Source organism: Bacillus sp. ISL-39 (assembly GCF_018613295.1).
In the GTDB taxonomy this organism is placed as follows: Bacteria; Bacillota; Bacilli; order Bacillales; family Cytobacillaceae; genus Mesobacillus.
On the sequence record NZ_JAGGQM010000013.1, the window covers coordinates 1 to 57,671 of the forward strand.

Sequence of the window (57,671 nt, forward strand, 5' to 3'; positions counted from 1 at the left end):
AAAACGTTGGCTCATGTTCTTCTATAATAGAAGCCATGATAATTTATTGTTTGTTGACGCTTGTTTGTTTAGTTTTCAAAGAGCAATTCTTGCATCGTCGCCCAGAAGCGACTTTAATAATATAACATTTACTAACTGTATAAGTCAATAACTTTTTTCAAAAACTATTGATTTAAACGTTATTGTCTCCTTACTGACTTTGAAGATTATATCAGGCAAATTATTTTAATGCAATACTTTTTAGCCACTTTCTTAAAACTATACAATTTTTTAGTCATAACTCTTTTTCAGATCCCAAAAGACAGCGTCATAATCTCTATTTAAAAGGCTGTTTTCGTAATGATTGTTGTTAAAATCCTAAAACCGATTTTAACTTAATATAAGGCCATTTTGCAGGTCGGTATTAAGTTTGCATGCTCTTTTCTCACAAAAGAATCAACTTTTCGAAGGTAAATAGGTCATTCAATCCTATTTTGTAGTCAATAGCAACAAAGTTTGAGAAAACAGCCATTAAAAAAAACAAAAGCCGGCTTGGAACGCCAGCTTACTGGATGATGTCCTCGATATGCAAGTATCTGTTCTTTTCCAAGGCAAGGATCTGTTCTGTCTCAAGCAACTTAACCAGTGGCCTTGCCGGGTTCTTTTCTTCAACAAAAATGATTTCTGCTGCCTGTCCATCTGAAAGGCGGATTTTTGTTCCAACTGAATAATTCATGATGGCAGAACTCAAAGCTTTCAAGGCGGTAATGTCGAATTCGCCAAATAGCTCCTCATTGATCATCTCTATTACTTTAAATGGAGAGTGTTTTGGCTTATAAATCCTTTCCGAAGTCATCGCATGAAAAGAATCAGCTACAGCGAGGATCTTTGCAAAAGGATGGATCCTATTTGCCTTTTCCCCAAATGGATAGCCGCTGCCATCCATTCTTTCATGATGATGAAGAATCGCAATTTTTGTAGCGTCCTTCAGCAATGGACTGTTTTTTACCATTTGATAGCTGTATGTAGGGTGCTTTTTGATTTCTTCAAATTCATCTACAGTTAAAGTCGAGTTTTTATTAAGAAGTGATGGACTGATTTTCGCCATTCCGCAATCCGATAAACATCCAGCCAGTGCAATCTGGGTGATATCCCCTTTGCTGTAATTCAGCTTTTTGGCGATGAAGGCACTGATGATTCCTACAGCCAATGGATGATCGTAGATGTATTCAGTCTTGGTTGAATAATGATGAAGATTGAATATATCCGAAGATGTCATCTCTGTCTGCTCAATCAAAGGAACAATAATCGTTCTTAGTTTAGCAATATCTATCTGCATTCCTGATTGCCAGGAGATAAACTCTTTCCTGAATTTCTGCCTGGCCTGTAAAAACAGATCGATAAAAGTCTTTCCATCCTCGTTAGACTTTAAGCTCACTTTTTTATCGCTGCCAGACGAAGGTGCCTGAAAAGGCAAACCATTCACTAGTGTTTTCTCCACATCTACTTCTTTAATTAGAAAGACTTTAAGGATTCCTATCAGCTGTTCTGATAATACTGTTTTTTTATTCATGATGGGTCTACTCGTTTTACTAAGAACATCATCAGTAAGGATACAGCCCTCTTTAAGGTTGTCTACTAGTACACGCAAGGCCTTCCACCCCAGAATTTAAATTTTCTTACAATTTATTTTACTTTATTTTACCAAAAAAGAGGAACACATTTTTGTGTTCCTCTCAAAAGTTTATTCTTCATCCACTTCAGTTGGCAGTTCTTCAGTCTTTTCTGTTCCTTCACTGGCAACTTCTTCAGGGTCAATTGTTGCTTCAGCATTTTCATCCAGTTCGACGTCTTCAGGCTTTTCTTCTTCTTCCTTATCGACTTTCGCAACTGTCGCAACATATTCATTTTCTGCTTTGTTGAGGCTGATCAATTTTACACCCTGTGTATTACGGCCTGTCATGGAGATCGAGCTTACAGGGATGCGGATCAGGACACCGCCTGTTGTGATCAGCATAAGGTCTTCCTCACCAGTCACGACTTTCATCGTCACAAGGTCGCCGTTTTTATCAGTGATGTTACATGTCTTGATTCCCTTTCCGCCTCTTCCTTGCCTTCTATATTCTTCGGAAGGGGTTCTTTTGCCGTATCCGTTCTTCGTTACAACGAGGATTTCAGCACTTTCTTCAAGTACTTCCATGCCGACAACTTCATCGTCATCAGACAGGGTAATACCTTTTACTCCTGTGGCAGTACGGCCCATGGAGCGGACATCGGTTTCAGGGAAACGGATCAATAAGCCGTTCTTCGTGCCGATGATCATTTCTTTGCTGCCGTCTGTCATTCTGACAGAGATCAATTCATCGCCTTCACGCAGGTTCAGGGCAATTAGTCCATTGTTGCGGATATTCGCGAATGATGAAAGTGGAGAACGTTTTGAAATTCCTTCTTTCGTTGTGAAGAACAGGAACCAGTCATCCACAAATTCTGAAACAGGAATAATGGCGTTGACCCATTCGCCCTTTTCGATTTCCAAAAGGTTGATGATTGGGATTCCCTTCGCCGTACGGCTGAATTCCGGTATTTCGTAACCCTTCGATCGATACACCTTACCCTTGTTTGTAAAGAAGAGGATCGTATCGTGCGTCGATGTGGTAACCAGATGTTCAACAAAATCATCCTCATTTGTTCCCATACCTTGGATGCCGCGGCCTCCGCGTCGCTGTGCTCTATATGTTGAAACAGGCAGGCGCTTTACGTAGCCGTTATGTGTAAGGGTAATGACGATATTTTCACGAGGAATTAAGTCTTCATCCTCGATCATTTCCAATCCGCCCGATACGATTTCCGTTCGGCGCTCATCGTTGAAGCGCTCTTTGATTTCAGTAAGTTCTTCGCGGATGATTTCCAGCACTTTTTCATTATCAGCAAGGATCGCTTTTAATTCCGAGATTAGCTGCATAAGGTTTTGGAACTCTTCTTCGATCTTTTCGCGTTCCAAGCCTGTAAGCCTCTGCAGACGCATGTCAAGAATAGCCTGTGCTTGCTTTTCGGATAGCTTGAACTGTGTCATTAATCCTTCTCTTGCTATATCCGTAGTGCGTGAGCTTCTGATCAGGCTAATGACCGCATCAAGATTATCAAGCGCGATTCGCAGACCTTCGAGAATGTGGGCACGTGCTTCTGCCTTTCTAAGTTCAAACTCTGTACGGCGTCTAATGACGACTACCTGATGGTCAAGATAGTATTCCAGGCATTGCTTGAGGTTAAGAACCTTCGGCTGTCCATCGACTAAAGCAAGAAGGTTGATCCCAAAGCTTGTCTGCAATGCAGTTTGTTTGTAAAGGTTATTTAAAAGCACATTGGCATTCGCATCCTTACGAACTTCAATGACGATCCTCATACCCTTGCGGTCAGATTCATCCCGCAGGTCTGTAATGCCGTCAAGCCTCTTGTCGCGGACTAATTCAGCGATTTTTTCAATCAGCTTGGCTTTATTAACCTGGTAAGGCAGTTCCCTGACGATGATGACTTCCTTGCCGTTTGATTTTTGTTCGATTTCAACTTTCGCACGGAGGGTGATCGATCCGCGGCCTGTCTCATAAGCCTTGCGGATGCCACTGCGGCCCAGTATCATACCTGCAGTCGGAAAGTCCGGTCCTGTGATGATTTCCATCAGTTCCATAATTGTCATGTCAGGATCCTTACTGATTGCCAATACTCCATCTATCACCTCGCCAAGCTGGTGAGGTGGGATGTTTGTCGCCATTCCGACAGCGATACCGGAAGTACCATTGACGAGCAGGTTCGGGAACCGTGAAGGCATGACAATCGGTTCCCTTTCAGAACCGTCATAGTTATCCTGATAATCTATTGTATCTTTATTGATGTCTCGTAAAAGCTCCATCGAAATTTTTGACATTCGAGCTTCTGTATAACGCATCGCGGCTGCCGCGTCGCCATCGACAGATCCAAAGTTTCCATGACCATCAACAAGCATATAGCGGTAGTTAAAATCCTGAGCCATACGGACCATTGTGTCGTATACGGCAGAGTCACCGTGCGGGTGATACTTACCGATAACTTCGCCGACGATCCTCGCCGATTTTTTGTAGGCCTTATCTGAATGCATGCCAAGGTCATGCATCGCGTACAGGATCCTTCTGTGTACAGGCTTCAAGCCGTCACGGACATCCGGTAACGCACGTGCCACGATAACACTCATGGCATAATCCAGGAAGGATGATCGCATTTCCTGGCTAATATTAATCTCTTTTACACGTGGATTTGGTGTTTCAGCCATTTAAGAGAAACCTCCTTTAGGAACTCTGTTCAGCACGGCCATATAGGGGAAAAACGCTCTGCGCGCCCCTTGGCCATTTCAGAAAAAGCAGGATAGAGGCAGAACCTTCTATCCTGACCATATATTATTAAATATCCAGGTTTTTTACATAAAGTGCATTCTGCTCGATGAAATTGCGTCGAGGCTCTACCTTATCACCCATCAGGATTTCAAAGGTTTCATCCGATTCGATTGCATCTTCAAGGCTTACCTGGAGCAGTGTCCTTGTTTCAGGATTCATCGTTGTCTCCCATAGCTGCTCAGGATTCATCTCACCAAGCCCCTTATAGCGCTGGATGCCTGGCTTCGGCTGCTGTGGAAGCTCCGCGAGGATCTGTTCGAGCTGCTTGTCGTTATAAGCATATTCGATTTTTTTGCCCTGCTGGATTTTGTATAAAGGCGGCTGGGCAATATAAATGTATCCTGCTTCTAGGATCTTTCTCATATAGCGGTAGAAGAACGTCAACAATAGAGTACGGATATGGGCGCCGTCGACATCGGCATCGGTCATGATGACGATTTTTTGGTAACGAGCTTTTGAAAGGTCGAAATCTTCGCCAATCCCTGTACCGATTGCCGTAATGATCGCTCTAACCTCATTATTGGATAAAATTTTATCAAGACGCGATTTTTCAACGTTCAGGATTTTACCGCGCAATGGCAGGATCGCCTGGAAGTGGCGGTCACGGCCCTGCTTGGCCGATCCGCCCGCAGAGTCACCCTCAACAACATATATTTCACTGATGGCCGGGTCCTTTGAAGAGCAGTCAGCCAGTTTACCCGGCAAGCTTGAAATTTCAAGCGCGCTCTTTCTTCTTGTCAGCTCACGTGCCTTTTTCGCTGCCAGTCTCGCTCTTGCTGCCATTAGTCCTTTGTCGACAATCTTTCTTGCGATATTCGGGTTTTCCAGCATGAATTTTTCAAAGTGGTCGGAAAACAGTGTGTCAGTTACCGTACGGACTTCTGAATTCCCGAGCTTTGTTTTCGTCTGGCCTTCGAATTGTGGATTAGGGTGCTTGACCGACACGATTGACGTCAAACCTTCACGAACGTCATCTCCTGAGAGATTTGAATCACTTTCCTTGAAGATTCCGTGTTTGCGTGCATAATCATTAATCACACGAGTCAAAGCTGTTTTGAAGCCAAATTCGTGTGTACCACCTTCATAGGTATGGATATTATTCGCGAATGAATAGATGTTCCCTGTATAGCTATCGTTATATTGAAGAGCAACCTCAATAGTAATGCCTTCTTTTTCACCTTCAATATAAATCGGTTCTTCGTGAAGGACTTCCCTGGTACGGTTTAAATGCTCAACATAGGATTTAATTCCGCCCTCGTAGTAATATTCATTATTTTTGCCTTCACCGCGCTTATCCTCAATCGTGATCTTGATTGCTCTGTTCAGGAAGGCAAGTTCACGCAGACGGTTTGCGAGTGTTTCATAGTCATATTCCAATGTCTCAGTGAAAATTTCCGGGTCCGGCTTGAAGTGTACAGTCGTTCCTGTACGGTCTGTTTCACCAATGATTTTCAATGGATCGCCTACAGCACCGCGTTCGAATTTCTGATAATGGACTTTGCCATCACGATGGACAAATACTTCAAGATAAGTAGACAGGGCATTAACAACGGATGCACCAACACCGTGGAGACCTCCGGATACCTTATAGCCTCCGCCGCCGAATTTACCTCCGGCGTGAAGTACTGTCATGATGACCTCAACTGCTGGCCTTCCCATTTTCTCGTGGATACCGACAGGGATTCCGCGGCCATTATCCTGAACTGTGATACTGTTATCTTCTTCGATAATGACATTGATCTCGTCACAGTAGCCGGCAAGTGCTTCATCTATACTATTATCAACGATTTCCCATACAAGATGGTGCAAGCCTTTTACACTCGTTGATCCGATATACATCCCTGGACGTTTGCGTACAGCTTCCAGGCCCTCAAGCACTTGTATCTGGTTTTCATCGTACGCTTGTCCTTGCATGGATTGTTCCTCCATAGCCATATCGATCACCTACACTTTCATTTTGACTCAACTTTTTGAAAACATATCTATTGGCTATTTTCGCATATATCGTTGTTTTTCGACATTTTTTGCGAAGATGCCGATCTATTAAAATTCCTGAACGGATAATTTTTGGGAGCGTTTCTTTAATGTTCCTGATGCAAGTGGGGAATAATATATATGATTTCCTGTTACCACGATTGATTTGACCGTTCCCTTGGCCAAATGGATAATCTGCTGGTCCTGGCGCGTTATGAACTCCTCCATGAATGGAGAAGAACTGGCGCTTTCAATGTCTAATATCGCTATTATATCTTTTGTCCTGACTAGGACTTCTTCACCAACATGCAAATACATGTAGTCCACCTCATTGGATTCTTGACATTTCGCCGGTTTTCACTTTGTAAGTGGCTGCTTCCCTTAATGTCTGATGGTCAATTCCATCCACACTAGTGGTCGTGACGAAGGTTTGAACTTTCCCCTGGATGGTATTTAATAAATGGGATTGGCGATAATCATCCAGCTCAGACAGGACATCATCAAGCAGCAGGATTGGATATTCGCCAATTTCTGAATTGATCAATTCAATCTCCGCCAATTTCACGGAAAGTGCTGTCGTCCGCTGCTGACCCTGCGATCCAAACGTCTGGACATCACGGCCATTTACGAAAAATTGCAGATCATCCCGGTGCGGCCCGAACATGGTGGTACCCCGGTCAATCTCTCTCATCTTCATTTTAGCAAATTTTTCTTCATACACTGCTATCATTTTCGACAAATCATCATCTTCTGATACCTCTGCTGAGGGTTTGTAGACTATTTTTAAGTCCTCAAGCCCTCTTGTTATTCCCTGGTGGATCGGCAATGCCCACTGTTCGAGCAAATTCAGGAATTCAAACCGCTTCACAATGATTCTGGCAGCAGCCTGGATAAATTGTTCAGTCAGAATCTCGAGCATTGTATGGTCTGAAGCCTTTTTGATCTGCAGCTGCTTCAGATAATGATTCCGCTGCTGAAGGATTTTGTTGTACTGGCCCATATCATGCAAATAAATTGCCGATACCTGACCAATTTCCATATCGACAAACCGTCGTCTTACTTGAGGGCTCCCTTTTACAAGATTAAGATCCTCAGGAGCAAACATGACGACATTCATATTGCCGACATACTGGCTTAGCTTCCGCTGTTCAAGATGATTGACCTTTGCCTTCTTGCCTTTTTTGGAAATGACAAGCTGCATCGGCAATGATCCGTTGTTTTTTTTAATCCGTCCCTCTATTTTAGCATATTCCTCATCCCAGCGAATTAAATCTTTATCATTGGAGGTACGGTGCGATTTTGCCATTGCCAGCACGTAGATTGACTCCATGACATTCGTTTTTCCCTGGGCATTCTCCCCGAGGATGACATTTACCTTATTTTCAAATACCGCCTCTAATCCCTGGTAATTGCGGTAATTCCTTAACTGCAGTTCCTCTATATACATGAACAGTTCATCCTCTGGATTATTGCGTTATGCTGAACTCGCCTAAACCAGGAATCGATACCTGATCTCCGGAACGAAGCTTCCTGCCTCTTCGCTGATCTTGTTCACCATTGATAAAAACATCATGTTCACTTAAAAACCACTTTGCCATTCCGCCTGATTGGATTACATCGGCAAGTTTCAGGAATTGGCCAAGCGTGATATATTCCGTATCAATTTTTATTTTCTCATTCACGTTTCTCACCCTTTTCTTCCAAAAGGACTTAATACTTTATTTTACTAAATTTTTTCCATAGAAACAAATTTTCTTATTTTTTTCCTATGATCTTGGCCTGTTGATTTACGTTCCAGGCGTTTCTCTTTCCGTGGGGCTGGAGGTGAGCCTCCTCGGAGCAAGCTCCTGCGGGTCTCACCTGTTCAGCTGATCCCACAGGACATTGAATTGCTTCCCGGACCTGCCCGCGCACGATGGAAATGCGGTAGCATTTTCGGAGGAGTCTACGCGCCTTCCACTACAATCAACAGGTTGCTAAGAATCACCTTCAGACTATAACAAAGTCCATTTTTTCAACATATAGAAAAAAACCACCAGCAATTAAAACTGGTGGCAGTATGGATTTTAGTACGTTCTTACCGGCAGGATCAGCTGCAGGATGGAATCGTCGTGAAGCGGTCGGATGACGAATGGTCTCATTGCGCCTGTAAAGCTGATTTGGATTTCTGTTCCTTCCAATGCTTTCAGGGCATCCATCATATATTTCGCGCTGAATGAAATTTTCAGATCCTCACCATCGATGGATTGGCTTTGGATTTCTTCGACAACAGTACCGATTTCCGGCGTGTTGGAGGAAACCTCGATAGCGCCGCCTTCGATTGTAGAAAACTTAACCACATTGTTTCTTCCTTCTCTGGCAAGCAGGGATGCACGATCGATTGCATGAAGAAATTCCTTTGTGTTAACGACTACATCTGTTTTGCTCTCAGTTGGGATCAATCTTCCAGTGTCAGGATAATTTCCCTCAAGCAGTCTTGAGAAGAACAATAAGTGCTTTGCTTTGAACAATACCTGGTTTTCTGTAATGACGATATCCACTGATTCTGAGCTGTCATCCAGAATCTTGCTCAATTCTGTCAAGCTTTTACCCGGGATGACCACATTATAGCTTCCAGTGTTCTCCGCTTCGAGTTTCGCCTTTCTCAACGCAAGCCTGTGGCTGTCTGTTGCAATGCAGATTAACTCATTGTTTTCGACCTTCCAGTTTACACCTGTCAAGATTGGGCGTGTTTCTGAGGTGGACACTGAAAAGACAGTCTGGCGAATCAGACCTTTCAATAAGTCTGTAGGAATTTTGAATACATGCTCTTCCGAAATTTGCGGAAGATGTGGATATTCCTCAGCATCCAGGCCATTCAGGTTAAATTCTGATTTGCCAGAACGGATAATGGTCTGGAGATTATTGTGGACATCGATTTCTACTGAATCTGTAGGAAGCTTCTTAACGATTTCACTAAAGAAACGAGCTTGCAAAACAATAGATCCTGGCTGTTTGATTTCGACGATTTCATCCCCGTTTTCTTCTTTAGGAATGAAAGATTCGATGGAAATATCAGAATCGCTGCCTGTAAGAGTTACTCCCTCTTCATTCGCAACAATCTTAATACCTGTCAAAATGGGGATTGTTGTTCTGCTCGTCACTGCCTTCATTACGTCTTGGACGCTTTGGAGCAATGAATCGCGCTGGATAATAAATCTCATTTTTTAGCCTCCAGTTAGGAATATTTTTTTCTGTAATGCATATATTAATATGTTTTAAAAAATAGTAGAAGTACTAGTAGGGCCTGTGGATTTGTGGATAAGTGGATTTATTCAAAGGAAACACAGCCTATCCACATGTGGACAGACTGTGCGTAACCAATGGAGAGTTATTCACACTTTCCTAAACCCTTAATTGTTCATTTATTTCTTTCAGCTGCTTTTGCAGGCTTGAATCAACTGAAATCATCTTTGAAATTTTTTCATGGGCATGGATGACCGTCGTATGGTCACGCCCTCCAAATTCTTCGCCAATTTTAGGCAGAGAGAAATCTGTCAGCTCTCTAGATAAGTACATAGCGATTTGCCTAGGGAAAGCGACGGATTTCGTCCTTTTCTTCGCTTTAAAGTCCTCTAGCTTTACATTGAAATGCTGGCCTACAACCCTCTGGATGTCGAGAATCGTGATTACCTTCGGCTTGGAACTAGGGATTATATCCTTTAGCGCTTCAGCCGCCAGGTCCGCATTGATATCCTTGTTGATCAGTGAAGAATAAGCGACGACACGAATCAAAGCTCCTTCAAGTTCGCGGATGTTGGAGTCGATTTGGTTCGCGATATAGAGCATAACCTCATTCGGAATATCCAGGCCTTCTGCTTTCGCCTTTTTACGGAGAATCGCAATCCTGGTCTCGAGATCTGGCGGTGTGATATCCGTAATTAACCCCCATTCGAAGCGGGATCTCAGCCTGTCTTCAAGCGTTGGGATTTCTTTTGGCGGACGGTCACTGGAGATGACAATCTGCTTGCTTTCCTCGTGCAGTGTATTGAAGGTATGGAAAAACTCTTCCTGTGTTTGTTCTTTTCCAGCCAAAAATTGAATATCATCTATGAGCAGGACATCGACATTGCGGTACTTATTGCGGAAATCTCCCGCTTTATTGTCCCTTATCGAATTGATAAATTCATTCGTGAATTTTTCGGATGACAAATAAACCACTTTCGCATTCGGATTATGATCCTGTACATAGTGCCCGATTGCATGCATCAAGTGGGTCTTACCAAGTCCGACGCCCCCATAAATGAATAAGGGATTATAGGCTTTTGCCGGCGCTTCTGCTACAGCAAGCGAGGCTGCGTGTGCGAAACGGTTGCCCGAACCAATGACAAAAGTATCGAATGTATATTTCGGGTTGAGCATGCTGACAGGCAAATCTGGAATATCGTTTTCTTTCTTCACTCGTTTTGGCGGCAATGGAATGTCGAGATCTTCTTCGTTCTGGTTCTGCGGAATGATGAATTTTACAGAAAGCTCTTCACCAGTGATTTCATATAAAATACCGCTGATTAACTGGGAATAACGTTCCTCCAGCCAGTCACGGGCAAACTCATTCGGGGCTGTAATCGTAAGGACGTCCCCCTGCAAGGAATGCGCCTTCGTTGATTTGAGCCATGTATCGAAACTTGGCTTGCTGATCTTTTTCTCGATTTTAGCGAGAGCGTTGTTCCAGAGATCTGCAATGTTCTCCAACAATTATCCCTCCTTTTCTAGTCGTTTTACGCATTTTTTCTCTATATCTGGCTGCATTGCACTCACAGTTTCATATTTAATCTTTTGCATCCATGCCCGAAAAGCACAAAATCAAAGGTTATACATGCTGTACAACCCCTGGATTAATAAATATACAAAACTATTAATGTGGAAAAATATATAATAAGGAAGAAATGAAGCTTTTCGACAATATCCACTTTCTGTGGACAAAGTTTTACAACAGGCCTGAATAACCTATCCACAGCTTATCCACAATTTGTGGATAAGTATATTTTCGTTATCGAATTATTAAGAGTGAAAACACAAATATAATATCAGATAATCTAGCATGGCGCAACGCTTTTTAATACATTATCCACAATACACTATCACTGTGGAGATTAATTGTCCACAGGCACTTGAATTGTGTAAAAGCTGTCAGAAAGGGTTGTGGATAATAAAAAATGTGTCGAATTTTGTCCACAGGACGCTTTAAAGAGGAAAAATAGCGGATAAATATTGAGATTAATAATTATTTTATGGGCGGATAATATTCTTCAAAAATTAATTGTGAGCCTTTGTAAATTTTATAATGGCCAGCTAGCTTTTGGATGAGGATCATATATAGAAGTTCGGAAAGTGTTCCGAAATGTAGAGGAATGGTCCGAATTCATTTTAGAAAGTAGAGATTGCAGAAGTCCCAGGAGATAAGTAATTAAAATTATGCCAATGCCAGCGAATTCCGAATAGGCACTTGACAATATACGCTGCCCCTCTTTATAATTACAAAGACTGTCTGTAACAGCTATTCCTCAGGGAGGTGTAACATATATGAAACGCACTTATCAACCAAATAAACGTAAACACAGCAAAGTTCACGGATTCCGTGCCCGCATGAGCAGTGCAAATGGCCGTAAGGTTCTTGCTCGCCGTCGTCGCAAAGGAAGAAAAGTATTATCAGCTTAGGCCACTGAAATGTCAGTGGTCTTTTTTCTCTTTGGGCAATACTATTTTGGGAGCTGAGCTTGCTGAGCGAGATGGGCTTTAAGGGATTTATTTTTGGCTATACTTTTTAAATAGGCTGTGTAAAAATGTATCATTTATTTTGATATCCTGTTGATTGTAGCGGAAGGCTCAACGCCTGGAACGAAAATCAACAGTCTGATTTACACAGCCTTTAAATAAATCCATTTATCACTATTCCAAACAAGTTCCCGTAAAGATCCATAGAGAATTGAAGGTGTTATAGATGAAAAAAGACTTTAGAGTGAAAAAAAATAAAGAATTTCAAGAGGCTTTCAAAAAGGGAAGATCTGTTGCGAACCGGCAATTCGTTGTCTATATCCTGAAAAAACCCGACCAGGAAAATTTCCGCATCGGGCTGTCGGTCAGCAAAAAAATCGGCAATGCCGTCATGCGCAACCAGATCAAGCGATATATCCGGCAATCCTTCCATGAATTCCAGGACCGCGTCCATAACGGGAATGACTACATCATCATCGCCCGGAAGCCAACTAGTGAAATGGACATGCATGAAGTGAAGAAAAGCCTTGAGCATGTCTTGAAGGTCGGGAAGGTTTTGAAGAAGCCGAAACCTGGAGATAATGAGTGAGGCAAAAATATTTGCCGAATTGCATTTTTTAAAAGCGCTTCCCTATAAAAGATGTTAAAATACTCTTGATTGCATGGCGCTGACAAAGCTAAATGTACATAAATTTTGGGACAAACTTTTGAAAATAAATGAACGTACCGGGAAGTTAGGAGGAAATGAAGCTTGAAAAAAAGAATATTATTGATAATGGGCTTGCTTTTGGTGATGACCGTGCTGACAGGCTGTATGGAGTATGACCAGCCAATCACTGAGGAAAGCAAGGGTTTTTGGAATGAATACATTGTTTATCCATTGTCCTTGTTAATCGTCAAGATGGCTGAATGGCTCTGGGGCAGCTTCGGATTATCGATTATCGCTGTTACTTTGATCATACGCCTGGCTATCCTGCCGCTTATGATCAAGCAGACAAAGAGCTCCAAGGCGATGCAGGCGTTGCAGCCGGAAATGCAGAAGCTGAAGGAAAAATACAGCTCGAAGGACCAGAAAACCCAGCAGAAGCTGCAGCAGGAAACGATGGCACTGTTCCAAAAGCATGGTGTCAATCCGCTTGCAGGCTGTTTCCCGCTAATCGTCCAGATGCCGATCCTGATTGGTTTCTACCACGCGATTTCAAGAACAAGGGAGATTGCCGAGCATAACTTCATGTGGTTCGACCTTGGTTCACCGGATCCATATTATATCCTGCCGTTAGTCGCAGGTGCTACAACGTTCATCCAGCAAAAAATGATGATGGCCGGCCAGGAAGCAAATCCGCAAATGGCGATGATGCTATGGCTGATGCCAATCATGATCATTGTATTCGCGATCAACTTCCCAGCAGCACTTTCATTGTACTGGGTAGTCGGTAACTTATTCATGATTGTTCAAACTTACTTTATTAAAGGGCCGGATCTTAAGGCAACTGCTGCCGGCAATGCGGGAGGAGCAAAAAAGTGAAACAGGTAACTGCTACAGGACAAAATGTCGACGAAGCAGTAGAATCCGCTTTAGCTCAATTAAACACAACCAAAGACCGCACAGAAATTGATGTAATTGATGAAGGCAAAAAGGGGATTTTCGGACTTTTCGGCACACGCCCGGCTGTCGTCAAGGTGACAGTTAAAATTGATGCTGTTGAAGAAGCCGTAAATTATTTGAAATCGGTTGGCTTGCAAATGGGAGCTCCAATTGAAGTTGATGTGAAGAAGGAAGGGAAAACAGTACTCTTTACGATGTCAGGCGAGAAGATCGCTTTGCTGATCGGAAAAAGAGGACAAACACTGAATTCCCTGCAATTTTTGACCCAGCTCGTAATGAACCGTTATTCTGAACAGTATGCTACTGTCTTGCTTGATGCGGAGGATTATCGCCAGCGCAGGAGCGATACACTCGTGCAATTGGCTGAACGCCTTGCGCAAAAAGCAGTCAGAACCGGACAGACCGTTGCGCTCGAACCTATGCCTTCGTATGAACGCAAAGTGATTCATACTGCATTGATGTCAAATAAAAAAATCAAAACCTATTCCGATGGCACAGAGCCACATAGACATATTGTGATCGCGCCTTCAAAGTAATTAATGAGTGAAAAAACCCGAACCCAGCGCTGGTTCGGGTTTTTTGTGCGATATATTTAAGGATTTGGCATATTTTTTGAGTATCTGCTTCATAAGTCCTTCATGAGAGTTGAAATTCATTATTTTTTGGACTCTCAGTGATATAATTTTGATCATTTAAAAATTTTATTGGCGATAATCAAGATTTATTGGCGAAAAACGAATTATATTGGCGAAAATGAGCAGTTTATTGGCGATATTTCATTTTTATTGGCGAATTGGAATTTATCGCGGACTTTTTCCAATTTATCATTCCAACCACCCATCTTAATCACATCAATTGTCATTATTCATATCCAAACTCCTGCCAACATCGAGAGATCTAGTTGAATCATATTCAAGTTTTATTCACTGGTACGCTAGAAATTAAAATCAAAATTCAACATCCAGTATTTCAGGTCAGACAACACTTCTGCGTCAATCATCCCTCCAGCTAACTCAACCCAATCCATTTTTCCACAACACAAATAAAAATCATTTATTTCCTCATTTGGTTTTATTGTTATTCACATGTGGATAAGTTAAAATTAAATAAGTTTATTTAATGAGTTGTGGATAAATTCACAGTTGAAAGTATTACTTTCTTTTTTTCGCTAAAGTGATGTGATATTCTAGTAATTTGTAGAAAACAAACTTTAATCTTTTTTGATATAAATCATTTTTATGGAAAAAGCGGGGTGAGCAAATGGAATTTGATACGATTGCGGCGATTTCTACGCCGATGGGTGAAGGAGCGATTGCGATTGTCCGTTTAAGCGGTGATCAGGCTTTCGAAATAGCAGATCGCCTGTTCAAAGGGGTTGGCAGCAAGAAGCTGAGTGAGGTTGCCTCGCATACAATCCATTACGGCCATCTGATTGATCCGAAAACTGGACAAGTCGCGGAAGAAGTAATGGTCTCTGTCATGAGAGGGCCAAAAACGTTCACGAAAGAGGATGTAGTTGAAATCAACTGCCATGGGGGTCTTGTTTCTGTAAACCGTGTGCTCCAGCTTGTTCTGAATCAGGGAGCGAGACTGGCGGAGCCGGGGGAATTTACAAAACGGGCTTTTTTAAATGGACGTATCGACCTTTCCCAGGCTGAGGCAGTCATCGACTTGATCAGAGCGAAAACAGACCGTGCGATGAACCTGGCTCTTGGTCAGATGGAAGGACGCCTATCCAGGCTGATCCAGAAGCTGCGTCAGGAAATCTTAGAAGTTCTTGCGCATGTCGAAGTGAATATCGATTATCCGGAATATGACGATGTAGAAGAAATGACGCATAATATGCTTTTGGAGAAGGCGAAGTATGTAAAAGGGGAGCTTGAGAAGCTTCTCCAAACCTCACAGCAGGGAAAAATCCTCCGTGAAGGATTGTCCACCGTCATAGTTGGCCGCCCAAATGTAGGGAAATCTTCGCTGCTTAACAGCCTTGTGCATGAAAATAAAGCGATTGTTACTGATATACCAGGGACCACGCGTGATGTCATCGAGGAATATGTGAATGTCCGTGGTGTTCCTTTAAGGCTGCTTGATACAGCGGGAATCCGCGAAACGGAAGATATTGTCGAAAGAATTGGTGTAGAACGGTCCCGTCAGGTCTTGAAGGAAGCTGATTTGATTTTGCTTGTTCTGAATTATTCGGATGAGCTTTCGGAAGAGGATCGGAACATTTTCAAAGCGGTTGAGGGAATGGACGTGATTGTCATCGTCAACAAAACCGACCTGCCGCAAAAAATTGATATGGACCAGGTGAAGGAGCTTGGGAAGAGTTATTCTCTTGTCACAACTTCATTGCTGGAGGACAAGGGAGTGGATGAGCTGGAAGAAGCGATATCCAGCCTGTTCTTCTCAGGTGCGATCGAATCGGGAGATATGACGTATGTTTCGAACAGCCGCCATATCGCACTCCTGAATCAGGCTGTCCATTCAATAGAAGAAGCAATCTCGGGTGTCGAAATGGGAACTCCAATTGATATCGTCCAGATCGATCTGACTCGTTCCTGGGAGCTGCTTGGCGAAATTATTGGAGAAAGCGTGCATGAAAGCTTAATCGACCAGTTATTTTCCCAGTTCTGCTTAGGGAAGTAATAATAAAGAAACTATTTTCATAAAATTTTCTCTCTTGCTATTAGATTTATTTGATGTAGCGCTTTTGGACTATACAGATGTTTGAATGGGGCATAAAAAGGAGGCAGCAGGATGGGCTATGAAGCCGGAAATTATGATGTGGTTGTAGTTGGTGCCGGCCATGCGGGTGTTGAGGCAGCACTTGCGCCGGCACGCATGGGTGCGAAAACCGCGATGATTACCATCAATCTTGATATGATTGCGTTCATGCCGTGCAACCCGTCAATCGGCGGACCTGCAAAGGGTATTGTTGTACGGGAAATTGACGCATTGGGCGGCGAAATGGGCCGCAATATCGATAAAACATACATCCAGATGAGGATGCTGAATACAGGAAAAGGACCTGCAGTTCGTGCGTTGAGGGCTCAGGCCGATAAATTCGATTATCAAAATGAAATGAAAAAGACGCTGGAAAATGAAAAGAACCTTACATTGGTACAAGGCATGGTTGAGCGCCTGATCGTAGAGGACGGAGAATGTAAAGGGGTCATTACGCAGACTGGAGCCATTTATCGCGCAAAAACAGTTGTCATCACGACTGGTACGTATATGCGCGGGGAAATCATCCTCGGCGAATTGAAATATTCAAGCGGCCCGAACAACCAGCAGCCGTCAATCAAGCTTTCGGAGCACCTCGAGGAGCTTGGCTTTGACCTGGTTCGTTTTAAAACGGGAACGCCGCCTCGTGTGCACAGTGAGAGTATCGATTATACAAAAACAGAAATCCAGCCTGGTGATGATGTCCACCGTGCATTTTCCTATGAAACGACGAAATACATCACAGATCAGCTTCCTTGCTGGCTGACATATACGAATGAGCGCACACACCAGCTGATTGATGACAATTTGCACCGGTCACCAATGTATTCCGGAATGATCAAGGGAACTGGCCCGCGCTACTGCCCATCCATCGAGGATAAGGTTGTCCGCTTTAATGACAAGCCGCGCCACCAGATCTTCCTCGAGCCGGAAGGAAGGAACACTCAGGAAGTGTATGTGCAGGGATTATCAACCAGCTTGCCTGAAGAGGTCCAGCATAAAATCCTCCAGACGATACCTGGACTGGAAAAGGTACAAATGATGCGTGCCGGCTATGCGATTGAGTATGATGCCGTCGTGCCGACGCAGCTGTGGCCAACATTGGAAACGAAACTAATCAAAAATCTTTATACTGCAGGCCAAATCAACGGTACATCAGGCTATGAAGAGGCAGCTGGCCAGGGAATCATGGCTGGAATCAATGCCGGCAGAAGGGCGTTGGACAAAGAAGAAGTCATCCTGAGCCGCGCCGATGCCTATATCGGTGTATTGATTGATGACCTCGTGACAAAAGGAACAAATGAACCATACCGTCTGTTGACATCTAGAGCAGAATACCGCCTGCTTCTGCGTCATGACAATGCGGATCTTCGCTTGACTCAAAAAGGCTACGAAATCGGCTTGATTACCGAAGAACGCTACCAGAAGTTTTTAGCGAAAAAAGAAGCAATCGAAGGTGAGAAACAACGCCTGCAATCCATCATCATCAAACCGACAGCCGAGGTCCAGGAACTGATCCGTTCGCTTGGCGGCAGTGAGTTGAAGGATGGCATCCGTGCTTCAGATTTATTGAAGCGTCCTGAGGTTTCTTATGAGCATATCAAGCAGCTTGTTCCTGCAGCTGGCGACCTTGATTTTGAAACAGAAGAACAGACAGAAATTCAAATCAAATATGAGGGATACATCGAGAAATCTCTTCAGCAGGTTGAAAGGCTGAAAAAGATGGAAGACAAGAAAATCCCGGAAAATATTGATTATGATGCGATTTCCGGATTGGCGACAGAGGCTCGCCAAAAACTGAAGGAAGTACGTCCGCTAACATTGGCACAGGCATCGAGAATCTCAGGTGTGAATCCTGCTGACATCTCTATTCTGCTTGTTTATTTGGAACAAGGGCGTATTGCACGGATTCAATCGTAAAATTTTTAATTGGAGAAAGTATAATTTATCCAGATAGATTAGTGTCTAGCTCCAGCCTAGCCCCTCGAGACGTTTGTCTAGTGTCGCCTCCTAGAAATTTCGAAACTTCAACTCCGCCGGCAGGGTCGGAGTCTCCAGTTTCTGCGTTTCTGGGCAGTCGGCTATACTTTTCGAATTCGGTCCGCCCGATGAAGTCAAAGAGCGACTTCACTGGTCGGCCCTCTGGGGCACAGGACGTGCAGACCCGACAGCCACAGGACAAGGAAAGCTTCGAAGCGATTCATTGCACGACCGAAAGCGGTAGCTTTTGGGAGGACGTGGCGTTATTGTCGGGCAACGCTTGTCGGGGCTGACCAAGGCGCTTGCGCTTTTCTTATAAAATCACCAGCAAGGACAGAAAGGGTTGGCTTATGAATACAGATCAATTTAAAACTTTGCTCGCTGAAAAGGGGATTGAGCTTTCCCAGAAGCAAATGGAGCAATATGAAAAGTATTACCAAATGCTCGTCGAGTGGAATGAAAAAATGAATTTAACTGCGATCACAGAAAAGCCTGATGTGTATTTGAAGCATTTCTATGATTCCGTTTCCGCAGCATTTTATTTTGATTTTAACAAGCCGCTCAATTTATGTGATGTTGGTGCCGGTGCCGGCTTCCCAAGTATCCCGATTAAAATTGCCTTCCCGGAAATCAAGGTGACAATTGTTGATTCCCTGAATAAGCGAATTACATTTCTGGAGCAGCTTTCGAAGGAATTGGGACTGGAAGGAACGACTTTCATTCACGATCGTGCCGAGACATTCGGACAGAATCCTTCTCACCGTGAAAAATATGATGTTGTGATGGCAAGGGCAGTTGCAAGGATGTCAGTATTAAGCGAGCTTTGTATTCCGCTGGTAAAAGTAGGCGGGACATTCGTCGCCATGAAGGGCAACCAGGCAGGAGAGGAACTGCAGGTTGGCGAAAAAGCGATCGCTGTCCTTGGCGGGAAGCTGAGATCCGCTCATTCATTCACTTTGCCGGTGGAAGAGAGCGAACGGAATATTTTAATCATTAACAAATTAAAAGCAACACCTAAGAAGTACCCAAGAAAACCGGGAACTCCGAATAAAACGCCGATTGAATAGAGGCATCCATCATCCACAGCACCTCCAGTCAAAGACCCGAGGTGCACGTTTGATGAAACCAGCCATGTTCGCGTATGCTCTTTGGTCTATTTTGAATAATGAATTTAGTTTATAATAGAGTCTATAGGCAGGAACTTGTCATTTTTATAGAGAATATGTAATAGGGAGTTCATAAAGGTGGTGTAGGTGATGAAGCCTTCTTTTTCGCGCTTTTTTGGCCTTGGGGAAAAGGAAAAAGAACGGAATCAAATGGAAGAACAGAACCAAGTGGAAGAACAGACGGTTGAGGAAATTGACAGCATAGAAAACGAAGAAATAAAGAAAATTCCGATTGACCATATTATTCCAAATAGATACCAGCCAAGAACTGTATTTGATGATGAAAAAATTGAAGAATTGGCCCGTACCATTCACATACATGGAGTAATCCAGCCAATCGTCGTCCGGGAATTCGATCAGGATCGGTTTGAAATCATCGCAGGTGAACGCCGCTGGCGGGCGATGAAAAAGCTTGAGTGGGAAGAAGTTCCTGCAATTGTTAAGAATCTATCCGATTCCGAAACGGCATCCGTTGCTTTGATCGAGAACCTCCAGCGTGAGGAGCTGTCACCGATTGAAGAAGCAATGGCTTATGGTAAATTGCTGGAAATCCATAACCTTACCCAGGAAGCCCTGGCGCAAAGACTGGGAAAAGGTCAATCAACCGTTGCGAATAAGCTGCGATTGCTAAAGCTTCCGCAGGAAGTGCAGGATGCGCTTTTAAATAAGTCGATTACAGAACGTCATGCCCGTTCGTTAATCCCGTTAAAAAACCTTCAGCTGCAAGTGCAGCTATTGGCAGAGGTCATTGAGAAAGCCCTCAATGTCAAACAAACGGAAGAACGCGTCGTAAAGCTACTGAGTCAGAATGAAGAGAAACCAAAGCCAAAGCGGAAGGCATTCAGCAAGGATATGAGGATTGCCGTCAATACCATCCGCCAGTCGCTGACAATGGTTTCCGACAGCGGCATCAATCTCGATTCGGAAGAAGAAGAATTTGAAGAGTTCTACCAATTCACGATTCGCATACCAAAAAAGAAATAATAGATTGCTAGCGGGGGACAGGCTGTCTCCCGTTTTTTTTGTTGTGAAATACAATCCAATCAATTTCGAGGTAATAGTGCTTTTAAGTTAACTAACTTCTCTTATCACAGTGTTTTTCTTTAAAAAGGCTCTGTTATAGCCCAATGTTGGTTTTAACACCTGTTGATTGTAGTGGAAGGCGCGAAGACTCCTGGAGCATCAGCTGAAAGAAGAGACCCCGCAGACGCCAGCAGCGGCGAGGAGGCTCAGCGTCGCCCTGCGGAAAGAGAAGCACCTGGAACGAAAATCAACAGCCTTATTTAAGAGCCTTTTCTTCTGATAGGGCGTAATATTACCGCATTATTTCTTTTTAATAAAAATTCTATCAACTATCTTGATTCATGATAAAATAGAATACATGATTGCTTTTTTCGGTCAGTTTTATCAGAAACTGCGGGAAATGCCTGATCTTTAATGCGTTTTTTGCTTATAAAAGCTGAAAATATACTATTTTACTGGTTTGAAAGAAGGTGACAATGTGGGAAAAATCATCGCGATTGCGAATCAAAAAGGCGGAGTCGGGAAAACGACGACATCGGTGAATCTTGGTGCTTGCCTTGCATACATAGGAAAGAAAGTGCTGCTTGTTGATACGGATCCTCAGGGAAACGCTACCAGCGGTGTGGGGATTGAGAAAGCGGATGTTGAGCAATGCATCTATGATGTTCTTGTTGACGATGTTGAAGCTAAAAATGTAATCCAGCCAACAGCCGTAGAGAATCTATATACAATTCCAGCGACCATCCAGCTTGCTGGAGCGGAAATTGAGCTTGTGCCCACGATCTCAAGGGAGGTTCGCTTGAAGCGGGCCCTCGAGGAAGTGAAGGATCGTTTTGATTATATTATCATTGACTGTCCTCCGTCCCTTGGTTTATTGACACTGAATGCTTTGACGGCTTCAGATGCCGTCATCATCCCTGTCCAGTGTGAGTATTATGCTCTGGAGGGACTAAGTCAGCTCCTGAATACTGTCCGCCTCGTACAGAAGCATTTGAACCAGGATCTGAAGATTGAAGGCGTCCTGCTGACGATGCTGGATGCGCGTACGAATCTTGGTCTCCAAGTCATCGAGGAAGTGAAGAAGTACTTCCAGGACAAAGTGTACAAGACAGTCATTCCAAGGAATGTCCGGTTGAGTGAAGCTCCAAGCCATGGAGAGCCAATTATCATATATGATCCAAAGTCCCGCGGGGCAGAGGTTTATTTAGATCTTGCAAAGGAAGTGGTTGCAAATGGCTAAAGGCTTAGGTAAAGGATTGAATGCTTTCTTTAACATGGAAGCTGAAAAAGAAGAAAAGGTTCAGGAAATCAGCATCAAAGAAATAAGGCCGAATCCTTATCAACCACGAAAAGTTTTCCAGCCGGAAGCGATCGAGGAATTGAAACTATCAATCCAGGAACATGGTATCCTTCAGCCGATTATTGTCAGGAAAACTATAAAAGGCTATGAAATTGTTGTTGGGGAAAGACGTTTCCGGGCAGCGAAGGAAGCAAAGCTTGAGACAGTTCCGGCAGTTGTCCGCGAATTGAATGAACAGCAAATGATGGAGCTTGCCGTATTGGAGAATCTTCAGCGTGAAGACCTGAATCCAATCGAAGAGGGTATCGCCTATCAAACCTTGATTGAAAAGCTGAAGCTCACTCAGGAAGAGTTAGCGAAAAGGCTGGGCAAAAGCCGGCCGCATTTGGCAAACCATATCCGTTTGCTGTCGCTCCCCCCTAAAATCCAGCAGCTGATTTCAGATGGCAAGATTTCAATGGGGCATGGACGCGCGCTTCTGGGGCTGAGAAAGAAAGATAAGCTTCCGATCCTGGTGGATAAAATCCTTAAGGATGGAATGAATGTCCGCCAGCTTGAGCAGCTGATCCAGCAGATGAACGAAGTTGTTCCACGTGAAACAAAAAAGGAAAAAGTGACAAAAGATGTTTTCATCCGTGAACGGGAGACGACGCTTCGAGAGCGTTTCGGGACAACTGTAAACATCAAACAATCCAAAAACAAAGGGAAGATTGAAATAGAATTCTTCTCAAAGGATGATCTCGAACGGATTCTGGAACTGTTAGATCAGCAAAACTCCTAAGCTATCAATTTGATGGCTTCTTTTTTTACTAGGCTCTTTTCGTAAACTTTGATGCTTTCTCAACCAAAAGTAATCCTTATTAAGAAGTCTCCTCGAAAAGAGCCCCGACCTCTTTTTTAGCGCGAATATAGAACATGTACGAAAAGCAACAATTAATGCGAAAACAACTTTTACATACGCGTATCATACAAAATCTGAAGATAGGTGAACAATATGTTTTTACTTGGCACCATTGTAAATGGGTTATTGATTATCATAGGGACCCTGCTTGGCCGGCTATTGACAAGAATCCCTGAAAATATGAAAGCCACAGTCATGCATGGCATCGGGCTTGCCGTCATGGTATTGGGACTGCAAATGGGCTTTAAAAGCGCCAACTTCCTGATTGTCATTTTAAGTCTGGTCATTGGTGCAGTGCTCGGGGAAGCCTGGAAGCTGGAGGATAAGCTGAATTCAGTTGGAGACTGGCTTGAAAAAAGGCTTGGTTCAAAAGGGGAAGGAAGTATTTCACAGGGATTTGTGACGGCGACCCTGATCTTTGTCATTGGCGCCATGGCGATTATCGGCGCTCTCGACAGCGGGATTCGCGGCGATCATGACGTCCTCTATACAAAGGCCATCATTGACGGCTTTACTGCATTGATTCTCACTACAACGCTAGGGATTGGTGTTCTTTTCTCCGCCATTCCGGTTATGCTTTACCAGGGGACGATTGCATTATTCGCGACTCAAATTGATAAGTTTATTCCACAGGCCTTGATGGACAGCTTCATCCTTGAATTGACTGCTACCGGAGGCGTCATGATTTTTGCCATCGGCCTGAACATGATCGGTTTGACAACAATCAGGGTTGCGAACCTTTTGCCAGGTATCCTGGTTACTGGCGTTCTTGTCACCATTTCACATTATATGATTGGAGTTTAAAATTGAAAAATGCCTGGATAGCCTCCAGGCATTTTTAGACTTATTATTCGGCAACCGTTGGCTGCTCGGTTTCAAGGTCCCAGTTGATTTTAGGCCATTCCTGTTTCTTAGGTAGCTGCTGGCTGCTCTCGAAAATACCGTTCGCGATTGTTTTTGCCATTTTTAAAACGAGGTTCAACCTGGTGTTTTGCAAGACAAAGAATTCCATGAACCCGCTGACATTGACGATGCCTGTAATGTGCATATTGCCGACCTCAGGCAGTTCCTTATTCACTCCGGCACCTGGCTTGACTGGCCCATTTCCTACCTGGATGGATCCGACGCTTTTTAATCTGCCCAGGCAGGCGTCTATGCCGATAATAAAAGGATTGAAGTGCTTTTCTTTAATTTCTGCCAGTTTAGCATCCATATTGACAGCATGTATCGGGTCATCGAGAGTTCCATATACATGGTAAGGCGCAATTTCTTTTTCCTCGAGAAGCGTTCCGATTAGCGGACCCAATGAATCACCGGTAGAGCGGTCAGTTCCAATACAGACAAAAACAATTGGGCGTGTGCTGAAATTAGGCAAATGGTCCAGGATTTCAGAAGCCAGCTTTTCCGCAGCCAGCTCATCCTCATGGTTAATTTTTGCCAGATTGTTTTTCCGCTCGAAAAAATGGTTTTTGAGATTCATTGGATCAACTCCTTAAAAATTCGTACTATCAGTATACGGACTTTTTTTGTAATCTATACATACCTGTAAACAGAAAGATTTAAACAGGGTCTTTTGGAGCAGTGGATTTTTTTTGGAGGAAGAAGGACTTATTTTTTATGAAAGACTTTATAATGGTTGAGTGCCTATCATAAAATGATTATTCTATATTAAAATAATAAAATGCTGACTTTGAATGAAACCTTCATACTATCTACTTATACCACCAACTTGTAGAAACAGCCTTCTTTAACTACATTATAAAACTTGTTAAAATGGTTGTGTTTGTATGAAATCTTCTACTTTGTTACATAACGTATGATATTGTAAGCATGAAATTTACAGGCGGGTGAAAATATGACTAAAACGGAAGAAAGTCTTACGAAGACAGAAGCGTTTTTTAATAAAATGAGTCAAAAGCTGATGGATGAAGATCTCTGGTTTGCAGTCGGGGAAGGTACCCTGAAAATCCTGGCGATCCTGATCGTTTCCGTTTTGCTGATTCGAGTTGGCAAGCTTGCGATCCATAATGTCTTTAAAATGAAGACAAGGGGGCCAATCAGGGTCTCCGAGCGGCGGGAAATGACTTTGATGAAGCTGCTTGAAAATGTATTGACATATGTTGTCTACTTTATTGCAATTATGTCCATTCTTGCGGCGATGACGATCGATGTCAAGGCAATGCTTGCCGGTGCCGGGATTGTCGGTCTGGCAGTCGGTTTCGGGGCACAGAGTCTTGTAAAAGACATCATTACTGGTTTCTTCATTATTTTTGAAGATCAGTTCTCTGTAGGTGATTATGTCCGGATCGGACAATTTGAAGGAACGGTGGAGGAAATTGGGCTGCGGACGACGAAGATTAAAAGCTTTACAGGGGAAATGAATATCCTTCCTAATGGCAGCATCATAGAAGTCACCAACTTCTCGATTTATAACAGTGTTTCGGTTCTCGATATAGGAATTGCTTATGAAGGGGATATTGAATACGCTGAAAAAGTACTGCAGGAATATCTTGATACAACGACTGAAAAGTATCCAGAACTGGTGAAGGCACCTGAGCTTTTAGGCGTCCAGCAATTTGGCGCTTCAGAGGTTGTCATGCGGATTGTCGCGGAAACACTGCCGATGAAACACTGGTATATCGGAAGACAGCTCCGCAAGGATATCAAGCTTCTGCTGGATCAGCACGGAATTGAAATTCCATTCCCAAGAATGGTTATGTACTCACGCCAGGAAGGCGGAGAGCAAAAAGAATTAGGTAAATAAACAAGGAGGTTTTAAAATTGGAGCACGAGTTTCAACTTAATGATGTTGTTGAAATGAAAAAACCACATCCTTGCGGCACCAATAAGTGGAAAATCATTCGCCTTGGCATGGATTTCCGAATCAAATGTGTAGGCTGCGAGCACAGTGTTTTGATTCCCAGAAAAGAGTTCACTCGAAAAGTAAAGAAGGTTTTATCGAAGCAGGGAGAATAATCCTGCTTCTTTTTTTGGCCTTCTTGTATTATTCTTATAGATAAAATTAATGAACATATAGAGAGAACGTTGGGAGATGAGGAAGTGGCGACAGTACATCATTCAGCATGTCCATTGAATTGCTGGGACAGCTGCGGTTTCCTTGTTACCGTAGAAGACGGAAAGGTAACCAAGGTCGAAGGCAATCCAGATCATCCAATTACACAGGGGAAAATTTGCGGCCGCGGCAGAATGCTTGAGAACAGGGCGAATTCCGAAGACAGGTTGCTCTATCCTCTGAAAAAAATAGATGGCAGATTCCAGCAGATTTCCTGGGAGCAGGCGCTCGATGAGATTGCTGGAAAACTGGCCTATTATAAAGAAAGCTTTGGGACCACCTCCGTATTGCACAGCCATGATTACGCCAACGGCGGTTTGCTATCCAATCTTGACAGCCGCTTTTTCAATCTGTTTGGCGGTGTGACTGAATTGACCGGTTCCCTTTGCTGGGGAGCGGGAATTGAAGCGCAGAACTGGGATTTTGGCGATGCCTACAGCCATGCACCAGAGGATTTGAAAAACAGCAAGCATGTCGTCATCTGGGGCAGGAATGTCGCCCGGACGAATATGCATCTTTTCCAAAACCTCCAGGCTGCGAAAAAGAATGGAACTCAGATCTATGTGATTGATCCTATTTATAATGCTACGGCCAAGCTGGCACATCAATATATCTCCATTAAGCCAGGTTTTGATGGACTTCTAGCGGCGGGCATCATGAAAGAGTTGCTCAGGATGGATTTACAGGATGGCGAGTTCCTGGAGAATCATACAGTAGGGTTCGCGGACTTAAAAGCATTGCTCGATAGTGTTTCATTAGACTATATCTGTGAAGTGACAGAAGTTCCGGCCGACATCATTACCCATCTGGCCGAGGTATATGCTGATAAGCCGGTTTCGACCATTATGGGACTTGGTATGCAGCGCTATGAAAATGGCGGAAATACGATCAGGCTGCTGGACGCTTTGGTCGCTGTCAGCGGCAATATCGGCATTCCAGGCGGAGGCGCGAACTATGCGAACAAGCAGGTAGGACAAAGTTTTGACTACCAGAATATGACCATGCCAGAACGGAAAAAGTCATCACGTACGTTTACAATGATGAGGCAGGCAGAAGAAATTTTATCAACAGTTGACCCTGTGATTAAGATGGGAATCGTAACCTGTGGTAATCCGCTGACTCAAGTTCCAGATACGAACAGAGTGCGCGAGGCTTTTGAATCGCTCGAAACCCTCGTTGTGATTGACCATTTCATGACGGATACAGCAGAGCTAGCGGATTATGTGCTGCCAGCTGCGACAGCCTTTGAGGTAGAAGATGTATACTATTCTTCTATGTACCATCATTATGTGAACCACGGCCCGAAGCTGGTCGAACCGCCGGGAGAAGCGAAGCCTGACGCATGGATATGGGCTGAACTAGCGGCTAGATTAGGCTTCGGTGACGAGTTTGATTTTACAAGAGAAGAATTCATCGAGATGGGTCTGGCATCACTGACTGCAAAGGGAATCAGCCTTGATAAAATCCGTGTGGATAAATTTGCGGAACTTCCCGTGGATAAAATCCCTTGGGCAGACAGGAAATTCAAAACGCCAAGCGGCATGTATGAATTCACATCTTCTGCAGCCGCTGACGGGAGGATCAAACTGTCACTGCCAACAGAAACAAAGTGGACGAATCCAGAGCTGGCAGAGAAATATCCATATACTTTGCTGACGATCCATCCGCTGCGTTCCAACCATTCTCAGCATTTCCACCTGTTCCAGCCAGAGCCGTATGTGAAAGTCGAGATCGCTGGCAGCGTGGCTGCTGAAAAGGATTTGAAAGATCAGGACTATGTCCGGGTGTGGAATGATAGAGGCGAACTGAAAGGAACTGTTTCGATTTTAAAAATGGCCCATCCGGGAACGGTGAATATTGATGAGGGATTGAGCGCCCGATTCGGTGGTTCCGTCAATCAGCTGACATCCAGCCGGGAATCAGACAACGGACTTGGAAGCACACTCTATGATTGTCTGGTCAACATCGAAAAAACTGAAAAAGAATAAGGTTCGTTTTGCCGCACTTTTCATTGAGAGTGCGGTTTTTCTTTTTCCGAAACAGAGGGACCGATAATTCATTGGCACCTGAAAACTTAGGCATTCGGGGCAAGAGTTTGCCAATGGTTGTTGCTGGTGCGCAGAAATTTGGGAAGGGTAGGGCTCGAGTCGAAAGATACCCTTATGCAAGCCAATTCACCTTCATAAGGGTACGATTCAAGCGGAAAGATGCCCTTATGCGAGCCATTTCACCTTCATAAGGGTACCATTCAAGCGGAAAGATGCCCTTATGCGAGCCATTTCACCTTCATAAGGGTACGATTCAAGCGGAAAGATGCCCTTATGCGAGCCATTTCACCTTCATAAGGGTACGATTCAAGGAGAAAGATGCCCTTATGCGAGCCCTTCTACCTTCATAAGGGTATCATTCAAGGAGAAAGATGCCCTTATGCGAGCCATTTCACCTTCATAAGGTACGATTCAAGGAGAAAGATGCCCTTATGCGAGCCCTTCTACCTTCATAAGGGTACCATTCAAGGAGAAAGATGCCCTTATGCGAGCCCTTCCACCTTCATAAGGTACGATTCAAGCGGAAAGATGCCCTTATGCGAGCCCTTCTACCTTCATAAGGGTACGATTCAAGGAGAAAGATGCCCTTATGCGAGCCCTTCTACCTTCATAAGGGTATCATTCAAGGAGAAAGATGCCCTTATGCGAGCCATTTCACCTTCATAAGGGTACGATTCAAGGAGAAAGATGCCCTTATGCGAGCCCTTCTACCTTCATAAGGGTACCATTCAAGGAGAAAGATGCCCTTATGCGAGCCCTTCCACCTTCATAAGGGTACGATTCAAGCGGAAAGATGCCCTTATGCAAGCCAATTCACCTTCATAAGGGTACGATTCAAGTGGAAAAATGCCCTTATGCGAGCCAATTCACCTTCATAAGGGTACCATTCAATAAGAAAGTCAAAGTACTGCTTCAATGTCAAGCCCTCAAGCTCTTGTCAGGCGCACCAAGGCGCTTGCGCTTTTCTTATAAGCTTGTCTTTTCCTTTCGTAATCTCTATAATTGTGAGAGGAAAAAATCGTTTAGGTGATTCTTGCTTGAATAGATACATTTTTAAATAGAGGAGTGACATGGATGGCCTTAACAGCAGGTATTGTTGGACTTCCTAACGTTGGGAAATCTACATTGTTTAATGCGATTACACAGGCTGGTGCTGAATCAGCCAACTATCCGTTCTGTACGATTGACCCGAATGTCGGAATCGTTGAGGTTCCTGACCATCGTTTAACTAAATTGACTGAGCTTGTACAGCCGAAAAAGACTGTACCGACTGCATTCGAATTCACTGATATTGCCGGAATCGTAAAAGGGGCGAGCAAGGGTGAAGGACTCGGAAACAAATTCCTTTCCCATATCCGCCAGGTAGATGCAATCTGCCAGGTTGTCCGCTGTTTTGCAGATGACAATATCACTCACGTAGCAGGTAAAGTAGATCCAATTTCTGATATCGAGGTTATTAACCTGGAATTGATTCTGGCTGACCTGGAATCTGTTGAAAAAAGAATCAGCCGCGTCGAGAAATTGGCTAAGCAAAAGGATAAGGAAGCTTCTATTGAGTTTCCAATCCTTGCTCGCCTGCGCGATGCATTTGAAGCTGAACAACCAGCACGCGCAGTTGAATTCACTGACGAAGAAATGAAAATCGTTAAACATCTTCATTTGCTCACAATCAAGCCAATGTTATATGTAGCTAACGTAGGTGAAGAAGATGTCGCAGATCCAAGCGGAAATGAATACGTCCAGAAAGTCCGCGATTTTGCACAAAAAGACAATGCAGAAGTCATCGTTATCAGTGCCAAAATCGAAGAAGAAATCGCTGAGCTTGAAGGCGAAGAAAAGCAAATGTTCCTTGAGGAACTAGGAATTGAAGAATCAGGATTGGATCAGTTGATCCGTGCGGCTTACAGCCTGCTTGGACTGGCAACTTACTTCACAGCCGGTGTCCAGGAAGTCCGTGCATGGACATTCCGCCATGGCATGAAAGCACCTCAGTGTGCCGGTGTGATCCACTCTGATTTCGAGCGTGGATTCATCCGCGCAGAAACAGTCCACTATGATGACCTTCTTGCAGCCGGATCAATGGCAGCAGCCAAGGAAGCTGGTAAAGTACGCCTAGAAGGTAAAGAATACGAAGTGAAAGACGGAGACATCATCCACTTCCGCTTCAATGTATAATCCACTTATGCCCTGTTTTGATAGCAGGGCATTATTTTTCATTTCAACATTATTAATTATGGACAAAAATGCGAACATATGTTAGTATACTGTTATAGAAATCTATCACATAGAAATAGGGATAGCAGATTCTCTATACATAACATTGCCTTTGGATATGTTCTGTGATATAATTTCATCTTGTGAGTAATTAATCAATTACTCCTTGCCCTGTAATGGGGCCGTTTAGACCAAAAGGAGGTGACAGTGATGAGAAAGTACGAAATTATGTACATCATCCGCCCAAACATTGAAGAGGAAGCTAAAAAGGCTCTTACTGAGCGTTTCAGCTCAATCCTTTCAGAAAACGGTGCGGAAGTTGCAGAAGCTAAGGAATGGGGCAAACGCCGCCTAGCTTATGAAATCAATGATTTCCGTGATGGCTACTACCAGCTTGTTAAGGTAAACGCTACTCCGGCAGCAGTTGAGGAATTCTCTCGTCTTGCTAAGATCAACGAAGATATCCTTCGCCACATCGTAATTAAAGAAGAAGAATAATTAATGATATAAATATAAGCTTTCAGTGGAAGATGTTTCAAATTGGAACATTCAAGCTGGGGGGAAGGAGTTGATTCTGATGATGAATCGTGTCATTCTTGTTGGCCGTTTGACCAAGGATCCTGAATTACGTTTTACACCGAATGGAGTTGCGGTGGCTACTTTCACTCTTGCGGTAAATCGTTCATTTACCAACCAGCAGGGGGAAAGAGAAGCTGACTTCATCAACTGTGTGGTATGGCGCCGTCCAGCCGAAAACGTTGCTAACTTCTTGAAGAAGGGCAGCCTTGCAGGTGTTGATGGACGAGTTCAAACTCGCAGCTACGAAGGACAAGATGGTAAGCGTGTATACGTTACAGAAGTTCTTGCTGAGAGTGTTCAGTTCCTTGAGCCAAAAGGACAGTCTTCAGACAGAGGGGATAGCGGTTATTCCCGTCAAAATGATCAAGGTTCCCCATTCGGGAATCAGAATCAGAATCAACGCCAGAACCAAGGTTATACAAAAGTAGATGAAGATCCATTTGCAGGTGGCGGCCAGATCGACATTTCAGATGATGATCTTCCATTCTAATATAACTCGGACTTGAAATATAATACACAAGGAGGGAAATGACCATGGCAATGGGTGGACGCAGAGGCGGACGTGCAAAACGCCGTAAGGTTTGCTACTTCACAGCAAACGGAATCACTAAGATCGATTACAAAGACACAGATCTTTTGAAAAAATTCATCTCTGAGCGCGGTAAGATTTTACCACGTCGTGTAACTGGAACAAGCGCTAAGTATCAGCGTAAATTGACAGTTGCAATCAAACGTTCTCGTCAAATGGCATTACTGCCATACGTTTCAGGCGAATAAGGAACAGATTTTAAAAGGCAGCGGGGCATCCCGCTGCCTTTTATATTAGCTATTTATCACTTCGTTTGCTTGTCAGTGGTTTAGAAGCTAAAATAGTTCTTATCGGTAATTTTAAAAACGGTTGCTACTTTGGTTCAGGAAATTGTTATAATATCTAGCTTGAATCCTTAGGGCTGACCAAGGCGCTTACGCATTTCTGTGTCTAGCTTCAGCGCCTAGCCTCTCGAGACGCTTCGATCCTGCCAATGAAGTCAAAGAACGACTTCACTGTCAGGCCCTCCAGCACTTGTCGAGGCTGACCAAGGCGCTTACGCATTTCGGTGAGGTGGATTATGAAAAATACATACAAGCTGACAGAAGGGGCTATCCTGTTGGCGATATTTTCGGTTTTATTATTGATCACTTTTTATATACCTGGTTTAGGGTTAATTGTGAACCTCTTTCTTTCTTTGCCGTTCTTATTTTTCGGGGCTAAGTATGACGGGAAAAGTACGGCTGTGTTTACGCTTGCAGCTGTATTATTATCCATGATTTTAGGGTCCCTCCTGGCAATCCCGCTAGCATTGGCGTATGGGACAACTGGTGCTGTGATGGGTTACATGGTCAAGAAAGGGAAAAGCAGATTTGCTGCATACATAGCTGGTTCCCTCGTGTTTCTTTTAAATTTAGTGGCACAATATGCATTGTCGGTTATTTTATTTAAAATCAATATTATCGAGGAACTGATGGAGGCTTTTCGAGTCTCTACCGACCAGGCGATCAAAATGCTGGAACAAATGGGGCAGACCCCTGATGAGAAACTCATTGAGCAATTTGAAACAATGATTGATATGATGGAAGTACTTATGCCGAGCATGTTCGTCATGGCTTCGTTTTTGATTGTGTTCCTGCTTCAGCTTGTCTCGTTTCCATTCTTGAAGCGGTTTGGAATCAAGGTGCCAACCTGGCCTCCGTTCAGGGAGTTGAATCTGCCAAAGAGTATCTTATGGTACTATCTCATTACGATGATTGCAGCATTGATCATGCAGCCGGAAAAAGGAACATACTGGTTCTGGGTGATTTCCAATCTTACATTCATCCTGCAGATGCTGATGGTTCTCCAAGGGGTCTCATTAGTGTTTTATATAACCCATATTAAAAAGTACCCTAAAGCTGTTCCAATCATCGTCATTGTCCTGGTGTTCCTCCTGCCATTTGTTCTTTATATTGTGAGGATATTAGGTATAATTGATTTAGGATTTGACTTAAGAAAACGTCTTGGGGAGAAGAAGTAATCAGAAACTAACGCTTTAGGAGCTGAGCACATGCCTTCTTATTTAGAGAGGCGGCAAATACGTTATCCATTGTATGGATTGATGGCCGTTACACTGGTGCTGATTGGATTTCTGTCTTACTATAACTGGATTATAGGAGCAGCAGGGGCCATTCTCACTGGCCTATTGATATATCTCATTTTTCAAGTGAACCATAAAATCAGGCAGGAGACGGAAGAGTATATTTCCACACTGTCTTATCGAGTTAAAAAAGTCGGCGAAGAAGCATTGATGGAAATGCCCATTGGGATCATGCTGATCAATGAAGACTATTATATTGAGTGGACAAATCCTTTCATAGCTGCATGTTTCAATGAAGACTCTCTTGTAGGCAAATCGCTTTATGATGTTGCCGATGCAGTCATTCCGTTGATCAAGCAAGAGGTGGAAACAGAAATCATCACTCTTCACGACCGGAAGTTCAGGGTTATCCATAAACCAGAGGAACGCCTGCTCTACTTTTTCGATGTGACCGAACAGGCAGAAATCGAAAAAATGTACCGTGATGAGCGCACGGTCATTTCAATCATTTATCTCGATAACTATGAGGAACTGACACAAGGAATGGATGACCAGACGAAAAGCAGTTTGAACAGTCTTGTCACTTCCATTTTAAATAAATGGGCGACCAATAACGGGGTATTCCTCAAAAGGGTTTCTTCAGAACGATTCATCGCTGTTTTTAGTGAGCATATCCTCCAGCTGCTGGAAAAAGGGAAGTTCTCGATCCTTGATGAAGTAAGGGAAACGACATCGAAGCAAAATGTCCCGTTAACTTTGAGCATTGGTGTTGGCACAGGGTATTCATTGCTTCCTGAGCTCGGAACTCAGGCACAGTCCAGCCTGGACCTGGCTTTGGGGCGCGGCGGTGACCAGGTGGCGATCAAACAGCCTAATGGCAAAGTTAAGTTTTATGGCGGCAAGACGAATCCTGTTGAAAAACGGACAAGGGTAAGGGCACGCGTCATTTCTCATGCATTGAAGGAATTGGTGGTCGAGAGTGACAAGGTCTTAATCATGGGACATAAGAATCCTGATATGGATGCCATCGGTTCGGCGATTGGGATTCTCAAAGTTGCGCAGATGAATAAGCGTGAAGGTTTTATTGTCTATAATAAAAATGAAATTGATACAGGTGTACAACGGCTGATGGATGAGATTAAGGAAAATGAATCTCTCTACTCCAGATTCATTTCTCCCGAACAGGCGTATGAAATTGCTTCTGATGATACATTGCTTGTCGTTGTCGATACGCATAAACCGTCGCTTGTCATTGATGAGAGATTATTGAACCGGATAGAGAACGTTATCGTGATCGACCACCATCGCCGGGGAGAGGAATTCATTAAGAATCCTTTGCTCGTCTATATGGAGCCTTATGCTTCATCGACAGCTGAACTCGTGACAGAATTGCTGGAATATCAGCCAAAGAACGGTAAAATTCAAATGCTGGAGGCTACTGCTTTATTGGCGGGAATCATCGTCGATACTAAAAGCTTCACATTAAGGACCGGGGCCAGGACATTCGATGCTGCTTCATACCTGCGCAGCCATGGTGCGGACACCATTCTGGTCCAGAAGTTTTTAAAGGAAGATATTAATACGTATATCAGAAGAGCGAAAATCATAGAGAATGTTTACTTTTACCGGGATGGCATTGTCATTTCAAAAGGAGCTGATGATGTATACTCCGATCATGTGTTGATAGCCCAGGCGGCAGATACACTGTTGACGATGGATGGAGTGTCCGCATCATTTGTCATCTCAAAAAGATCTGAGGATACCATTGGCATCAGCGCAAGGTCACTTGGCGACATCAATGTCCAGGTGATCATGGAAAATCTCGAAGGTGGCGGGCATTTAACCAATGCTGCGACACAAATGTATGATATAACTACGGATGAGGCAGAAACACTTTTGCAAAATACAATAGATGATTATTTAGAAGGGGGACAAAAAGAATGAAAGTAATCTTTTTGAAGGACGTTAAAGGAAAAGGTAAAAAAGGCGAAATCAAAAATGTGGCAGATGGCTACGCGCACAATTTCCTGATCAAACAGGGTCTTGCAGTTGAAGCAAATCAGGCTGCTATGAGTTCCCTTAACGCGCAACAGAAGAAAGAAGAGAAAATAGCTGAGCAGGAGCTAGAAGATGCGAAAGCCCTGAAAGAAAAGCTGGAAAAAGTTACAGTAGAATTATCTGCTAAATCTGGCGAAGATGGCCGTCTTTTCGGATCAATCACTAGCAAGCAGATTGCTGATGAACTGCAAAAAGCAAATGGAATCAAGCTTGATAAGCGTAAAATTGAGCTTCAGGATGCAATTCGTACACTTGGATACACAAAGGTTCCAGTCAAGCTTCATAAAGATGTACAGGCAACCTTGAACGTCCATGTAAAAGAAGGAAAATAATTTACAGTTCCATATAGCCGTAAACATGATAAAATAATATAGTTACAGAAATAGGTGATCGGTTTTGCTGGTCACTTTTTTTCAATTCGTAAAGAGAGTCGCTTTGTAAGGGGGCAGGCAGATGAGTGAATTATTCGCGGATCGACTTCCGCCGCAAAATATGGAAGCGGAACAAGCCGTACTTGGCGCAATTTTTTTAGAGCCATCAGCTTTAACTCTTGCTTCAGAACTTTTATTACCCGAAGACTTTTACCGTGTTGCACACCAGAAAATTTTCAATGTGATGCTGGATTTAAATGATAAAGGCAAAGCCATCGACCTGGTGACCGTCACCGAGGAATTGGCCTCATCCAAGCTGATTGAAGATGTTGGAGGCGTCAGCTATTTAAGTGAATTGGCTGCATCCGTTCCGACGGCTGCTAATATAGAGTATTATGCTAGAATCGTAGAAGAGAAATCACTGCTGAGAAGGCTGATCCGCACAGCATCAGGCATCGCTGAAGATGGCTATATGCGTGAGGATGAGGTCGAAGCCTTGCTTGCCGAAGCAGAAAAGAACATCATGGAGGTTGCCCAGCGTAAAGGCGGAGGAGCTTTCCATAATATAAAAGATGTCCTGGTCAGGACATACGATAACATTGAAGAAATGCATAACCGTCAAGGGGATATCACCGGCCTTGAGACTGGATTTACCGAGCTTGACCGAATAACGGCAGGCTTTCAGCGAAACGATTTAATCATCGTTGGCGCACGTCCATCTGTCGGTAAAACAGCATTTGCCTTGAATATCGCTCAGAACGTTGCGAAAAAGACAGGAGAAAATGTTGCGATCTTCAGTTTGGAGATGGGGGCAGAACAGCTTGTCATGCGTGTTCTTTGTGCTGAAGGCAATATCGATGCCCAAAGGCTACGTACAGGTTCCCTGACTGATGAAGACTGGGGCAAATTGACGATGGCAATGGGAAGCCTGTCGAATACAGGGATTTTCATTGATGATACTCCTGGTGTCAAAATTACCGATATCAGGTCAAAATGCCGTCGCCTCAAGCAGGAACATGGACTGGGCATGATCATGATTGACTATCTGCAACTAATCCTTGGGAGCGGACGCGCCGGCGAAAACCGCCAGCAGGAAGTATCCGAGATATCCCGTTCACTAAAGCAACTTGCGCGTGAATTGCAGGTGCCTGTCATCGCGCTGTCCCAGCTTTCCCGTGGAGTGGAACAGCGACAGGACAAGCGTCCGATGATGTCCGATATCCGTGAATCCGGTTCAATCGAGCAGGATGCCGATATCGTAGCCTTCCTTTACCGTGATGACTACTATGACAAGGAATCCGAAGACAAGAACATCATTGAAATCATCATTGCCAAGCAGCGTAACGGCCCGGTAGGAACCGTAAAGCTGGCATTCGTAAAAGAATACAATAAATTCGTCAATATAGAGAATCGATATGACGAATCGTACGCTCCACCAGGGGCATAATGAGAATTGACCGTATAGGTTGATTCTCTTTTTTTATCTCAATTATCTGGCAGTGCCTTTATTTAAGCCATGTAGCATGCGGATTTATACGAACGAATTAAATGAAATATAAATTTAATGTTCGTGTTTAATTGACTTCTAGTTGTGTTTACTGGTAAACTTTATATGTTTGAAACGGAAAAAAATAACCGTATACCTTTGGAGGTGCTTTTTATATGTCATCCGTAGTAGTAGTAGGGACACAATGGGGAGACGAAGGAAAAGGGAAGATTACAGACTTCCTATCAGAGAATGCCGAAGTGATTGCCCGTTACCAGGGAGGTAACAACGCAGGACATACAATAAAGTTCAATGGTGAAACATATAAATTGCATTTGATTCCATCTGGGATTTTTTATAAAGATAAAACCAGTGTCATCGGCAACGGAATGGTTGTGGATCCAAAAGCGCTGGTGAAGGAACTTGCTTACCTTCACGACAAAGATGTCACAACGGACAATTTGCGCATCAGCAACCGTGCTCATGTCATCCTTCCGTATCACTTGAAGCTTGATGAGGTGGAAGAAGCGAGCAAGGGTGCCAATAAAATTGGTACGACCAAGAAGGGAATCGGCCCTGCATATATGGACAAGGCTGCACGTACTGGAATCCGGATTGCAGATTTGCTGGACCGAGAAGTATTTGAGGAAAAGCTTTCCCGAAACCTGGAAGAAAAGAATCGCCTGCTTGAACGAATTTACGAAACAGAAGGTTTCAAGCTTGAAGATATATTGGATGAGTACTTTGAATATGGACAGCAAATCAAGGATTATGTTGTCGACACATCCGTCGTTCTGAACGATGCGTTGGACGAAGGACGTCGAGTGCTATTTGAAGGTGCTCAGGGAGTCATGCTCGACATCGACCAGGGTACATATCCATTTGTTACTTCTTCTAATCCAGTTGCTGGCGGTGTGACAATTGGTTCAGGAGTTGGGCCAACGAAAATCACTCATATTGTCGGCGTATCTAAAGCATATACAACGCGTGTCGGTGATGGCCCATTCCCTACAGAGCTTGACAATGAAATCGGCTATCAGATACGAGAAGTCGGCCGTGAATATGGTACAACTACAGGCCGTCCTCGCCGCGTCGGCTGGTTCGACAGTGTTGTCGTCCGCCATGCCCGCCGTGTCAGCGGAATCACGGACCTATCTTTGAACTCAATTGATGTTTTGACTGGAATCGAAACACTTAAAATTTGTGTAGCCTATCGCTATAAAGGCGAATTGATCGAAGAATTCCCGGCAAGCCTCAAGACACTCGCTGAATGTGAGCCAGTCTACGAGGAGCTGCCAGGCTGGACAGAAGACATCACAGGCGTAAAATCACTTGATGAACTGCCAGAAAACGCAAGACACTATCTTGAACGTATTTCACAGCTGACAGGCATCCCATTGTCCATCTTCTCAGTCGGCCCTGACCGCACTCAGACAAATGTTGTTCGCAGCCCTTGGAGATCATAATTTTTACACATCCCCCGTTCCTTCTAGAACGGGGGATTGTTTTTTTACTTGTAAAACGAATCAGCTATTTTCCAGTTCGCGGAATTCCAGGGTGAATTTGCGGAAATAAACTGTATTTATAGAATCCATAACGATAATGAGCATTGAATATAAACAATAGGGGCACTGTTTGCGAAGAAAATTCAATTATAAAAGAAAAAAGCAAAAAAAATAAAAAAAACATATACAAACTATAAAATGCTATGGTAATATAAACAACGTTGTCACTAATTCGACAAAAAATGATATTTCCTATACGAGCCATTAGCTCAGTCGGTAGAGCAAGTTGCTCACATCCTTGAAAGACTTCTGCGGCAACTTGCGAGAAGGACCGTAAGGTCGTTCGAGCATCGCAGATGCGAAAAACAAACTATCTAGGGTTTACAAAACTAGGTGTACTCCTTTCTATACGAGCCATTAGCTCAGTCGGTAGAGCATCTGACTTTTAATCAGAGGGTCGAAGGTTCGAGTCCTTCATGGCTCACCAAGTTTTTTTCACGGTAGTGAAAATAACTTTCATTATAATATTCGGCCCCTTGGTCAAGCGGTTAAGACACCGCCCTTTCACGGCGGTAACACGGGTTCGAATCCCGTAGGGGTCACTTAGTTTTTTTCGCAAAGGCGAAAATAAACATCCTTAAAAACGCGTAGCATCCTTAGAACGCGAAAGCGAAAATAAACGTACATAAAATCACCACAGCTGTTTTTCTGGAAACAACTTATTATCGTGGCTCAGTAGCTCAGTCAGTTGCTTGCTTCTCCGAATAAGCATCTGCGGCAACTTGCGAGAAAAACCGAGAGGTTTTTTGAGCACATTATCCATGTTAAACTGTATTCAGCGGCAACCTGCGAGAAAGACCGCAAGGTCATTCGAGCAAAGGACCTAAACCAATCAAAGTTTAGGAAACAACTTATTATCATGGCTCAGTAGCTCAGTCGGTAGAGCAAAGGACTGAAAATCCTTGTGTCGGCGGTTCGATTCCGTCCTGAGCCATTAAAAAAGGGAGCGTGTCATATGACATGCTCTCTTTTTTTTGTAACATTTATGTAATATAAATGTGAATTTCCTATTTTTAACATGTTTGTATTGTTATTAACAACGTTGTTCAATAACAATCCTTCTAAAGTAGGAGAATATCTTGATATTACTAGGTTTTTGGATTATTTTTATTTTCTGCTATAGGAAAATATACCGATGTCTAATACCATTTAACTGACAAATATCGTAATTAAATGTCAGCTATTATACATTTTTGTTACATAATGAAGACTAGTCTTCCCAATGATACATTATATGGTAAAGTATAGAGGTACAATTATTAGATAATAGTTATTTAGAACTAGACTAATAGTGTTTGACCGTTGTAGGAGGATCAGGATGAATAATTTTAAACATAGGCTGTCCAATCTTGCCGGCAAAACATCTAGAGAGATGAAGCCAGCAATTAAAAAGTCAATTATGGCTGCAGTAACTGTAGCTGCGTTGTCTTTTGGTGCAGGCAATGCACATGCTGCTGAGTCTGACTTAACAACAGTGTATTATGTGTATGTAAATGATAAATTTGTAGGAACTGTAGCAGATAAATCACAAGTAGAACAGCTGGTAGAAGACAAGTTGGCATCCGTGAAGAAGGAATACGCTGATCTTGATGTCGAGCTGGAATTAGACGTATCTTTTATTCCTGAGCAGGTGTTCAGCTCAGCTGCCAATGCAAATACAAGTGAAGTAATCGAAGTACTTAAAGACGAGATGACTGTCCAGGCCGAAGCGTCAGCTCTTGTGATTGGTGATAATCCAGTGGCATATGTAAAAGATGCTGAAGCTGCAAAGGAAGTCCTTAGGGTATTAATGCTCGAACACGTTACTGAAGAAGAGTTAGCTGAGGTGGAGAGTAGAAAAGAATCTCCTAATCTACCAGTACCCGAAGTAAAAGAAAATGAAACTCGTATATTAGACGTTTATTTAACTCAAGAAGTTTCACATTCGGCTGAAAAAGTTGATCCTGAAAAAGTTCTTTCTGTAGAGGAAGCTGTCCAGCTCTTTAAAAAGGGTACTTTAGAGGAACAGAAGTACCAGGTTAAAGAAGGAGATGTGTTGGGGAGCATTGCCAATTCACATAACCTGCAGCTTGCTGAATTGCTTTCTTTGAATGAAGGTCTAACTGAAGACGCTGTACTAAAACCAGGACAGGAATTGAATGTGACTGTCTTGAAACCTTTCGTTGAGGTCGTCGTCGATCGCCAGGTTTATGAACAAAGAGAAGTGCCTTTCGAAAGAGAAATCAAAGAAGACTCATCTATGTTCAAGGGAGATACGAAGAAACAGCAGGAAGGCAAGGCTGGCATGAATGGCATCACCTATTCTGTGTCAGAACAAAATGGCAGGGTAACCAAGAAGGAAGTCATTAATGAAGTCGTACTGGAAGAGCCTGTGAAGGAAATCATCATTAAAGGTACCAAGATTGTTCCTTCACGCGGAGATGGAACTTTTGTCTGGCCGACAAATGGCGGGTATGTATCCAGCAGGCAGGGCTATCGATGGAGCAGGATGCATAAAGGAATTGATATCGCAAGGCCTAGTAACTACACAATCAAAGCTGCTGATAATGGAAGGGTCGTATACGCTGGTAACAGCGGTGATGGGTATGGGAATAAAGTCATCATCGATCACCAAAACGGCTATCGCACAATGTATGCCCACCTTGCATCGATCTCGGTAAGCGCAGGCCAGTCAGTTTCTAGCGGTTCGAAAATCGGTGTCATGGGAAGGACAGGTAATTCCACCGGTATCCATCTTCATTTTGAAGTATATAATAATGGCAAGATTATCGATCCGTTGTCTAAATTACCTTAACCTATACGTAAAGTCTCTAGTCAAACTAGGGACTTTTTTCATTAGTTGTTTTGCCCTTTAGAAGTGAGGAGTAGTGAGTTTTATAATCCCAAGCATGAAAATAATCCTGTCAGTTTATTGTTATGGGCAGGATTGGTACAATTGGGAAGAGAAGAATTAGAAGTTATATAACAGATAAATTCAGTTTTTCTCTGTTTTAAAGTAAAATAGATAAGATAGCTTTTTTAAAGAGAGAAGAATTATTTATATATGATTGTCAATTTGGCTTAAAAGGAGAATTGGTATGGAGAAAAAGATACTGGTAGTAGACGATGAAAAACCAATTGCAGATATTTTACAGTTCAATCTTAAAAAAGAGGGTTACGATGTTTACTGTGCATATGATGGGAACCAGGCTGTTGAAATGGTGGAGGAAGTTCAGCCAGATTTGATCCTGCTGGATATCATGCTGCCTATGCGTGATGGTATGGAAGTTTGCCGTGAGGTCCGCAAAAAATACGAAATGCCGATTATCATGCTGACTGCTAAAGACTCTGAAATTGATAAAGTCCTCGGACTTGAACTAGGTGCGGATGATTATGTCACGAAGCCATTCAGCACAAGGGAATTGATTGCCAGGGTAAAAGCGAACCTGCGCCGTCATCAGCAGATTGCAACCAAAGAAGATGAACAGGAAGAATCCAATGAAATTTCGGTTGGCTCGTTAACGATCCACCCGGATGCTTATGTTGTTTCCAAAAGAGGAGAAACGATTGAATTGACACATCGTGAATTCGAACTTCTCCATTATCTGGCCAAGCATATTGGACAAGTCATGACAAGGGAGCACCTGCTGCAAACGGTATGGGGCTATGACTATTATGGAGATGTCCGAACAGTAGACGTAACGGTAAGACGTCTGCGTGAAAAAATTGAGGATAATCCAAGCCACCCGACATGGATCGTGACAAGACGAGGAGTAGGATACTATTTGAGAAACTCTGAGCAGGAGTAAGCACAGGGATGAAAAAGGTAGGTTTCTTTCGATCCATTCATCTTAAATTTGTGATTATATATGTCCTTCTTATTCTCGTTGCCATGCAAATTATCGGAGTTTACTTTGTCCGAAAACTTGAGACGACCCTGATGACGAATTATCAGGAGTCTATAAAATCCCGTGTGGACCTGCTGGTTTATGATATACAGGAAGAACTGGTCAAGGAGCGCGGAAAGGAAGATCCCACAAAAGAGGAAGCGATCAGGGAGATCTTAAGGGATTATAAAGCCAATGATATTTCTGAAATCCGGGTAATTGACGGGAGCAGCTTTAAAATACTTGGCACATCAAGCCTTAGCAATCAAGGGATGGTGGGACAGAGGACGCCTGATGTCAAAATCAAGCGTTCAATCATCTTTGAAGAAGATGAAGACGGCATCCAGTTGAAAGATAATGATAGAGTTTGGGTACTGTCCACACCTATCATGCATAATAGTGAAGCCATAGGGGCTGTCTATCTTGTAGCCCAGATTGATCATATCTTTAAGCAGATGAATGATATCAATAAAATCCTGGCTACCGGAACAGCCATTGCCCTGATATTCACAGCTATTTTGGGAGTCTTGCTGGCACAGACGATTACGAGGCCGATCTCAGATATGCGTAAACAGGCACTGGCCATGACGCGCGGCAATTTTTCCAGGAAGGTTAAAGTCTATGGTTATGATGAAATCGGACAGCTCGCGATTACTTTCAACAACCTTACGAAAAAATTGCAAGAGGCACAGGCAACAACTGAAGGGGAGAAAAGGAAGCTTTCCTCTGTCATTTCCTATATGACCGACGGTGTCATTTCGACAGACCGCAAAGGGCGCATTATCCTGATCAATGACCCTGCTGCACAGATGCTTGGTGTTCCACGTGAAACAATTCTGTCACAGCCATTGGTTTCTGTACTTGGTCTGGATGAAAATTATACTTTTGAAGATTTACTGCAGGAGAAAGAGTCAATCGTCCTTGATTACAGTACGAAAAGCAAGCCATTTATCCTTCGGGCAAACTTTTCTGTGATTCAGAAGGAAAGCGGCTTTGTGAATGGATTGATTGCTGTCCTGTACGATATTACGGAACAAGAAAAAATTGATATGGAAAGACGAGAATTTGTTGCGAATGTTTCCCATGAACTGCGGACTCCGCTGACAACGATGCGCAGCTATCTTGAGGCGTTAGCGGAAGGAGCATGGAGAGATGAGGAAATTGCTCCAAACTTCCTTGAGACTACCAGAGGTGAAACAGAGCGGATGATCCGGCTTGTTAACGATTTGCTGCAGCTTTCAAAACTGGATAGTGTGGATTATCGCCTTTCAAAGGAATGGGTCAACTTCCCGGTCTTCTTTAACAGGATCATTGACCGGTTCGAAATGACGAAGGAGCAAAATGTGTCTTTCAAAAGGGAAATTACAGAGGATGCGATTTTCGTAGAAATAGATGAAGATAAAATCACGCAAGTTCTCGATAATATCATTTCTAATGCCATGAAGTATTCGCCAGAGGGCGGGACCATCACGTTCAGGGTAAAAGAGCTGGATGACCAGATTGTTGCGAGCATCTCGGACGAAGGTGTTGGGATTCCAAAAGATAATCTTGATAAAATTTTTGACCGTTTTTACCGTGTCGATAAAGCCAGGACCAGAAAACTTGGCGGGACAGGCCTTGGACTGGCGATTGCCAAAGAAATGGTCAATGCCCATGGCGGCAGAATTTGGGCTGAAAGTGTAGAAGGCAAAGGAACAACCGTTCAATTTACTCTTCCTTATGACCGGAGTGCAGAGGATGATTGGTCATGACATATGAAAATATAAAATCAGTTATTTTAGCATTTCTCGTTGCTTTGAGTGGTCTCTTAACCTGGAATATTTGGACTTACCAGCCGGATTATGAGTTAGTCAATAATCAAAAAACGGTCGAAGAAGTGAATATTGCTACACAGAAGGAACTTAAGAAAATCGTTAAACCACACCAGATCATTTATCATGCGGGCGGCAAACAGTATGGCTCTGTAGACAATAGCCATATTGATGATATCATTGGTGTCATTTCAAAATGGAAGTACTTTGATATGGAACAATATCCCGGGCGGATCAGTGAATTTAATGAAAGAATAGCCCTGGGAGACAATACCGAGATCATTTTTCCAGATGAGGTACCAATCGAACTCTATAAAAGAGTATTGAATATTGACGAGAAGAATATCCCGAAGTTTGATTTCGACCGGATCATTATCAATTCAGAAACCCAGCAGAAACAAGAGGGAATTGTCTATTTTTATTCGCAAAAGAACCAGGAAGTCTATGTCAGCAATGTCAGTCCTTCCTATATCAATAGTTTTACTAATAAATACTATGATTCTGCAAGAAGGCTGACGCCATATTTCCTTTATACAGTTTCAGACATCAGGAAAATCTATCTGCCAACCGAAGAAGTGAAAATGGTGATGCATACCTATTACCAAAATCCACTGGATTCAGAACAGTTCAAGGAAGCGCTATTCACGGACCCAAGTTTTGTTCAGCGCAGCATGGTTGATGGCGTGGAGGAATATACCGATGATGCCAGCAAAATGATCGTGGATACGCAAACCAATATGATAAACTACGTGAATCCGGTCCGGTCCGGTGATTCGGTTATCGGAACGAACAATGTTTTACAGAAAAGCATAGAGTTCGTGAATAGTCATGGCGGCTGGACGGAGACTTACCGTTATGTTTATAAGGATGATTTTAACCAGAATGTCCTATTCCGCCTTTACAGCAAGGAAGGATATCCTGTGTTCAACCAGATAGGAATGTCCGAGATTTATCAACAGTGGAGACAATCGGAAATCAGCAGGTATGTACGCCCTGGATTCCATCTGGAGCTGCCGTTGAATCCGGATGTCGTCACAAAGACATTGCCGTCTGGATATGAAGCGCTGGAATACCTGCAAAGCAAGAAGGATTTTAAGATGGAGCTGCTTCAAAACCTTATGCCAGGCTATTACATGACACAGGGACCAGAAAATTCATTGATCCTGTTGGAGCCCGGCTGGTTCTATTTATATGATCAGCAGTGGAGGCAGCTGATATGGGAGGAGGAATTGAATAATGGATTGGAGTAGGATCAAGACAATCTTTATTCTTACTTTCCTCGTCCTCGATGTCTATCTTGTATATCAGTTCATGAATACGAGGGATGCTGCCCAATACGAAATTCCAAAGGAAGCGACCCTGGAGGAAAAGCTGAAGAACGATGATATCACCTATGTTGAACTTCCTGATGTTAAAAAGAAAGAACAGTATCTTAGTGTCAGGACGAAAGTGTTCACAACCGAGGAGATGGCAAAGATCAAAGGCCAGGCAGTCAGCCTTGGGGACGGGACATCTATTGAAGCTAAGCTGGAAAAGCCGTTTAAATTAACGAGCAAGTTCCAGCCAGCCGAGCTGTCCGATTTTATAAGAACGAACATTTTCGCTGGTGAACAGTATAAGTTCTGGAATAAGAATGAAGAGGAAAAAACGATCACCTATTACCAGGAACATGATAATAAGACATTTTACTATAACAGCAATGCGAAATTGACGTTCTATTTCAACGAAAATAATGAAGTGACTTCGTATAAGCAAACGTATGTGGAGATCATCGATGAGCTCTCGGATGCAGAAGAATTGCTGCCGCCATTAAGGGCGCTGGAAACTCTATATAAAAAAGGTTTAATCAAGCCGAAGAGTGAAATTACCGATATTGAATTAGGATATTCCACTCTTGTTTCACTGACTGCATCGCATGTCGTGACACCGACGTGGAGAGTTGAAGTCAATGGCAAGGAGAACCTTTTTGTTCATGCATTCGAAGGCCGGGTCATCCCGTTGTCCGACGGAGAAAATAAAATGACGGAGTGAAGAGATATGAGTTTGCATTTTAGTGTTCTCGCCAGCGGGAGTACGGGAAATGCGATCTATGTGGAGACGGAGGGACAATCCTTTTTGGTGGATGCTGGATTGAGCGGCAAACAGATGGAGGCATTATTCAAGCAAATTGGCCGTGATATAAAGGACCTCTCAGGTATATTAGTGACGCATGAACATAGCGATCATATAAAAGGCATAGGAATCGTTGCCCGTAAGTATAAGCTGCCAATCTATGCGAATGAAAAAACATGGAAAGCGATGGACGGCTTGATTGGGGAAGTCCCGCTTGAGCAGAAATTCTCTTTTGACATGGAAACCGTGAAAACCTTCGGCGGCCTGGATATTGAATCCTTCGGTGTCTCACATGACGCGGCCGAGCCGATGTTCTACGTCTTCCATAAAGACGGCAAAAAACTGGTGCTCATCACAGACACAGGCTATGTCAGCGACCGGATGAAAGGAATCATATCCAATGCTGATGCCTATGTGTTTGAAAGCAACCATGATGTCCAGATGCTGAGGATGGGAAGATATCCATGGAGTGTCAAGCGCCGGATCCTTAGCGACTATGGCCATGTCTCGAATGAGGATGCAGCTGTCGCTATGAGCGAAGTGGCAGGGGATAATACGAAACGGATTTATCTGGCTCATTTAAGCACAGATAACAATATGAAGGACCTTGCAAGGATGTCAGTCGCCCAAACTCTTGAAGGCAAAGGCATCTTAGTAGGGGAGCAGTTCGATTTGCTTGATACAGATCCAAAGACCCCAACCCCTCTGACAACTATTTAAGTTGTTTAGGGCAATGAATGAATAGGTAAAGGAGTAAAGGCATCCAGATTGGATGCTTTTGCTCCTTTTTAATTTCCAGGTGAATAGAGGGGCTTATGATTTAGAAATTTTCGTTACTGATAGTATAATAATCTATATAAAAATAACTAACGTATCTATTGGTCAATGAAAGGATTGGTGGACATTGGGTTATTATGATCAAGATTATCAAAGCCGGTATAAACCGCAAAATAGCAGGAAAGGCAGCTTTTGGGCCAGCCTGGCAGGCGCAGTCATAGGTGCATTATTGGTGATCTTCTCGATTCCCTTATTATCTAACTTGGGTGTGCTGCCATATAAAATAGAACCTAAAAATCAAACAGCAGTAACCGATGAAGAGCCTGCTGAAGAAGGCAATACAACTAAAAAAAATGTATCGATTGATGTTTACTCGCAAATCACTGAGGCGGTAGACAAGGCAGGAGATGCAGTAGTCGGAATTACGAATATCCAGGAAAGCACGAGCTTCTGGGGGCAATCGCAGGAATCAGGCGGAACGGGATCTGGCGTCGTTTATAAAAAGGAAGGTGACAAAGCCTATATTGTCACAAACCATCATGTTGTGGCTGAAGCCTCCGAACTTGAGGTCAGCCTGATAGACGGAACAAAAATACCTGCCAAGCTTTTAGGAAGCGATATCTGGACTGACCTGGCTGTATTGGAAGTTCCAGCCGACCAGATTAAAGTCGTTGCTGAATTTGGCAATTCTGACAATCTGAAACCAGGTGAACCAGTCATCGCAATCGGTAATCCGTTGGGGCTTACTTTTTCAGGATCCGTTACACAGGGAATCATCTCTGGTTTGGAACGGGCGATTCCAGTCGATATCAATCAGGACGGAACTCCCGATTGGCAGGCAGAAGTTTTACAGACAGACGCTGCGATTAATCCTGGAAACAGCGGAGGAGCTTTGATTAATATCGATGGCCAGGTGGTTGGCATTAATTCGATGAAGATTGCCCAGAGTGCTGTAGAAGGAATCGGTTTATCCATTCCAATCAATTACGCTGCGCCAATCATTGAGGATCTGGAGAAGACAGGAGAAGTACAGAGGCCATTCATGGGCGTGGAATTAGCATCCGTAAATGAGATATCATCCTATCACCAGCAAAATACATTGAAGCTGCCTAAGGATGTAAACTATGGTGTCGCCATCAGAGGCGTACAGCCAAATTCACCAGCGGCACAGGCAGGATTGAAGGAGTATGACGTCATTGTCGAAATGGATGGCGAGGAAATCCGAGATGTTGTTGATCTCCGCAAGCATCTTTACAACAAAAAGAAGGTTGGCGACGAGATGCAAATCAAGTATTATCGAAATGGCCAGTTGGAAGAAACGACAATGAAGCTCGGCGGAGAAACTTTATAGTGTTGTAGATAAAACAGGGGGCGGAATGCTTCCTGTTTTTTTGTGGTAAAATGGTCATTGTGGATAAATTTAAAAGTCAGATTAAGCAAATGATAATAATATAAAAAGAAGCTGAAAAGAAGCTGAAAGGATGAGTTTTATGAAGTATTGCTGCGGTGAACATGTAGAATTGGCGCTGGATGAAGCGGTTGATGAATTTGAAACTGCACCTCAATTAACGAAATTAGAGGCTGTTGATAAGTCGGAGTTTGTCTGTGGATACTGTGGACAACCTGCTGTATATATTGTGGCGAACGAATGATCGCCTACTAAATGTGGATATCGATGTGAATATGTGGATAACTCCTGTGGATAAGTTGTTTGTAAACTGTTTGTAATCTGTTTGTAAAGTAGGGATGGCTGTGAATATCTCAATCGTAACGGTTGGAAAATTAAAAGAAAAATACCTGAAGCAGGGGATTGAGGAGTACTTAAAACGACTTGGAAGCTATGCGAAAGTGGAAGTCATTGAGGTACCGGATGAAAAAGCACCTGAGGAATTGAGCGATACTGAGATGATCCAGGTCAAGCAAAAGGAAGGCGAGCGAATCCTCGCGAAAATTGGTCCAGATACATTTGTTATCGCTTTGGCCATTAATGGAAAACTTAAATCATCAGAAGAGCTCGCAGATACTCTCGATAAACTGGCGACGTACGGAAAAAGCAAAATCGCTTTTGTCATCGGAGGATCCCTCGGGCTGAGCGATGAAGTTTTAAAGAGAGCAGATGAACAGCTAAGCTTTTCGAAGATGACCTTCCCGCACCAGCTGATGCGGCTGATCCTCGTTGAGCAAATTTATCGGGCTTATAGGATAAATCGTGGTGAACCTTACCATAAGTAGAGGAGATTTTAACCAAATGCCTCTCCTTAAGTTTGGGAGGGGCTAGAATAAAAATTATAGGAATGGTATTTCGAATGATAAAGTAAATGGATTGACAATTGTAAGGATTCTATTAAACTAAAATTAGTTCTAGCCACGAGTTTTTCTCAAAATATTTTTTCATCTTAGCTACTCCGCAATTCTTATTTAACGTTTACACCCCCCAATTGATGTCATATTAATCCGCTTTTTTCGCTATCAACTACCACTTATTAATCACATAGTTTTACAAAAATCCATCTGAAAGTTCAGTCAAATCGTGGATGTTAATAAATGCCTATGTTGGGGATGAATGTTTTTATAGATAGGAGAGGGATGTATGGGATTTGAAGAAGAATATCAGTCCTTTTTGAATGCTCATTTACAGGCAAGAACCGGTGAACGGTTGAGGCGCCTACAAGAAGGTCACAAACAGGCTGAAAAGTTATTCTTGAAGCAAGTATGGTGGCCATTATTTTATCAATTCAAGTATCTTCATCCTGAATATGAAATTGACGATTACAAGGATGGCAAAAGATATTTGGATTTTGCTTATATTCGCCCCGGCATCCGGATTTGCTTAGAGGTCGACGGGTATGGCCCTCATCTAAAGAATATCAGCAGATGGCAATTTTCTGACAACCTAGAACGTCAAAACCAGTTGGTAATTGATAGATGGACCGTGATCCGCTTTTCTTTTGACCAAGTGAAAGAGAATCCCCGTAGATGCCAACAGGTTGTTCAGCAAGTGATAGGCCGATGGCTGGGTGATGAGCTGGACCAGACATCTCTGTCCTTTCTTGAAAAGGAAGTGCTTCGGCTAGTGATTCGAAAAGGAGAAGATATTTCCCCAACAGAAGTCGAGAAATATTTAAAGCTAAGTGACAAGACGGTAAAAAAAATACTTTCTCAACTAGTCGAAAAAAAGATGCTGATCCCCACATCTGGAACCAAGAGGATCCACGCTTATCGGTTAGGGGAACAGGTTAAAGACCCGGTCTGATTATTAGACGGAAGAATTCCGCTTAATTAGTATTTTTTATAAAAATAGCTCAAATAGACGGAGAAATTCCGCTTATCGACTCTAAAAACGTGAAAATGTGGTATTTTGCTTTGCATAACCGGAAAATCTCCCCTTATTTACCTCGAAACGAGTTCCATTCTGTATTTAGCAGGAAAATCTCCGATTATTTTTTTGCTGGGTTTATTTATCAAAAGGAAGAAAGGAGCTTTAATATAAGTAATTGTGATTCTAATTTAATTTTAGGAGAGTTCAAAAACCCTTTGCATGATTTCATTGAAGGGTTTTTTGGTGTATAAACCCTTTTTCATTAGAAAGTAAGGATTCGATTATGTATGTCCAAGCTTGGTATATAACAGCTAACTTTAGTGAAAACTTACTAAAGGAGAAAAATACGCTTGTATCGTTTCGGGGGGATTTAATTGAGTTATCAAGATTATTGGCAGCAAATATCTGAAAAAAATGATGAGTTAAGTCAATTAATATCCTCCTACTGGAGTCAATACTCAGATATGGGAAATTGGCAGTTTTGGCTGGTTTTAGCTGTCTTGGTGCTGCCATTGATTCTACTGTTTTTTTTAATCGATCGAAAGAGGATTTTTGAGATGTTTATCTTTGGATATACGGTTCACATCCTTTGGACCTATATTGAACAGGTCCTGGCAAATTACAACTTTTTTATACATACATATTTTCTCTCGCCCTGGTTTCCTCCAGCCCTTAGTATGACAGCCTCCGCATTGCCAGTAGGTTTTTTGCTTATATATCAATATTGTACGAGTCATAATAAGAATTTTTATGTCTATTCCTTGTTGTTAAGCGCTGTTTTTGCGTTTGGTTTTGCTACTATAGAACAATATATTGGTTTAGTGAAGATTGAAAGAGGGATGAATCAATTTTATATTTTTCTTATAGACATTGGCATTGTGTACACTTCTTATTGGTTTACAAGGTTAATTTTAAAAATTAGAGATTGAAGGATGAATTGAAAAAGGCTGAACGATATCATATCGTCCAGCCTTTCCTTTTAATATGTTTTTACAGGTATAAATTTCATCCATTTCTTTCTAGTTACAAGTTAGCTGGAGGATGAAGCGGGCTATTTAAGCTTGAAAATTAAATTTTATTATTCATTAAAGCTTGAGAAGAATGGATATAATTATCCAGTAGGAAGTCTTCTCTCTTTTTTACAGTGATAAAATAGTTTATAATTATCAGTAAATAGTAGATATTTTAATCAGTAAATCATTATAATAGATTATGTTATGGTTTTAACAAAGGCAGAAAACGGTGTGTCCCCAGGTAATACATCAGGCGCGCCTACTTTAAATATATGGACAAGGAAGGGTATAATGAGCAACGTACAGAAAGCAACAGACGTTATCTTAATTGGTGCCGGAGTCATGAGTGCGACGTTGGGATCCTTACTGAAAGAGTTAGTACCAGAGTGGGAAATCAAAGTGTTTGAGAAACTTGATTCAGCTGGCGAAGAAAGCTCTAACGAGTGGAATAACGCTGGTACTGGCCATGCCGCATTGTGCGAACTTAACTACACACCTGAAAAACCTGACGGATCAATAGATATTAGCAAAGCTATTAACGTAAATGAGCAGTTTCAGCTTTCAAGACAATTTTGGGCTCATCTTGTAAAAAGCAATTTGATTCGTAACCCGGAGGACTTTATCAAGCCCCTGCCTCATATGAGTTTAGTAGAAGGCGAAAAAAATGTTGAGTTTTTAAGAAAACGTTTTAAAGCGCTTTCAGATATCCCTATGTTTCAGGGAATGGAGTATTCAGAAGACCCTGAAATACTGAAAGAATGGATTCCTTTAGTAATGGAGGGCCGTACATCTAATGATCCGATAGCGGCGACCAAAATTGATTCAGGAACAGATGTTAACTTTGGCGCGTTAACACGTATGTTGTTCGAGCATTTGGAGAGTAAGAACGTCGAGATTAACTATAGACATAGTGTAAAAGATATCAAACGTGCCAGCGATGGTACATGGGAAGTAAAGGTAAAGAACCTTGAAAGCGGAAAAACAGAATCCCATTATGCGAAATTCATCTTTATAGGTGGTGGAGGCGGCAGTCTGCCGTTGCTGCAAAAAACGGGTATTCCAGAATCAAAGCAAATTGGCGGGTTTCCGGTAAGCGGATTATTCATGGTCTGCAACAATCCTGAGGTTGTCGAGCAGCACCATGCAAAGGTATACGGAAAAGCTAAGGTAGGCGCTCCACCGATGTCTGTTCCGCATCTGGATACACGATTTATCGATAACAAAAAGAGTTTGCTTTTTGGACCGTTTGCCGGCTTCTCGCCAAAGTTCCTGAAAACAGGTTCGAATCTGGACTTGATCGGTTCTGTTAAACCAAATAATGTAGTGACTATGCTGGCTGCAGGCATGAAAGAAATGGCATTGACTAAGTACCTGATTGAGCAGGTAATGCTCTCCCATGAAAAACGGATGGAAGAACTCCGGGAGTTCGTTCCCAATGCCAAGAGCGAGGACTGGAGTATCGTAGTCGCAGGACAACGTGTACAAGTCATCAAGGATACCGACACTGGCAAAGGGACCCTGCAGTTCGGCACAGAGGTTGTAAGTGCCTCTGACGGCTCTGTAGCCGCATTGCTAGGTGCATCCCCAGGAGCATCTACTGCGGTTAATGTCATGCTGGAAGTGTTGGAAAAATGCTTCCCAGAGAGAATGTTCGAATGGAAAGGTAAAATCAAAGAAATGGTACCTTCCTATGGAGTATCTTTAGTGGACAATCCTGAGTTGTTCTTTGATATTCACGAATCAACAGCTAAAATGCTTGGATTAAATGAAAAAGTAAAGGTCCTCAGTTGATATAGATCTAACCTTCAATCCGCTTGGATTGAAGGTTATTTTTTTCTCTATACTCCGCTGTCAGGTGTGAATCATGTTGATTATTTATATAAAAATACTTTAAGGATGTCTTTATTATCAAGGGTGGCAAGCAGGACATCTTGAACCTTTGTCTGAAATACTTTTTCTAAATTTGAGACAAGCCAGCCTTCGTCCTTGTGAACTTGATTTAATACTTCGTAATTTATTTTTCCTTCTTTAATGATTGTCCTTGGAAAATTGAATGGCTCTGCAGCCATTTGCATAGAGGAGGGAGTCAGTGGTTCATATTTTGGATCTAAGAAAACGGATAATTTACCGTCAGCCTCCCAAATCGCCAGGGCTACTTTTTTCACATCTTCTATTTTTCTTTCTCGCAGCTCTTCCAATAATACATCAATGGAGATTCTTGCTTTTTTTAATCCTTTATTAAGTATTTCTCCATTTTCAACTATTGTGATAGGTGCATGGTTGAGTAACCTTCTAAACCAGGGGAATTTGAGTATCATATAGATTCCGCCAAGATATAAAGCCAACAAGACAGTAGTTGTGATGATAGAGCCTTTTAACCCTAGATGCTCGTCTGATAGGGGATGGGCAATAATGTTCCCGATTACTAGAGCAATGGCAAAATCCAGGGGTCTTAATTGGGAGATGGCACGTTGCCCAAGAGCTCTGGTTACAAGTAATAAAAAGAAAAAACCAATAATAGCCCGCAGCACCCACTGAATAGCAGTAAGCGATTCCTGGCTCTGGAAAAAATCCATTAAAGTCACATCCTTTACCCAGAAGCTATCCCTTAGTTTTTCTCCCAGATCTAACTATTAGTCCACTTTAGTGAATAATAGTGTATCTCTGCTGAATGCTACTTCAATAGATATATTATTTTTCCCGAAAAACAGTCTATAGAAAATAAAAAGCTGACTCAAAAGGCGCCATTTAACACCCTTTAGAGTCAGCTTCTTTCTTGTATATAAATTAATTTCGGATTAGATAATCAAATGCACCTAATGCTGCGGTTGCACCTGACCCCATTGAAATGATGATCTGTTTGTATGCACTGTCCGTGCAGTCGCCTGCAGCGAAGACGCCAGGAAGGTCAGTGGCACCCTGCTTGTCTACGACAATCTCACCGAAGCGAGTTCGTTCAAGCGTGTCACCAAGCCATTCTGTGTTTGGTACAAGGCCGATCTGTACGAATACACCTTGTAATTCAACATGGTGTTCTTCACCTGATGCACGGTCAATATACGTTATACCGTTCACTTTGTCGGTACCGGTAATTTCACTTGTCTGTGCGTTTGTCACAACGGTAACGTTCTGAAGACTGTGCAGACGGTCTTGTAAAACCTGGTCAGCTTTAAGTTCAGGATTGAACTCGATGACAGTTACATGCTTTACAATACCCGCAAGGTCGATTGCTGCTTCCACACCGGAGTTTCCTCCGCCGATAACCGCAACATCTTTTCCTTCGAACAATGGTCCATCACAGTGAGGGCAGTAAGCAACACCTTTGTTCTTAAACTCAGCTTCTCCTGGTACGTTGACATTGCGCCAGCGGGCACCAGTGGAAATGATGACAGTTTTACTCTTCAGGACTGCACCATTATCAAGCTCAAGTTCAATTAGGTCTTTTTTCGACAGGCGTTTTGCACGCTGCAAGTTCATGATATCAACGCCATACTCTTTTACATGCTCTTCAAGGCTAGCGACAAGCTTTGGTCCTTCAGTATGCTTCACACTGATGAAGTTCTCAATGCCCAAAGTATCCATTACCTGTCCGCCGAAGCGCTCAGCAACAATCCCTGTACGGATACCTTTACGAGCTGCATAGATGGCTGCACTGGAACCAGCTGGTCCGCCGCCGACAACAAGGACATCATAAGGCTCTTTGTCGCTTAGTTCGGATGCATCTGGGCCAGATCCCATTTTTGCAAGGATTTCTTCAAGGGACATACGTCCGCTTCCGAATGTTTCGCCATTCAGGAATACCGTTGGCACGGCCATGACCTGCTTGCTTTCAACTTCATCTTTGAAAGCTGCACCATCGATCATAACATGGGAAATGCCAGGATTTAAAATGCTCATCAGGTTCAAGGCCTGTACCACATCAGGGCAGTTATGGCAGCTCAGGCTGACATAAGTTTCAAAACGATATTCGTCTTTGATCGCTTTTACCTGATCGATGACTTTCTGGTCAACCTTAGGAGCTCTTCCGCTAACCTGCAGTAAAGCAAGGACCAGTGAAGTGAATTCATGTCCTAAAGGGATGCCTGCGAAAGTCACTCCAGTATCTTCACCAGGACGGTTGACACTGAAGCTTGGTGTTCTTTCTAATTCTGCATGCTCCACTTTAATATGGGATGACATAGTTGCCAATTCATCTACTAAAGCCAGCATGTCTCGTGATACATCATCCGATCCTGCGCTAACTTTAAGCAGCACATCGCCCTCCATCATTTGAAGATATTGGGCTAATTGTGCTTTAATTTCTGCATCTAATAACATGGGAGTGTACCCCTTAAATCTTTCCTACAAGATCAAGGCTTGGCTTAAGTGTTTCTCCGCCTTCTTTCCACTTAGCAGGGCAAACTTCGCCTGGGTTGTTACGTACATATTGTGCTGCTTTTAGCTTGTTTACTACCTGGCTAGCGTCACGGCCGATTCCGCCTGCATTGATTTCAACAGTCTGGATAACGCCGTCTGGATCGATGATGAATGTTCCGCGCTCTGCAAGACCATCTTCTTCGTTCAATACGTCGAAGTTGCGAGAGATCTTCTGTGAAGGGTCGCCGATCATGATGTACTCGATTTTGCTGATTGCTTCTGAGTGGTCATGCCATGCTTTGTGAGTGAAGTGAGTATCAGTTGATACAGAGTATACTTCAGCTCCCATTTCTTTTAATGTAGCATATTCGTTTTGCATGTCTTCAAGCTCAGTTGGGCATACGAATGTGAAGTCTGCTGGGTAGAATACAACTACGCTCCACTTGCCTTTAAGGTTTTCTTCAGAAACAGTGATGAATTCTCCGTTGTGGAATGCGTTTGCTGTGAATGGTAAAACTTGAGTACCGATTAATGCCATGATTAATTTCCTCCTTGAATGGTTGAATTATTTTTTGAAATAGTTTCACTGATTGTTCAGTTAACTATTCGGTAAACTAGAATAATTCTAATACAGTAACGATTATTATATAAAACCGATTAAGTGTCAAGTGATAAACTCCGGCTTTTAATACTTCATCATTATTTCAGAAGAAAGACACAATTATACCGTAGTTTATAACTTGCCATATATAAGCTTGTCCAACTTTCACCCTTGTAATGAATTCATCAGCAGACTTCTGTATAGTATTAAGTAGATGCAAAATTCAGAAAAGGGGGAATACGATGGTCTCTACTGAGAAAATCAGCTCATTTCCTTATCCATTTGTTGAAAATAATGTATATAGATATTCTAACAATGCAATTCCATTAAATCCACCAATTGCCATCGAAGTGACGGAATCTTATATAGAGGAAATGGATCTGAAAAGAGAGCTGCTGAAAAAGCACCCAGAACGCTGTTATCATTCAGAGTCCCATACCATGGGTGCCCAGTGGGAAGCATTGGATTTGATTTTACATGATTTGGCCGCATATTATCCTGAAACATTCAAGCTTGTTACCAACGAAAACCATTGGAAATTCACTAACCATCATACGGGTGAGAAACACTCTTTCACATTTGGGGATTCGACGACACTGGATCAGGAGCCGCTTGATTTTGTCGGGATGAATGTCCAGGAAGACTTGATCCTGATGATGCAGCGGGACGGGGATTTATTCCTGGATGCGGGCCAGCTTTGCTTTCCGGCCAATTGGTCATTGTATTTTGATGCTGGCATGTCTTTCAGGGAAATACATGCACCTATTCCCGGTTTCAAGTCCGACTCTCTTGATGAACGCATACTCCAGTTTTTAATGAGAATCGAGGCAGGAAGTCCATGGTGGAGGAAAAACTGGTCACTGATGGCGGGGAACCGGTTGGATACTTCGCTTGAAACCTTTGCTGAATGGGGTCAGGCCCGCAAAAAAGTAACCAAGGAAAACGCTGGCGAAATAGTCCATTTTCGAGTAGAAGTTCAAAAATTATTTCGTCTGCCAAAAAGCAACGGTATTTTATTTACAATTCATACCCATATGCTTCCGCTTGGAGAATTTATTCAGCATAGGCCATGGCTGGAGCAGTTTTCAGCAATCCTAAAAGAACTTCCAGAATTCATTGCTGACTATAAGGGGATATCTCTCTATCGTGAAGTTGTCCTGGAATATCTGGAAGGGGAATTAAAGAAGAGATGAATCAAGATCATTCTTCATTGATGGAAGGTAAGAGAAAGTTTCTATTTTGTGCAGATTCGGAAGGGGCCAGGTCTTTATATATTCTCGTTCGGCAGGCAATGGATGAGAATAGGCCATTTGATTTTCATATTTTACAAGAAGAGAGTGAAGAAAGCTTAGTGAACGAATGGTTCAGCCAGCAGAAAATGGGGGCGTATCTGTACATTTCAGGGAAGACTGATTTTGTAAAAAGGATACAAGGGGAAGCCATCAAGGCAGGTTTTTCTGAACACGACTTGCAATTGCTA

50 protein-coding genes and 3 tRNA genes (1 of these 53 running past the window's edge) are annotated in these 57,671 nt (G+C 42.9%); 41 read left to right on the forward strand and 12 right to left on the reverse strand.

The genetic code is table 11. The features are described 5' to 3' along the window. Nucleotides 1–544 precede the first annotated feature (544 nt). The 8 genes from J7E37_RS12030 to dnaA all read right to left on the reverse strand — a co-directional run bounded on the left by J7E37_RS12030 (nucleotide 545) and on the right by dnaA (nucleotide 11,108). A complete protein-coding gene (locus tag J7E37_RS12030) occupies nucleotides 545–1,630 on the reverse strand; it encodes an HD-GYP domain-containing protein (RefSeq protein ID WP_214782545.1) in 1,086 nt (361 codons plus the stop codon). 93 nt (nucleotides 1,631–1,723) lie between these two features. Then, nucleotides 1,724–4,282, reverse strand: a complete 2,559-nt coding sequence (gene gyrA / locus J7E37_RS12035) for a DNA gyrase subunit A (protein ID WP_214782548.1) — start codon at nucleotides 4,280–4,282, stop codon at nucleotides 1,724–1,726. A 127-nt stretch (nucleotides 4,283–4,409) separates the two neighbouring features. Continuing rightward, complete coding sequence (gyrB, locus tag J7E37_RS12040) at nucleotides 4,410–6,317, reverse strand: DNA topoisomerase (ATP-hydrolyzing) subunit B (protein WP_251009634.1); 1,908 nt, start codon at nucleotides 6,315–6,317, stop codon at nucleotides 4,410–4,412. A gap of 129 nt (nucleotides 6,318–6,446) precedes the next feature. Continuing rightward, on the reverse strand, nucleotides 6,447–6,695 hold the full coding sequence (remB, locus tag J7E37_RS12045) for an extracellular matrix regulator RemB (protein ID WP_192472746.1): 249 nt from the start codon (nucleotides 6,693–6,695) through the stop codon (nucleotides 6,447–6,449). 10 nt (nucleotides 6,696–6,705) lie between these two features. After that, complete coding sequence (gene recF / locus J7E37_RS12050) at nucleotides 6,706–7,824, reverse strand: DNA replication/repair protein RecF (protein ID WP_215024173.1); 1,119 nt, start codon at nucleotides 7,822–7,824, stop codon at nucleotides 6,706–6,708. 19 nt (nucleotides 7,825–7,843) lie between these two features. Further along, a complete protein-coding gene (yaaA, locus tag J7E37_RS12055) occupies nucleotides 7,844–8,059 on the reverse strand; it encodes a S4 domain-containing protein YaaA (protein ID WP_214782554.1) in 216 nt (71 codons plus the stop codon). A gap of 384 nt (nucleotides 8,060–8,443) precedes the next feature. Beyond that, the gene (gene dnaN, locus J7E37_RS12060) at nucleotides 8,444–9,580 is read right to left on the reverse strand and encodes a DNA polymerase III subunit beta (protein WP_214782557.1); all 1,137 of its coding nucleotides are present in this window, start codon (nucleotides 9,578–9,580) and stop codon (nucleotides 8,444–8,446) included. Between the two features lie 181 nt (nucleotides 9,581–9,761). Continuing rightward, entirely contained in the window at nucleotides 9,762–11,108 is a 1,347-nt protein-coding gene (gene dnaA / locus J7E37_RS12065) for a chromosomal replication initiator protein DnaA (protein WP_214782560.1), read from the reverse strand. A gap of 831 nt (nucleotides 11,109–11,939) precedes the next feature. On the opposite strand from dnaA, the gene rpmH reads away from it, so the two are divergent. The 12 genes from rpmH (at nucleotide 11,940) to J7E37_RS12125 (ending at nucleotide 23,635) form a co-directional block, all read left to right on the forward strand. Then, nucleotides 11,940–12,074, forward strand: a complete 135-nt coding sequence (rpmH, locus tag J7E37_RS12070; protein ID WP_013059930.1) for a 50S ribosomal protein L34 — start codon at nucleotides 11,940–11,942, stop codon at nucleotides 12,072–12,074. Nucleotides 12,075–12,357: 283 nt separating this feature from the next. Further along, nucleotides 12,358–12,720, forward strand: coding sequence for a ribonuclease P protein component (rnpA, locus tag J7E37_RS12075; RefSeq protein ID WP_214782564.1), 363 nt, complete (start codon nucleotides 12,358–12,360; stop codon nucleotides 12,718–12,720). A gap of 162 nt (nucleotides 12,721–12,882) precedes the next feature. Continuing rightward, the gene (gene spoIIIJ, locus J7E37_RS12080) at nucleotides 12,883–13,656 is read left to right on the forward strand and encodes a YidC family membrane integrase SpoIIIJ (RefSeq protein ID WP_214735810.1); all 774 of its coding nucleotides are present in this window, start codon (nucleotides 12,883–12,885) and stop codon (nucleotides 13,654–13,656) included. Next, complete coding sequence (gene jag / locus J7E37_RS12085; protein WP_214782566.1) at nucleotides 13,653–14,273, forward strand: RNA-binding cell elongation regulator Jag/EloR; 621 nt, start codon at nucleotides 13,653–13,655, stop codon at nucleotides 14,271–14,273. Before spoIIIJ ends, jag begins: the two co-directional genes overlap by 4 nt. Before the next feature lie 724 nt (nucleotides 14,274–14,997). Further along, complete coding sequence (mnmE, locus tag J7E37_RS12090; protein ID WP_214782568.1) at nucleotides 14,998–16,383, forward strand: tRNA uridine-5-carboxymethylaminomethyl(34) synthesis GTPase MnmE; 1,386 nt, start codon at nucleotides 14,998–15,000, stop codon at nucleotides 16,381–16,383. Nucleotides 16,384–16,494: 111 nt separating this feature from the next. Beyond that, nucleotides 16,495–18,381, forward strand: coding sequence for a tRNA uridine-5-carboxymethylaminomethyl(34) synthesis enzyme MnmG (gene mnmG / locus J7E37_RS12095; RefSeq protein WP_215024175.1), 1,887 nt, complete (start codon nucleotides 16,495–16,497; stop codon nucleotides 18,379–18,381). A 410-nt stretch (nucleotides 18,382–18,791) separates the two neighbouring features. Further along, the gene (gene rsmG / locus J7E37_RS12100; protein WP_214782575.1) at nucleotides 18,792–19,508 is read left to right on the forward strand and encodes a 16S rRNA (guanine(527)-N(7))-methyltransferase RsmG; all 717 of its coding nucleotides are present in this window, start codon (nucleotides 18,792–18,794) and stop codon (nucleotides 19,506–19,508) included. Nucleotides 19,509–19,697: 189 nt separating this feature from the next. After that, the gene (noc, locus tag J7E37_RS12105) at nucleotides 19,698–20,591 is read left to right on the forward strand and encodes a nucleoid occlusion protein (protein WP_215024177.1); all 894 of its coding nucleotides are present in this window, start codon (nucleotides 19,698–19,700) and stop codon (nucleotides 20,589–20,591) included. Nucleotides 20,592–20,753: 162 nt separating this feature from the next. Next, on the forward strand, nucleotides 20,754–20,894 hold the full coding sequence (locus J7E37_RS12110; RefSeq protein ID WP_251009635.1) for a multidrug transporter: 141 nt from the start codon (nucleotides 20,754–20,756) through the stop codon (nucleotides 20,892–20,894). 214 nt (nucleotides 20,895–21,108) lie between these two features. Continuing rightward, nucleotides 21,109–21,870 carry a ParA family protein gene (locus J7E37_RS12115; RefSeq protein ID WP_214782584.1) on the forward strand — a complete coding sequence of 254 codons (762 nt, stop codon included), beginning with the start codon at nucleotides 21,109–21,111 and terminating at the stop codon, nucleotides 21,868–21,870. Then, nucleotides 21,863–22,711: a ParB/RepB/Spo0J family partition protein gene (locus J7E37_RS12120; protein ID WP_214782590.1), complete on the forward strand. Its 849-nt coding sequence runs from the start codon at nucleotides 21,863–21,865 to the stop codon at nucleotides 22,709–22,711. The genes J7E37_RS12115 and J7E37_RS12120 overlap by 8 nt, the downstream gene beginning before the upstream one ends. Before the next feature lie 213 nt (nucleotides 22,712–22,924). Beyond that, nucleotides 22,925–23,635, forward strand: a complete 711-nt coding sequence (locus J7E37_RS12125) for a DUF554 domain-containing protein (RefSeq protein ID WP_214782593.1) — start codon at nucleotides 22,925–22,927, stop codon at nucleotides 23,633–23,635. Between the two features lie 43 nt (nucleotides 23,636–23,678). Here the strand turns inward: J7E37_RS12125 and yyaC are convergent, their stop codons facing one another. Next, nucleotides 23,679–24,311, reverse strand: a complete 633-nt coding sequence (gene yyaC, locus J7E37_RS12130; RefSeq protein WP_215024179.1) for a spore protease YyaC — start codon at nucleotides 24,309–24,311, stop codon at nucleotides 23,679–23,681. 375 nt (nucleotides 24,312–24,686) lie between these two features. Here yyaC and J7E37_RS12135 point away from each other — a divergent pair, with 375 nt between their 5' ends. The 27 genes from J7E37_RS12135 (at nucleotide 24,687) to J7E37_RS12265 (ending at nucleotide 53,025) form a co-directional block, all read left to right on the forward strand. Continuing rightward, complete coding sequence (locus J7E37_RS12135; protein ID WP_214782601.1) at nucleotides 24,687–25,595, forward strand: mechanosensitive ion channel family protein; 909 nt, start codon at nucleotides 24,687–24,689, stop codon at nucleotides 25,593–25,595. Nucleotides 25,596–25,612: 17 nt separating this feature from the next. Continuing rightward, entirely contained in the window at nucleotides 25,613–25,807 is a 195-nt protein-coding gene (locus J7E37_RS12140; protein ID WP_214782604.1) for a DUF951 domain-containing protein, read from the forward strand. Nucleotides 25,808–25,891: 84 nt separating this feature from the next. Next, nucleotides 25,892–27,892 (forward strand): molybdopterin-dependent oxidoreductase, encoded by a 2,001-nt coding sequence (locus J7E37_RS12145; RefSeq protein WP_214782607.1) that lies wholly within the window; start codon nucleotides 25,892–25,894, stop codon nucleotides 27,890–27,892. A gap of 1,134 nt (nucleotides 27,893–29,026) precedes the next feature. After that, the gene (gene ychF, locus J7E37_RS12150) at nucleotides 29,027–30,127 is read left to right on the forward strand and encodes a redox-regulated ATPase YchF (protein WP_215024181.1); all 1,101 of its coding nucleotides are present in this window, start codon (nucleotides 29,027–29,029) and stop codon (nucleotides 30,125–30,127) included. A gap of 249 nt (nucleotides 30,128–30,376) precedes the next feature. Further along, entirely contained in the window at nucleotides 30,377–30,664 is a 288-nt protein-coding gene (gene rpsF / locus J7E37_RS12155) for a 30S ribosomal protein S6 (RefSeq protein ID WP_214784211.1), read from the forward strand. Nucleotides 30,665–30,743: 79 nt separating this feature from the next. Beyond that, entirely contained in the window at nucleotides 30,744–31,235 is a 492-nt protein-coding gene (gene ssb / locus J7E37_RS12160) for a single-stranded DNA-binding protein (RefSeq protein WP_213369673.1), read from the forward strand. Nucleotides 31,236–31,285: 50 nt separating this feature from the next. Further along, nucleotides 31,286–31,522 carry a 30S ribosomal protein S18 gene (rpsR, locus tag J7E37_RS12165; protein WP_031307629.1) on the forward strand — a complete coding sequence of 79 codons (237 nt, stop codon included), beginning with the start codon at nucleotides 31,286–31,288 and terminating at the stop codon, nucleotides 31,520–31,522. 332 nt (nucleotides 31,523–31,854) lie between these two features. Beyond that, a complete protein-coding gene (locus tag J7E37_RS12170; RefSeq protein WP_214784214.1) occupies nucleotides 31,855–32,796 on the forward strand; it encodes a YybS family protein in 942 nt (313 codons plus the stop codon). A gap of 30 nt (nucleotides 32,797–32,826) precedes the next feature. After that, entirely contained in the window at nucleotides 32,827–34,800 is a 1,974-nt protein-coding gene (locus tag J7E37_RS12175; protein ID WP_214784217.1) for a DHH family phosphoesterase, read from the forward strand. Next, a complete protein-coding gene (gene rplI, locus J7E37_RS12180) occupies nucleotides 34,797–35,246 on the forward strand; it encodes a 50S ribosomal protein L9 (RefSeq protein ID WP_214784220.1) in 450 nt (149 codons plus the stop codon). The genes J7E37_RS12175 and rplI overlap by 4 nt, the downstream gene beginning before the upstream one ends. Nucleotides 35,247–35,367: 121 nt before the next feature. Further along, nucleotides 35,368–36,732 (forward strand): replicative DNA helicase, encoded by a 1,365-nt coding sequence (gene dnaB / locus J7E37_RS12185; protein WP_214784224.1) that lies wholly within the window; start codon nucleotides 35,368–35,370, stop codon nucleotides 36,730–36,732. 215 nt (nucleotides 36,733–36,947) lie between these two features. Next, nucleotides 36,948–38,237, forward strand: coding sequence for an adenylosuccinate synthase (locus tag J7E37_RS12190; protein ID WP_215024183.1), 1,290 nt, complete (start codon nucleotides 36,948–36,950; stop codon nucleotides 38,235–38,237). Nucleotides 38,238–38,687: 450 nt separating this feature from the next. Continuing rightward, nucleotides 38,688–38,763 (forward strand) — tRNA-Lys (locus J7E37_RS12195). A gap of 43 nt (nucleotides 38,764–38,806) precedes the next feature. After that, nucleotides 38,807–38,878 (forward strand) — tRNA-Glu (locus tag J7E37_RS12200). A gap of 319 nt (nucleotides 38,879–39,197) precedes the next feature. Next, nucleotides 39,198–39,270, forward strand: a tRNA-Phe gene (locus J7E37_RS12205). 384 nt (nucleotides 39,271–39,654) lie between these two features. After that, complete coding sequence (locus tag J7E37_RS12210) at nucleotides 39,655–41,130, forward strand: M23 family metallopeptidase (protein ID WP_214784230.1); 1,476 nt, start codon at nucleotides 39,655–39,657, stop codon at nucleotides 41,128–41,130. A gap of 283 nt (nucleotides 41,131–41,413) precedes the next feature. Next, nucleotides 41,414–42,124 carry a response regulator YycF gene (gene yycF / locus J7E37_RS12215; protein WP_214784233.1) on the forward strand — a complete coding sequence of 237 codons (711 nt, stop codon included), beginning with the start codon at nucleotides 41,414–41,416 and terminating at the stop codon, nucleotides 42,122–42,124. A gap of 8 nt (nucleotides 42,125–42,132) precedes the next feature. Then, the gene (gene walK, locus J7E37_RS12220) at nucleotides 42,133–43,953 is read left to right on the forward strand and encodes a cell wall metabolism sensor histidine kinase WalK (RefSeq protein ID WP_214784236.1); all 1,821 of its coding nucleotides are present in this window, start codon (nucleotides 42,133–42,135) and stop codon (nucleotides 43,951–43,953) included. Continuing rightward, nucleotides 43,950–45,263: a YycH family regulatory protein gene (locus tag J7E37_RS12225; protein ID WP_214784239.1), complete on the forward strand. Its 1,314-nt coding sequence runs from the start codon at nucleotides 43,950–43,952 to the stop codon at nucleotides 45,261–45,263. Before walK ends, J7E37_RS12225 begins: the two co-directional genes overlap by 4 nt. Beyond that, a complete protein-coding gene (locus J7E37_RS12230; protein ID WP_214784242.1) occupies nucleotides 45,250–46,044 on the forward strand; it encodes a two-component system regulatory protein YycI in 795 nt (264 codons plus the stop codon). Before J7E37_RS12225 ends, J7E37_RS12230 begins: the two co-directional genes overlap by 14 nt. Before the next feature lie 6 nt (nucleotides 46,045–46,050). After that, the gene (locus J7E37_RS12235) at nucleotides 46,051–46,845 is read left to right on the forward strand and encodes an MBL fold metallo-hydrolase (protein ID WP_214784245.1); all 795 of its coding nucleotides are present in this window, start codon (nucleotides 46,051–46,053) and stop codon (nucleotides 46,843–46,845) included. Between the two features lie 184 nt (nucleotides 46,846–47,029). Beyond that, complete coding sequence (locus J7E37_RS12240; RefSeq protein WP_214784248.1) at nucleotides 47,030–48,253, forward strand: S1C family serine protease; 1,224 nt, start codon at nucleotides 47,030–47,032, stop codon at nucleotides 48,251–48,253. 130 nt (nucleotides 48,254–48,383) lie between these two features. Then, on the forward strand, nucleotides 48,384–48,554 hold the full coding sequence (locus J7E37_RS12245) for a CxxH/CxxC protein (RefSeq protein WP_483297209.1): 171 nt from the start codon (nucleotides 48,384–48,386) through the stop codon (nucleotides 48,552–48,554). 100 nt (nucleotides 48,555–48,654) lie between these two features. Further along, entirely contained in the window at nucleotides 48,655–49,134 is a 480-nt protein-coding gene (gene rlmH, locus J7E37_RS12250) for a 23S rRNA (pseudouridine(1915)-N(3))-methyltransferase RlmH (RefSeq protein WP_214735833.1), read from the forward strand. Nucleotides 49,135–49,492: 358 nt separating this feature from the next. Next, a complete protein-coding gene (locus J7E37_RS12255) occupies nucleotides 49,493–50,155 on the forward strand; it encodes a BlaI/MecI/CopY family transcriptional regulator (protein WP_214784251.1) in 663 nt (220 codons plus the stop codon). 440 nt (nucleotides 50,156–50,595) lie between these two features. Beyond that, nucleotides 50,596–51,150, forward strand: coding sequence for a hypothetical protein (locus J7E37_RS12260; protein WP_215024185.1), 555 nt, complete (start codon nucleotides 50,596–50,598; stop codon nucleotides 51,148–51,150). Nucleotides 51,151–51,525: 375 nt separating this feature from the next. Continuing rightward, nucleotides 51,526–53,025: a malate:quinone oxidoreductase gene (locus J7E37_RS12265; protein ID WP_214784257.1), complete on the forward strand. Its 1,500-nt coding sequence runs from the start codon at nucleotides 51,526–51,528 to the stop codon at nucleotides 53,023–53,025. 80 nt (nucleotides 53,026–53,105) lie between these two features. Here the strand turns inward: J7E37_RS12265 and J7E37_RS12270 are convergent, their stop codons facing one another. The 3 genes from J7E37_RS12270 to ahpC all read right to left on the reverse strand — a co-directional run bounded on the left by J7E37_RS12270 (nucleotide 53,106) and on the right by ahpC (nucleotide 56,128). Further along, nucleotides 53,106–53,810 carry a DUF421 domain-containing protein gene (locus J7E37_RS12270; protein ID WP_214784260.1) on the reverse strand — a complete coding sequence of 235 codons (705 nt, stop codon included), beginning with the start codon at nucleotides 53,808–53,810 and terminating at the stop codon, nucleotides 53,106–53,108. A 211-nt stretch (nucleotides 53,811–54,021) separates the two neighbouring features. Then, complete coding sequence (ahpF, locus tag J7E37_RS12275; RefSeq protein WP_215024187.1) at nucleotides 54,022–55,551, reverse strand: alkyl hydroperoxide reductase subunit F; 1,530 nt, start codon at nucleotides 55,549–55,551, stop codon at nucleotides 54,022–54,024. Nucleotides 55,552–55,564: 13 nt separating this feature from the next. After that, on the reverse strand, nucleotides 55,565–56,128 hold the full coding sequence (ahpC, locus tag J7E37_RS12280; protein ID WP_214784266.1) for an alkyl hydroperoxide reductase subunit C: 564 nt from the start codon (nucleotides 56,126–56,128) through the stop codon (nucleotides 55,565–55,567). A 305-nt stretch (nucleotides 56,129–56,433) separates the two neighbouring features. Between ahpC and J7E37_RS12285 the strand changes: the two genes are divergently transcribed. Both J7E37_RS12285 and J7E37_RS12290 read left to right on the forward strand, forming a co-directional pair. Further along, nucleotides 56,434–57,384 (forward strand): heme-dependent oxidative N-demethylase family protein, encoded by a 951-nt coding sequence (locus tag J7E37_RS12285; protein WP_215024189.1) that lies wholly within the window; start codon nucleotides 56,434–56,436, stop codon nucleotides 57,382–57,384. Then, nucleotides 57,381–57,671: the 5' portion of a dimethylamine monooxygenase subunit DmmA family protein gene (locus tag J7E37_RS12290; RefSeq protein ID WP_214784271.1), read on the forward strand. It continues 168 nt past the right edge of the window; the window shows 291 of its 459 coding nt (coding positions 1–291); its start codon is at nucleotides 57,381–57,383; its stop codon lies off the right edge, out of view. Before J7E37_RS12285 ends, J7E37_RS12290 begins: the two co-directional genes overlap by 4 nt.

Excerpts from the sequence above, each read along its gene's own strand:
- gyrA (WP_214782548.1), bottom strand. The coding sequence starts at position 4,282 with ATGGCTGAAACACCAAATCCACGTGTAAAAGAGATTAATATTAGCCAG.
- gyrB (WP_251009634.1), bottom strand. The coding sequence starts at position 6,317 with ATGCAAGGACAAGCGTACGATGAAAACCAGATACAAGTGCTTGAGGGC.
- remB (WP_192472746.1), bottom strand. The coding sequence starts at position 6,695 with ATGTATTTGCATGTTGGTGAAGAAGTCCTAGTCAGGACAAAAGATATA.
- recF (WP_215024173.1), bottom strand. The coding sequence starts at position 7,824 with ATGTATATAGAGGAACTGCAGTTAAGGAATTACCGCAATTACCAGGGA.
- dnaN (WP_214782557.1), bottom strand. The coding sequence starts at position 9,580 with ATGAGATTTATTATCCAGCGCGATTCATTGCTCCAAAGCGTCCAAGAC.
- rpmH (WP_013059930.1), top strand. The coding sequence starts at position 11,940 with ATGAAACGCACTTATCAACCAAATAAACGTAAACACAGCAAAGTTCAC.
- rnpA (WP_214782564.1), top strand. The coding sequence starts at position 12,358 with ATGAAAAAAGACTTTAGAGTGAAAAAAAATAAAGAATTTCAAGAGGCT.
- mnmE (WP_214782568.1), top strand. The coding sequence starts at position 14,998 with ATGGAATTTGATACGATTGCGGCGATTTCTACGCCGATGGGTGAAGGA.
- mnmG (WP_215024175.1), top strand. The coding sequence starts at position 16,495 with ATGGGCTATGAAGCCGGAAATTATGATGTGGTTGTAGTTGGTGCCGGC.
- rsmG (WP_214782575.1), top strand. The coding sequence starts at position 18,792 with ATGAATACAGATCAATTTAAAACTTTGCTCGCTGAAAAGGGGATTGAG.
- noc (WP_215024177.1), top strand. The coding sequence starts at position 19,698 with ATGAAGCCTTCTTTTTCGCGCTTTTTTGGCCTTGGGGAAAAGGAAAAA.
- J7E37_RS12120 (WP_214782590.1), top strand. The coding sequence starts at position 21,863 with ATGGCTAAAGGCTTAGGTAAAGGATTGAATGCTTTCTTTAACATGGAA.
- J7E37_RS12125 (WP_214782593.1), top strand. The coding sequence starts at position 22,925 with ATGTTTTTACTTGGCACCATTGTAAATGGGTTATTGATTATCATAGGG.
- yyaC (WP_215024179.1), bottom strand. The coding sequence starts at position 24,311 with ATGAATCTCAAAAACCATTTTTTCGAGCGGAAAAACAATCTGGCAAAA.
- J7E37_RS12135 (WP_214782601.1), top strand. The coding sequence starts at position 24,687 with ATGACTAAAACGGAAGAAAGTCTTACGAAGACAGAAGCGTTTTTTAAT.
- ychF (WP_215024181.1), top strand. The coding sequence starts at position 29,027 with ATGGCCTTAACAGCAGGTATTGTTGGACTTCCTAACGTTGGGAAATCT.
- rpsF (WP_214784211.1), top strand. The coding sequence starts at position 30,377 with ATGAGAAAGTACGAAATTATGTACATCATCCGCCCAAACATTGAAGAG.
- ssb (WP_213369673.1), top strand. The coding sequence starts at position 30,744 with ATGATGAATCGTGTCATTCTTGTTGGCCGTTTGACCAAGGATCCTGAA.
- rpsR (WP_031307629.1), top strand. The coding sequence starts at position 31,286 with ATGGGTGGACGCAGAGGCGGACGTGCAAAACGCCGTAAGGTTTGCTAC.
- J7E37_RS12170 (WP_214784214.1), top strand. The coding sequence starts at position 31,855 with ATGAAAAATACATACAAGCTGACAGAAGGGGCTATCCTGTTGGCGATA.
- J7E37_RS12175 (WP_214784217.1), top strand. The coding sequence starts at position 32,827 with ATGCCTTCTTATTTAGAGAGGCGGCAAATACGTTATCCATTGTATGGA.
- rplI (WP_214784220.1), top strand. The coding sequence starts at position 34,797 with ATGAAAGTAATCTTTTTGAAGGACGTTAAAGGAAAAGGTAAAAAAGGC.
- dnaB (WP_214784224.1), top strand. The coding sequence starts at position 35,368 with ATGAGTGAATTATTCGCGGATCGACTTCCGCCGCAAAATATGGAAGCG.
- J7E37_RS12190 (WP_215024183.1), top strand. The coding sequence starts at position 36,948 with ATGTCATCCGTAGTAGTAGTAGGGACACAATGGGGAGACGAAGGAAAA.
- J7E37_RS12210 (WP_214784230.1), top strand. The coding sequence starts at position 39,655 with ATGAATAATTTTAAACATAGGCTGTCCAATCTTGCCGGCAAAACATCT.
- yycF (WP_214784233.1), top strand. The coding sequence starts at position 41,414 with ATGGAGAAAAAGATACTGGTAGTAGACGATGAAAAACCAATTGCAGAT.
- walK (WP_214784236.1), top strand. The coding sequence starts at position 42,133 with ATGAAAAAGGTAGGTTTCTTTCGATCCATTCATCTTAAATTTGTGATT.
- J7E37_RS12225 (WP_214784239.1), top strand. The coding sequence starts at position 43,950 with ATGACATATGAAAATATAAAATCAGTTATTTTAGCATTTCTCGTTGCT.
- J7E37_RS12230 (WP_214784242.1), top strand. The coding sequence starts at position 45,250 with ATGGATTGGAGTAGGATCAAGACAATCTTTATTCTTACTTTCCTCGTC.
- J7E37_RS12235 (WP_214784245.1), top strand. The coding sequence starts at position 46,051 with ATGAGTTTGCATTTTAGTGTTCTCGCCAGCGGGAGTACGGGAAATGCG.
- J7E37_RS12245 (WP_483297209.1), top strand. The coding sequence starts at position 48,384 with ATGAGTTTTATGAAGTATTGCTGCGGTGAACATGTAGAATTGGCGCTG.
- J7E37_RS12255 (WP_214784251.1), top strand. The coding sequence starts at position 49,493 with ATGGGATTTGAAGAAGAATATCAGTCCTTTTTGAATGCTCATTTACAG.
- J7E37_RS12265 (WP_214784257.1), top strand. The coding sequence starts at position 51,526 with ATGAGCAACGTACAGAAAGCAACAGACGTTATCTTAATTGGTGCCGGA.
- J7E37_RS12270 (WP_214784260.1), bottom strand. The coding sequence starts at position 53,810 with ATGGATTTTTTCCAGAGCCAGGAATCGCTTACTGCTATTCAGTGGGTG.
- ahpF (WP_215024187.1), bottom strand. The coding sequence starts at position 55,551 with ATGTTATTAGATGCAGAAATTAAAGCACAATTAGCCCAATATCTTCAA.
- ahpC (WP_214784266.1), bottom strand. The coding sequence starts at position 56,128 with ATGGCATTAATCGGTACTCAAGTTTTACCATTCACAGCAAACGCATTC.
- J7E37_RS12285 (WP_215024189.1), top strand. The coding sequence starts at position 56,434 with ATGGTCTCTACTGAGAAAATCAGCTCATTTCCTTATCCATTTGTTGAA.